The 56,636-nt window shown below is 68.1% G+C and carries 52 protein-coding genes (1 of these 52 cut by a window edge); 31 read left to right on the top strand and 21 right to left on the bottom strand.

Going from position 1 to position 56,636, the window contains the following annotated elements:
* Nucleotides 1-137 carry the 5' portion of a 3-oxoadipate enol-lactonase gene (gene pcaD / locus AruCF_RS27015; RefSeq protein ID WP_049077398.1) on the bottom strand. 664 nt of this gene lie to the left of the window's left edge, so the window shows 137 of its 801 coding nt (coding positions 1-137); its start codon is at nt 135-137; its stop codon lies beyond the left edge, outside the window.
* Nucleotides 138-294: 157 nt separating this feature from the next.
* Here pcaD and AruCF_RS27010 point away from each other — a divergent pair, with 157 nt between their 5' ends.
* Nucleotides 295-1,221 (top strand): LysR family transcriptional regulator, encoded by a 927-nt coding sequence (locus tag AruCF_RS27010; protein WP_049070816.1) that lies wholly within the window; start codon nt 295-297, stop codon nt 1,219-1,221.
* A 55-nt stretch (nt 1,222-1,276) separates the two neighbouring features.
* Here the strand turns inward: AruCF_RS27010 and AruCF_RS27005 are convergent, their stop codons facing one another.
* Nucleotides 1,277-2,038, bottom strand: a complete 762-nt coding sequence (locus AruCF_RS27005; RefSeq protein WP_049070818.1) for a maleate cis-trans isomerase family protein — start codon at nt 2,036-2,038, stop codon at nt 1,277-1,279.
* Between the two features lie 126 nt (nt 2,039-2,164).
* Here AruCF_RS27005 and AruCF_RS27000 point away from each other — a divergent pair, with 126 nt between their 5' ends.
* The 5 genes from AruCF_RS27000 to AruCF_RS26980 all read left to right on the top strand — a co-directional run bounded on the left by AruCF_RS27000 (nt 2,165) and on the right by AruCF_RS26980 (nt 6,642).
* Entirely contained in the window at nt 2,165-3,055 is an 891-nt protein-coding gene (locus AruCF_RS27000; protein ID WP_049070819.1) for a LysR substrate-binding domain-containing protein, read from the top strand.
* A gap of 123 nt (nt 3,056-3,178) precedes the next feature.
* Nucleotides 3,179-4,147, top strand: a complete 969-nt coding sequence (locus AruCF_RS26995) for a Bug family tripartite tricarboxylate transporter substrate binding protein (protein WP_049070821.1) — start codon at nt 3,179-3,181, stop codon at nt 4,145-4,147.
* Nucleotides 4,148-4,813, top strand: a complete 666-nt coding sequence (locus tag AruCF_RS26990; RefSeq protein ID WP_049070823.1) for a 3-oxoacid CoA-transferase subunit A — start codon at nt 4,148-4,150, stop codon at nt 4,811-4,813. It begins immediately after the preceding gene.
* 1 nt (nt 4,814) lies between these two features.
* Nucleotides 4,815-5,519, top strand: coding sequence for a 3-oxoacid CoA-transferase subunit B (locus AruCF_RS26985; RefSeq protein ID WP_049070825.1), 705 nt, complete (start codon nt 4,815-4,817; stop codon nt 5,517-5,519).
* 130 nt (nt 5,520-5,649) lie between these two features.
* Nucleotides 5,650-6,642 carry a tripartite tricarboxylate transporter substrate binding protein gene (locus AruCF_RS26980; protein WP_049070826.1) on the top strand — a complete coding sequence of 331 codons (993 nt, stop codon included), beginning with the start codon at nt 5,650-5,652 and terminating at the stop codon, nt 6,640-6,642.
* Between the two features lie 522 nt (nt 6,643-7,164).
* Here AruCF_RS26980 and AruCF_RS26975 read toward each other — a convergent pair.
* Nucleotides 7,165-8,940 (bottom strand): M61 family metallopeptidase, encoded by a 1,776-nt coding sequence (locus AruCF_RS26975; RefSeq protein WP_049070828.1) that lies wholly within the window; start codon nt 8,938-8,940, stop codon nt 7,165-7,167.
* Between the two features lie 39 nt (nt 8,941-8,979).
* On the opposite strand from AruCF_RS26975, the gene AruCF_RS26970 reads away from it, so the two are divergent.
* The 16 genes from AruCF_RS26970 (at nt 8,980) to AruCF_RS26895 (ending at nt 27,211) form a co-directional block, all read left to right on the top strand.
* Complete coding sequence (locus AruCF_RS26970; RefSeq protein ID WP_049070829.1) at nt 8,980-9,756, top strand: enoyl-CoA hydratase; 777 nt, start codon at nt 8,980-8,982, stop codon at nt 9,754-9,756.
* A 293-nt stretch (nt 9,757-10,049) separates the two neighbouring features.
* On the top strand, nt 10,050-11,606 hold the full coding sequence (locus tag AruCF_RS26965; protein ID WP_083037016.1) for a DUF1254 domain-containing protein: 1,557 nt from the start codon (nt 10,050-10,052) through the stop codon (nt 11,604-11,606).
* A 534-nt stretch (nt 11,607-12,140) separates the two neighbouring features.
* Nucleotides 12,141-12,554, top strand: a complete 414-nt coding sequence (locus tag AruCF_RS26960; RefSeq protein WP_053086034.1) for an ATP synthase subunit I — start codon at nt 12,141-12,143, stop codon at nt 12,552-12,554.
* An 86-nt stretch (nt 12,555-12,640) separates the two neighbouring features.
* The gene (gene atpB, locus AruCF_RS26955; protein WP_006386764.1) at nt 12,641-13,522 is read left to right on the top strand and encodes a F0F1 ATP synthase subunit A; all 882 of its coding nucleotides are present in this window, start codon (nt 12,641-12,643) and stop codon (nt 13,520-13,522) included.
* 118 nt (nt 13,523-13,640) lie between these two features.
* The gene (atpE, locus tag AruCF_RS26950) at nt 13,641-13,883 is read left to right on the top strand and encodes a F0F1 ATP synthase subunit C (protein WP_003815363.1); all 243 of its coding nucleotides are present in this window, start codon (nt 13,641-13,643) and stop codon (nt 13,881-13,883) included.
* A gap of 142 nt (nt 13,884-14,025) precedes the next feature.
* Nucleotides 14,026-14,496, top strand: coding sequence for a F0F1 ATP synthase subunit B (locus AruCF_RS26945; protein WP_006227275.1), 471 nt, complete (start codon nt 14,026-14,028; stop codon nt 14,494-14,496).
* Nucleotides 14,497-14,508: 12 nt separating this feature from the next.
* Complete coding sequence (locus tag AruCF_RS26940; RefSeq protein WP_049070834.1) at nt 14,509-15,048, top strand: F0F1 ATP synthase subunit delta; 540 nt, start codon at nt 14,509-14,511, stop codon at nt 15,046-15,048.
* Between the two features lie 31 nt (nt 15,049-15,079).
* A complete protein-coding gene (gene atpA, locus AruCF_RS26935; RefSeq protein WP_049070835.1) occupies nt 15,080-16,621 on the top strand; it encodes a F0F1 ATP synthase subunit alpha in 1,542 nt (513 codons plus the stop codon).
* A gap of 98 nt (nt 16,622-16,719) precedes the next feature.
* Nucleotides 16,720-17,625, top strand: a complete 906-nt coding sequence (gene atpG, locus AruCF_RS26930) for a F0F1 ATP synthase subunit gamma (RefSeq protein ID WP_049070836.1) — start codon at nt 16,720-16,722, stop codon at nt 17,623-17,625.
* A gap of 43 nt (nt 17,626-17,668) precedes the next feature.
* A complete protein-coding gene (atpD, locus tag AruCF_RS26925; protein ID WP_006386768.1) occupies nt 17,669-19,069 on the top strand; it encodes a F0F1 ATP synthase subunit beta in 1,401 nt (466 codons plus the stop codon).
* 9 nt (nt 19,070-19,078) lie between these two features.
* Nucleotides 19,079-19,504, top strand: a complete 426-nt coding sequence (locus AruCF_RS26920) for a F0F1 ATP synthase subunit epsilon (RefSeq protein WP_049070837.1) — start codon at nt 19,079-19,081, stop codon at nt 19,502-19,504.
* Nucleotides 19,505-19,688: 184 nt separating this feature from the next.
* Nucleotides 19,689-20,465, top strand: a complete 777-nt coding sequence (locus AruCF_RS26915) for a hypothetical protein (RefSeq protein WP_235432729.1) — start codon at nt 19,689-19,691, stop codon at nt 20,463-20,465.
* Between the two features lie 176 nt (nt 20,466-20,641).
* On the top strand, nt 20,642-21,715 hold the full coding sequence (hemE, locus tag AruCF_RS26910; protein ID WP_049070840.1) for a uroporphyrinogen decarboxylase: 1,074 nt from the start codon (nt 20,642-20,644) through the stop codon (nt 21,713-21,715).
* Between the two features lie 371 nt (nt 21,716-22,086).
* Complete coding sequence (locus AruCF_RS26905; protein WP_049070841.1) at nt 22,087-24,192, top strand: primosomal protein N'; 2,106 nt, start codon at nt 22,087-22,089, stop codon at nt 24,190-24,192.
* 55 nt (nt 24,193-24,247) lie between these two features.
* The gene (locus AruCF_RS26900; protein ID WP_049070843.1) at nt 24,248-26,311 is read left to right on the top strand and encodes a UvrD-helicase domain-containing protein; all 2,064 of its coding nucleotides are present in this window, start codon (nt 24,248-24,250) and stop codon (nt 26,309-26,311) included.
* A 72-nt stretch (nt 26,312-26,383) separates the two neighbouring features.
* Entirely contained in the window at nt 26,384-27,211 is an 828-nt protein-coding gene (locus tag AruCF_RS26895; RefSeq protein ID WP_049077401.1) for an AraC family transcriptional regulator, read from the top strand.
* Between the two features lie 64 nt (nt 27,212-27,275).
* Here the strand turns inward: AruCF_RS26895 and AruCF_RS26890 are convergent, their stop codons facing one another.
* Nucleotides 27,276-28,334, bottom strand: a complete 1,059-nt coding sequence (locus tag AruCF_RS26890) for a threonine aldolase family protein (protein WP_049070844.1) — start codon at nt 28,332-28,334, stop codon at nt 27,276-27,278.
* A 138-nt stretch (nt 28,335-28,472) separates the two neighbouring features.
* On the opposite strand from AruCF_RS26890, the gene AruCF_RS26885 reads away from it, so the two are divergent.
* Nucleotides 28,473-29,312 (top strand): class II glutamine amidotransferase, encoded by an 840-nt coding sequence (locus AruCF_RS26885; protein ID WP_049070845.1) that lies wholly within the window; start codon nt 28,473-28,475, stop codon nt 29,310-29,312.
* Here the strand turns inward: AruCF_RS26885 and AruCF_RS26880 are convergent.
* A complete protein-coding gene (locus AruCF_RS26880; RefSeq protein ID WP_049070847.1) occupies nt 29,279-30,115 on the bottom strand; it encodes an SDR family NAD(P)-dependent oxidoreductase in 837 nt (278 codons plus the stop codon). The two genes, AruCF_RS26885 and AruCF_RS26880, sit on opposite strands and share 34 nt — an antisense overlap.
* A 125-nt stretch (nt 30,116-30,240) precedes the next feature.
* Here AruCF_RS26880 and AruCF_RS26875 point away from each other — a divergent pair, with 125 nt between their 5' ends.
* A complete protein-coding gene (locus AruCF_RS26875) occupies nt 30,241-31,173 on the top strand; it encodes a GlxA family transcriptional regulator (protein WP_049070848.1) in 933 nt (310 codons plus the stop codon).
* A 40-nt stretch (nt 31,174-31,213) separates the two neighbouring features.
* Here AruCF_RS26875 and dapD read toward each other — a convergent pair whose 3' ends face one another.
* The gene (gene dapD / locus AruCF_RS26870) at nt 31,214-32,194 is read right to left on the bottom strand and encodes a 2,3,4,5-tetrahydropyridine-2,6-dicarboxylate N-succinyltransferase (RefSeq protein WP_049070850.1); all 981 of its coding nucleotides are present in this window, start codon (nt 32,192-32,194) and stop codon (nt 31,214-31,216) included.
* 154 nt (nt 32,195-32,348) lie between these two features.
* Here dapD and ppk2 point away from each other — a divergent pair, with 154 nt between their 5' ends.
* A complete protein-coding gene (ppk2, locus tag AruCF_RS26865; RefSeq protein WP_372363580.1) occupies nt 32,349-33,269 on the top strand; it encodes a polyphosphate kinase 2 in 921 nt (306 codons plus the stop codon).
* 84 nt (nt 33,270-33,353) lie between these two features.
* On the opposite strand, the gene AruCF_RS26860 is transcribed toward ppk2, so the two are convergent.
* The 9 genes from AruCF_RS26860 to AruCF_RS26820 form a co-directional block, all read right to left on the bottom strand.
* Nucleotides 33,354-34,484, bottom strand: a complete 1,131-nt coding sequence (locus tag AruCF_RS26860; protein ID WP_049070852.1) for a M20 family metallopeptidase — start codon at nt 34,482-34,484, stop codon at nt 33,354-33,356.
* Nucleotides 34,485-34,517: 33 nt separating this feature from the next.
* Nucleotides 34,518-35,423: a prolyl oligopeptidase family serine peptidase gene (locus tag AruCF_RS26855; RefSeq protein ID WP_049070853.1), complete on the bottom strand. Its 906-nt coding sequence runs from the start codon at nt 35,421-35,423 to the stop codon at nt 34,518-34,520.
* A gap of 5 nt (nt 35,424-35,428) precedes the next feature.
* The gene (locus tag AruCF_RS26850) at nt 35,429-36,439 is read right to left on the bottom strand and encodes an ABC transporter ATP-binding protein (protein ID WP_020925445.1); all 1,011 of its coding nucleotides are present in this window, start codon (nt 36,437-36,439) and stop codon (nt 35,429-35,431) included.
* Nucleotides 36,436-37,419, bottom strand: coding sequence for an ABC transporter ATP-binding protein (locus AruCF_RS26845; protein WP_049070854.1), 984 nt, complete (start codon nt 37,417-37,419; stop codon nt 36,436-36,438). The genes AruCF_RS26850 and AruCF_RS26845 overlap by 4 nt, the downstream gene beginning before the upstream one ends.
* A 130-nt stretch (nt 37,420-37,549) precedes the next feature.
* Nucleotides 37,550-38,467 (bottom strand): ABC transporter permease, encoded by a 918-nt coding sequence (locus AruCF_RS26840; RefSeq protein ID WP_006386785.1) that lies wholly within the window; start codon nt 38,465-38,467, stop codon nt 37,550-37,552.
* 5 nt (nt 38,468-38,472) lie between these two features.
* A complete protein-coding gene (locus AruCF_RS26835) occupies nt 38,473-39,450 on the bottom strand; it encodes an ABC transporter permease (RefSeq protein ID WP_006392551.1) in 978 nt (325 codons plus the stop codon).
* Nucleotides 39,451-39,500: 50 nt separating this feature from the next.
* The gene (locus AruCF_RS26830; protein ID WP_083037015.1) at nt 39,501-41,141 is read right to left on the bottom strand and encodes an ABC transporter substrate-binding protein; all 1,641 of its coding nucleotides are present in this window, start codon (nt 41,139-41,141) and stop codon (nt 39,501-39,503) included.
* 65 nt (nt 41,142-41,206) lie between these two features.
* Nucleotides 41,207-42,178, bottom strand: a complete 972-nt coding sequence (locus AruCF_RS26825; protein ID WP_049070857.1) for a M14 family metallopeptidase — start codon at nt 42,176-42,178, stop codon at nt 41,207-41,209.
* A gap of 53 nt (nt 42,179-42,231) precedes the next feature.
* Nucleotides 42,232-43,668: a M20 family metallopeptidase gene (locus AruCF_RS26820; protein WP_049070859.1), complete on the bottom strand. Its 1,437-nt coding sequence runs from the start codon at nt 43,666-43,668 to the stop codon at nt 42,232-42,234.
* Between the two features lie 164 nt (nt 43,669-43,832).
* Here AruCF_RS26820 and AruCF_RS26815 point away from each other — a divergent pair, with 164 nt between their 5' ends.
* Nucleotides 43,833-44,747 carry a LysR family transcriptional regulator gene (locus AruCF_RS26815; RefSeq protein WP_049070861.1) on the top strand — a complete coding sequence of 305 codons (915 nt, stop codon included), beginning with the start codon at nt 43,833-43,835 and terminating at the stop codon, nt 44,745-44,747.
* 90 nt (nt 44,748-44,837) lie between these two features.
* Here AruCF_RS26815 and AruCF_RS26810 read toward each other — a convergent pair whose 3' ends face one another.
* From AruCF_RS26810 to AruCF_RS26800, 3 genes are all read right to left on the bottom strand, one after another.
* Nucleotides 44,838-46,451 carry an ABC transporter substrate-binding protein gene (locus tag AruCF_RS26810; RefSeq protein ID WP_049070863.1) on the bottom strand — a complete coding sequence of 538 codons (1,614 nt, stop codon included), beginning with the start codon at nt 46,449-46,451 and terminating at the stop codon, nt 44,838-44,840.
* 481 nt (nt 46,452-46,932) lie between these two features.
* A complete protein-coding gene (locus AruCF_RS26805) occupies nt 46,933-47,166 on the bottom strand; it encodes a hypothetical protein (protein WP_049070864.1) in 234 nt (77 codons plus the stop codon).
* Between the two features lie 121 nt (nt 47,167-47,287).
* Nucleotides 47,288-48,157: an NAD(P)H-hydrate dehydratase gene (locus AruCF_RS26800; protein ID WP_049070866.1), complete on the bottom strand. Its 870-nt coding sequence runs from the start codon at nt 48,155-48,157 to the stop codon at nt 47,288-47,290.
* A 100-nt stretch (nt 48,158-48,257) separates the two neighbouring features.
* Between AruCF_RS26800 and AruCF_RS26795 the strand changes: the two genes are divergently transcribed.
* A complete protein-coding gene (locus AruCF_RS26795; protein ID WP_006392559.1) occupies nt 48,258-49,091 on the top strand; it encodes an enoyl-CoA hydratase/isomerase family protein in 834 nt (277 codons plus the stop codon).
* Between the two features lie 115 nt (nt 49,092-49,206).
* On the opposite strand, the gene AruCF_RS26790 is transcribed toward AruCF_RS26795, so the two are convergent.
* Both AruCF_RS26790 and AruCF_RS26785 read right to left on the bottom strand, forming a co-directional pair.
* The gene (locus tag AruCF_RS26790; protein WP_049070868.1) at nt 49,207-49,947 is read right to left on the bottom strand and encodes an enoyl-CoA hydratase-related protein; all 741 of its coding nucleotides are present in this window, start codon (nt 49,945-49,947) and stop codon (nt 49,207-49,209) included.
* Nucleotides 49,944-50,915 carry an NAD(P)H-dependent flavin oxidoreductase gene (locus AruCF_RS26785; protein WP_049070869.1) on the bottom strand — a complete coding sequence of 324 codons (972 nt, stop codon included), beginning with the start codon at nt 50,913-50,915 and terminating at the stop codon, nt 49,944-49,946. Before AruCF_RS26785 ends, AruCF_RS26790 begins: the two co-directional genes overlap by 4 nt.
* A gap of 199 nt (nt 50,916-51,114) precedes the next feature.
* Between AruCF_RS26785 and AruCF_RS26780 the strand changes: the two genes are divergently transcribed.
* The 4 genes from AruCF_RS26780 (at nt 51,115) to AruCF_RS26765 (ending at nt 56,316) form a co-directional block, all read left to right on the top strand.
* Nucleotides 51,115-51,738 (top strand): TetR/AcrR family transcriptional regulator, encoded by a 624-nt coding sequence (locus AruCF_RS26780; RefSeq protein ID WP_020925435.1) that lies wholly within the window; start codon nt 51,115-51,117, stop codon nt 51,736-51,738.
* Nucleotides 51,739-51,773: 35 nt separating this feature from the next.
* The gene (locus tag AruCF_RS26775; RefSeq protein WP_006386797.1) at nt 51,774-52,922 is read left to right on the top strand and encodes an acyl-CoA dehydrogenase family protein; all 1,149 of its coding nucleotides are present in this window, start codon (nt 51,774-51,776) and stop codon (nt 52,920-52,922) included.
* A 565-nt stretch (nt 52,923-53,487) separates the two neighbouring features.
* Nucleotides 53,488-54,717, top strand: coding sequence for a CaiB/BaiF CoA transferase family protein (locus AruCF_RS26770; RefSeq protein WP_083037013.1), 1,230 nt, complete (start codon nt 53,488-53,490; stop codon nt 54,715-54,717).
* Between the two features lie 72 nt (nt 54,718-54,789).
* A complete protein-coding gene (locus AruCF_RS26765) occupies nt 54,790-56,316 on the top strand; it encodes a 3-hydroxyacyl-CoA dehydrogenase (RefSeq protein ID WP_049070872.1) in 1,527 nt (508 codons plus the stop codon).
* A gap of 86 nt (nt 56,317-56,402) precedes the next feature.
* Here the strand turns inward: AruCF_RS26765 and AruCF_RS30080 are convergent.
* On the bottom strand, nt 56,403-56,636 hold a 234-nt coding region (locus tag AruCF_RS30080; RefSeq protein WP_006386800.1), incomplete at its 5' end, for a c-type cytochrome.

Here is a 56,636-nt window from a genome sequence, read left to right as displayed (position 1 = left end):
ACCAGGTCGTCCCACATGTGCAGCGTGGTGCCGATGGAGTTGGACAAGGCCAGCAGCGGCAGGCCGGCATCGCCGTCCCAGCGGTAGGCGATGCGGGCGCCGTCGCCCGTGGTGATGAAAGTCGTGTCGGCAGGCATGATGAGCGTCCTGTTCATGAAGGGGATGCGAGGCCGGGAGCGGATGTCGCGCTCATCTGCCGGGCCGGGCAACGGGGTAGCCGTTGAAGACATCGTAGTTGCCGCCCGGCCTGAAAGAAATTACAAAGATCGCACAGTCACTGTAGAAAAACCTGACATGAGCGAATTCACCCTGCACGACCTGCAGTGCTTTGACGCGGTGGTGCGGGCCGGCGGCTTCCAGGCCGCCGCCGAGACGCTGCACCGCTCGCACCCAGCGGTATTCGCCGCCGTGGCCAAACTGGAACGCCAATTGGACCTGGCGCTGCTGGACCGCAGCGGCTACCGGGTGCGGCTCACCGCCGCGGGCCAGTCGTTCCATCTGCGCGCGCAGGCCCTGCTGCGCGAACTGGCCGGCCTGCGCGCCCACGCCGAACAGCTGGCGATGGGCCAGGAAAGCGAGTTGAACGTGGTGATTGGCGACTTCTGTCCGCGTCCGCTGCTGCTGGGGCTGCTGGGCCAGTTCTTCGCGCAGTGGCCGGCCACCCGCCTGAACCTGCACTTCGAGGCCGTGACCGGGCCGTGGGAACGGCTGCTGGACGGCGATGCCGACCTGATCCTGCACCGCGTGGAGCCGGGCGATGCGCGCGTCGAATGGCTGGAACTGGGCAGCGTGCCGTTCGTGCCGGTGGCCGCGCCTGGGTATCTGGCGGCGTCGCCGCGCGCCCCGCGGCCCGAGCACCTGCGCGACTACACCCAATGCGTCATGCGCGACACCGCCCGCCACACGCCGGCGCGCGATTACTTCATGGTGGCGGGGGCGCGTCAGTGCACCGTGGCCGACCAACTGATGAAGAAGGAGATCATCCTGCAGGGCCTGGGCTGGGGCCACATGCCGCGCTTCCTGGTGGAAGACGAGTTGCGCGATGGCCGGCTGCGGTCGCTGGCCAATCGTCACCTGCCGGGCAGCACCGAGACGCTGGCGGCCGCGCGCCGCGCCGACCGGCCGCAGGGGCCGGTCATGACGCGCTTGTGGGACACGTTGCGCGCGCACGCGCCCGCCATTCGACAGGCTGTGTCGCCGGCAAGAAAGCGCAAGCCCTGATCCCGCATCCGAAAGCCGCTTTCCCTGCCTGTCGCGCAGGCGGCGGCCACGCCGCTCAGTACTTGCCGGTCAGCAGTTCGCCGGCGTCGGGCACGCGCGTCTCCAGGTCCAGCACCTTGAGCATGCGATAGACCGTGGCCGCGGCGGCGGTCACCACCGGCAGGCCCAGGCGGTCCTGCACCGGCTGGATCGACGCCAGCGACGGCATCTGCACGCAGGCCGACAGCACCACCGCGTCGACGCCGCGCGTGTCCAGGCGTTCGACATGGCTGGCGGGCGCCAGCGGGTCCTGCGCGCCCACCTTCAGGTTGTCGGCGATTTCCAGCGACAGGCTGTCGTGCACCTCGATGCCTTCGTGCTCGATGTAGTCCACCACCAGCTTGGTCAGCGGCTTCATGTAGGGCGTCAGGATCGCGACCTTGCGCGCGCCGATGGCGTGCAGGCCCTCGACCAGCGCGCCGGCGCTGGAGACGATGGGCGCGGGCGCGCCGTTGTCCACGGTGGCCTGGTGCAGCCGTTCCTGCGAGGCGCGGTGGTAGCCCAGGCCTTGCGCCATGATGGCCACCAGGCAGGCGTAGCCCAGCACGTCGACGCGCGCGTCCGACAGTTCCTGCGCGCAGCGGTCGGACTCGCGATCCATCGAGGCCAGCTCGGCCGCCGTCACCTGCTTCATGCGCATGCGGCTGGAGTGGAAGGTGAAGCGTTCGGGCGCGATGGTCTCGCGCCGGCGCAGCATGGCGGGGATCTCCGTTTCCATGGTGGTGTTGGAACTGGGAACGATCTGGCCGATGCGCAGGACGCGGGGTGACTGGGTCATGGCGGGTCTCCGATAAGCGTTGTCAGCGCCCGGGAGGGCGCGAGAAGCCGATTCTGCTCGCCGCGAACGATAGTTTCCAATATAGTTTTTGTCTGGTTTCATATCTTTCGCAAATCATTGGCCGCCATGGAAATCCGCCAACTCCGTTATTTCGCCGTGCTGGCCGAAGAACTCAACTTCACCCGCGCCGCCGCCCGGCTGCACATTTCGCAGCCGCCGCTGAGCCTGCAGATCGCCCAGCTCGAGCGCGAACTGGAGGTCAGGCTGTTCGACCGCACCAACCGGCGGGTGACGCTGACCGAGGCCGGCGCCGCGTTCCTGAACGACGTGCGCGCCACGCTCGCGGGCCTGAAGGACGCCACGGTGCGGGCGCGCGCCGTCGACCAGGGCAGGGCGGGGCGGCTCGAGATCGGCCTGTCCGGCTCGCACTTCCTGGGGCCGGTGCCGGCGCTGATCGCGCGCCATGCGCAGACCCACCCGCAGGTGTCGGTGCTGCTCAATGAAATGAATCCCGCCGCGCAGTTGGACGCGGTGCGCGGCCACCGGATCGACGTCAGCATCTCGCGCACCGCCGTGGACGACGACGAACTGCAATCGCTGGCGCTGTGGCCCGATCCGGTGGTGGCGGCGCTGCCGCCTGGGCACCGCCTGGCCGGACGCAAGCGCCTGGCGCTGGCCGACCTCAGGCAGGACGCGTTCGTGATGCTGCGCACCGAGACCTCGGCCTTCGCCCGCGAGCTGGCCGATACCTGCGCCCGCGCGGGCCTGGCGCAGTCGGTGGCGCAGCGCGTGGCCGAAGTGCCGGCACAGCTGGCGCTGGTGGCGGCCGGGCTGGGCGTGGCCCTGGTGCCGGCCTCGGCGTGCGGCCATTTCGGCGCGCGCATCGCGGTGTGCGCGCTGCCGGCCGCGGTCGGCAGCGGCACGGTCTACGCAGTCACGCGGCGCGACGACGGCAACCGCGCGCTGCAGGCGTTCCTGCGCACGGCGGGACAGATCGCGGCGCGCCCGCCGCGCTGAGACGCGCGCTCTTTTGCGCAGGCGAAGCCGCTCCTCCAGATTCCGGAATAGGCATTTCGCGGCAGCGCGGCCACACTCTCCCGCACAAGTTGATTCGCACCAGGATCGCGCAGGGAGACAAGCATGCCGCACCCGCAACGCTGGCTGGCCGCCAGCGCGCTGTCGCTCGCCATGGCGGGCCCCGCCCTGGCGGCGTGGCCCGAACGGCCCATCACCCTCATCGTGCCGGCGTCGCCCGGCGGCACCACCGACATCGCGGCGCGCCTGATCGCCGACCTGCTGGCCGCGAAACTCGGCCAGCAGGTCATCGTGGAGAACCGAGCCGGCGCCGCCGGCATCATCGGCGCGCAGACCCTGGCGCGCGCCAAGCCTGACGGCTACACGGTGCTGATGGGCAACATCGGCCCCAACGCCATCAACTACGCGCTCTACAAGACGCTGCCCTACAAGCCGGCCGACTTCGCGCCGGTGACGCTGGTGATTTCCGTGCCCAACGTGCTGGTGGTCAACGAGGCCTCGCCCGCGCGCAGCGTGGCCGACCTGCTGGCGCTGGCTCGCAAGGACCCGGGCAAGGTGTCGTTCGGCAGTTCGGGCAGCGGCCAGTCGCCGCACCTGTCGGCCGAGCTGTTCAAGCAGCGCGCCGGCATCGGCGGCACGCACGTGCCCTACAAGGGCGCGGGCCCCGCGGTGGCGGCGCTGCTGGGCCAGCAGTTCACCTTCATGATCGACAACCTGCCCAGCTCCATGCCCTACATCCAGTCGGGCAAGCTGCGTGCGCTGGCCGTCACCAGCGCGCGGCGCCTGGCGGAATTGCCCGACGTGCCGACGATGGCCGAGGCCGGCGTGCCCGACATGGTGGTCACCGCCTGGTTCGGCCTGGTGGCGCCGGCCGGCACCCCTGCCACCGTCATCGACACGCTCTATGCCGGCACCCGCGACGTGGTGCGCAGCCCCGACATCGCCGAGCGCTTTCGTGCCATGGGCGGGCAGGCCGGCGGCAACACGCCGGCCGAGTTCGCCGCCTTCATCGACCAGGAACGCACGCGCTGGAAGCAGATCGTGGACGCCGCGGGCATCGCGCAGGAGCAATAAGTGATCGACAAGATTCAGGCTTGCATGAGGGACGCCGTGGCCGTCATTCCCGACGGCGCCAGCGTGCTGGTGGGCGGCTTCGGCGAGGCCGGCGTGCCGTACGAACTGCTGCACTGCCTGGCCGAGCTGGGCCGGCGCGACCTGACCCTCATCGCCAACAACGCCGGCACCCATGATCGCGGCATCGCCGCGCTGCTCAACCGGCGGCAGGTGCGCAAGATCATCTGCTCGCATCCGCGCCCGCCCAATTCCGAGGCCTTCGCCCGCGCCTTCCGCGCCGGCGAGGTGGAACTGGAATGCGTGCCGCAAGGCACCCTGGCCGAACGCCTGCGCGCGGCCGGCGCGGGCCTGGGACCGTTCTACACGCCCACCGGCTACGGCACCGAGCTGGCGCAAGGCCGCCGCCAGGAAGTGATCAACGGTGTCGGCTACGTGCTGGAACAGCCGCTGCGCGGCGACTACGCGCTAATTCGCGCGCACCAGGGCGATCGCTGGGGCAACCTGATGTACCGCCACGCCGCGCGCAATTTCAATCCCGTGATGTGCATGGCCGCCGGCCACGCCATCGCCCAGGTCGACGAGGTCGTGCCGCTGGGCGCCTTCACGCCCGAGCACGTCATGACGCCCGGCCTGTTCGTGAAAACCGTGGTGCGGGTGGAGACCTGACATGCCGACGATCACCCCCATGACCCGCCAGCAGGTCGCGCAACTGCTGGCCGGCGATATCCCCGACGGCTCGGTCGTCAACCTCGGCATCGGCATGCCGACCCTGGTGGGCGACTACCTGCCGCCCGACAAGGACATCCTCTTGCACAGCGAGAACGGCATCACCGGCATGGGGCCGGCCGCGGCTGGAGACGCCATCGATCCGGACCTCATCAACGCCAGCCGCCAGCCCATCACGCTGCTGCCGGGCGCCTCCATCACCGAGCACACCGTGTCGTTCGCCATGATGCGTGGTGGCCATCTCGACTACGCCGTGCTCGGCGCCTTCCAGGTCTCGGAACGCGGCGACCTGGCCAACTGGAAGACCGACGCCGCCGACGCCATTCCCGCCGTTGGCGGCGCCATGGACCTGGCCGTGGGCGCGCGCCAGGTGCTGGCCATGATGGAACACCGCGGCCGCGACGGCGCGCCCAAGATCCTGCGCCAGTGCCGCTACCCGCTGACGGGCGCTGGCGTCGTCACACGCATCTACACCGACCTGGCCGTGATCGACGTTACGCCCGACGGCCTGCGCGTGCACGCCATGCTGCAAGGCATCAGCGCCGACGACCTGCAGGCCGCCACTGAAGCGCTTTTGCGATTTCCCGACGCGCCCTGGGTTATCGCCCTGGACGGCGCTGGTGCGCCGCGTTATGTGCGCGGCTGAGACAAGCCGTCCATGTCTCGATCGTGGCGGCCATCGCCGGCGCGTTGCCGCATCGTTCCTCCGCGCAGCGTGTTGTCGCGTGGGTGCCGCCAGCATTCCCCGCCTTAGCCGAGCCATTCCGGAGTCCACCATGCACCGTCCTGTCCTTGCCGTCCTGGCAACTGCCAGCTTGTTGTTCGCCGCGTCGACCACCGTGCACGCACAACCGGCGGATGCCGCACCTCCCGGCGCCTACCCCGACAAGCCCATCACGCTGCTGATCCCGTACCCGCCCGGCGGCAGCGCCGACATGCTGGCCCGCCCGCTCGGCGCGGCCCTGCAGAAGAAGTGGAACCAGCCGGTGGTGCTGGAATACAAGCCCGGCGCCGGCGGCGCCATCGCCTCGTCGCAGCTGGCGCGTGCCAAGCCCGATGGCTATACCCTGCTGATGGTGCTGGCCGCCCACGCCATCAACCCCAGCCTCTACCCCTCGCTGCCCTACGACACCCGCCGCGACTTTGCCCCAGTCTCGCTGGTCGCGACCCTGCCCATGCTGGTCTCGGCCCCGCTGTCCACCCCCGCCAATAGCATCCCGGAACTCATCGCCTACGCCAGACAGCATCCCGGCAAGCTCAGCTTCGCCTCCGCCGGCAACGGCAACACCAGCCACCTGGCCGCCGAAATCTTCAAGCACCGCACCGGCGCCGACATGCTGCACGTCCCCTACAAAGGCAGCGGCCCCGCCGTCGTCGCCCTGCTGGGCGGCGAGGTCTCCCTGATGTTCGACAGCATCTCCACCTCGCTCCCCCAAGTGCAGTCCGGCAAGCTCAAGGCCCTGGCCGTCACCGGCGAACATCGCTCCCCCTTGCTGCCCAACGTCCCCGCCGTCGCCGAAGCCGTCCCCGGCTTCGTCGTCAACGGCTGGTACGGCATCCTGGCCCCCGCCAACACGCCGTCCGCCATCCTCGACACCCTCAGCACCGCCATCGCCGCCGCCATCAACACCCCCGACCTGAAGGCCCAGCTAAACAGCTACGGCTACGAAACCGTAGGCTCCACCCCCGCCGCTTTCGCCGACCACATCAACAAAGAACTCGACACCTGGAAACAAGCCGTCGAAGTCTCCGGCGCGAAGTTGAACTGACCCGGCAGGGCGCTTCGCGCCCACCGTGTGCAACCGGAAAAAGTCACTGTAGGCGCAAGCGAGACAGCCCCCCCAAAGCCCCACATACCCGAGAAAACGCTCGCGCAAGACGCAAATCCCCGCATACGCGACAGCGCCCTCATCGCGACGCAAGACACCGCGTAAGCCGCAAAAGGCCGCCCGCGCGGCCGCTTTGCGGCGGGCCCCGCAAGACCCTCCCCACCCCACACCTAGACGGCAAAAAAGCCAAGCAAACAGCCCGCCCCAGCAACGGCCGTTAAGTCTCAACGCGAGCGTGTGGCGGGGCAGGCGGGGGAGGGCGGGGCGTGTAGATGCGCCCAAGGGAAACCGAAGGGAGCCGAAGGCGTACGAGGTTGACGCAGGGGCAGTCCGGAGCGAAGGCTCCGGACCGCAATCGTAGCCCCGTCCTCCCCCGCCTGCCCCGCCACACGCGCCTAAAGAACCCCACCGCCCCAATGCAACAAGGGCCTTCCAATCAAGAAGAAGGCCCTAAAAAAATACTCACCCAACCGACAACACACAATCCAGCGCCTCAGGCCCATTCAAACGAACCTTAAACACCCGCAACTCATCCCGCCTGAACACATGCACGCTCACGCGATCCCCCACCCGATACTGCCCCAGCAACACTTCGACGCCCGCGGCCCCTTCGACCTTCAAGCCATCGATCGCCACCAGCACATCCCCGGCAGACAACCCGCCCTTATGTCCCGCGCCACCCTCCAGCACCGTCGCCAGCACCAGTGAATCCCCCTGCTTGCGCGTGCGCACATCCAGCGAAGGAATATTGACCGAGGCTTTCCATTGCAGCTTGATGCCTTGAGCGGCCAGCAGCTCGGCCAGCGGCACATCCGCCGTCCCATAGGCATGCCGCGCGATGAAGCGCCGCGCATCCACCCCGGTCGCCTCCTTGATCAGCGCCGGCAGCCCGTCTTCCGGCAGCCCCTGCGCCTTGCCGCGATAGAAGTCGCGCCCGTACCGCTGCCACAGCAGCCGCATCACATCGTCCAGCGAATGCGCGCCCGCAGACTCTTGCCGGATCAGCAGATCCAGCCCCAGCGCCACCAGCGCGCCCTTGGTGTAATAACTCACCAGCGCATTGGGCGAATTCTCGTCCTGCTTGTAATAGCGCGTCCACGCGTCGAACGAACTTTCCGCCACCGACTGCTTGTGCCGTCCCGGCGTGCGCGCCACGCTGGTGATGGTCTTGGCCAGCAGGCGCAGGTAATCGTTCTGCGTGATGACGTTGGAGCGCAGCAGCAGCAGATCGTCGTAGTAGGACGTGAACCCCTCGAACACCCACAGCAGCCGCGTCAGGTCCGGCTGCGCCAGGTCATACGGCACGAACGCCTGCGGCTTGATGCGCTTGACGTTCCAGGTGTGGAAATACTCGTGGCTCACCAGACCCAGGAAGCCGCGGTAGCCTTCGCCCTGGCCCTGCTGGCCCAGCACCGGCAGGTCCTTGCGCGCCGTCATCAGCGCCGTGCTGGCGCGGTGCTCCAGGCCGCCGTAGCCATCGCCCGTCACCATCGTCATGAAGACGTAGCGGTCGGCGCTGTCCAGGAACGGCGCGCGCTTGCCGCGCGGTTCGAAGAAGGCGATCTGGGTTTCGCAGATCTTGCGCACGTCAGCCGTGATGCGGGCCAGGTCCAGGTTGGGCGCCACGCCGGTGAACACCAGTTCGTGCTCGGCGCCATGCGCCGTGAAGCTGGCCACCTGCGGCGTGCCCATTTCGACCGGATGGTCGATCAGCGCGTCGTAGTCCGGCGCCAGGTACAGGCCGAAGCCGTGGCGCCGCGCCGCGCCCTTGTGGCCGCGGGCCTCGGGCAGGCTGGTGTAGACCTTCCAGCCCTCGATGCCGCGCGGCGGCGCCAGGTCCACCAGGCAGGGCAGGTGGTCCTGCCCATGCACGCGCAGGAACACGCTGGTGCCGTTGAAGAAACCGTGCGTTTCGTCCAGGTGCGCGCCGCGCACCGACAGGTCCCAGGCGTAAACCGTGTACTCGACCCGCAGCGGGCCGTCGCAGGGCGCGGCCTGCCAGGTGTGATTGTCTATTTTGTCGACAGCCACGCGGCGGTTGCCGCAATGGGCCGTCAGCGACTCGATCTGGCGCGAAAAATCGCGGATCAGGTAGCTGCCCGGAATCCAGGCCGGCAGCGACAGGCGCTGGCCGTCCGGCGAGGGCGCCTGAATGGTTAGGGTTATCCGGTAGCGGTGCCCCGCGGGGTCGTGGGGCGCGAGGCGGTAAAGTATGGGGAAAGCATCGGTTTTTTCCATGCGTATATCTTATTTCATCCCATCCTCTGGAGACAGGTAATGAGCGAGTCGTTTGTGCTGGTCGAAACCCGCGGCCGCGTCGGTCTGCTGACGCTGAACCGCCCCAAGGCGCTCAACGCGCTCAACGATCAACTGATGAACGAACTCGGGGCGGCGCTGCTGGCTTTCGAGGCGGATGCGGACATCGGCGCGGTCGTCATCACCGGCAGCGAAAAGGCCTTCGCCGCGGGCGCCGATATCGGCGCCATGAAAGACTGGTCGTACATGGATGTGTACGGCAGCGAATACATCACCCGCAACTGGGAAACCCTCAAGCGCATCCGCAAGCCCGTGATCGCCGCGGTCGCCGGCTACGCGCTGGGCGGCGGCTGCGAACTGGCGATGATGTGCGACATCATCATCGCCGCCGACACGGCCAAGTTCGGCCAGCCCGAGATCAAGCTGGGCGTCATTCCCGGCGCCGGCGGCACCCAGCGCCTGCCGCGCGCGGTGGGCAAGGCCAAGGCCATGGACATGGCCCTGACCGCCCGCATGATGGGCGCCGAGGAAGCCGAGCGCGCCGGCCTGGTGTCGCGCGTGGTGCCGGCCGATAAGCTGATGGACGAAGCCCTCGAGGCCGCCACCGTGATCGCGTCGATGTCGCTGCCGTCGGTCATGATGGCCAAGGAATGCGTCAATCGCGCCTTCGAGGGCTCGCTCAACGAAGGCCTGCTGTTCGAGCGCCGCGTCTTCCATTCGCTGTTCGCCACCGAGGACCAGAAGGAAGGCATGGCCGCCTTCACCGAAAAGCGCAAACCGGACTTCAAACACCGTTAAGCCTTGTTACGCCGTCCCGATCCCGCTCGGGCCGGCTATCGCGGGCGCGAGGACCCTGGCGTCCGGCCCTGTTTTCCCGTGCGCGCCCTTACCGGGCGCGTTTTTCATGCCTGCGCGATCGGGTTGGCGCGTTGCGCCTTGAAACTTTTGGACAGCACCTTGTTGCAGTGATCGGCCCTATCCTGAAAAGGCGTCACTCTGAAAACGGGATGTCGCGCCAGAGAGGCTTGCCCGAACTGGTAAGCCCCAAGCGCGGCGGCTCGTCTGCAAACAATAGCAACAAGGAGCCTTGCATGCGTACTTCCCCCTTCAATCGCCGGTGGTCCGCCGCCGTGCTCGCGGGCGCCCTCAGCGCCTGCTTCATGACCGCTACGCAAGCCCAATCGCCGCAGCCGACGCTGCGGCTGGTATCGGAAACGCCGTATCCCGCCGCCAACGCGCCCGCGCCGCAGATGAGCGCGCAGGAGCTGCGCGAGATCGCCATCGATGCCTACGTCTACGCCTATCCGATGGTGCTGATGGAGCTGGCGCGCCGCAAGGCCACCGCGGTGCAGTCGCCGCTGGACGGCAAGGCGCCGGTCAACCAGTTCGGCCACAAGGCCGCGTTCCCCGATCCGCGCGCGGCTGACACGCCGTGGCCCAGCGCCGACGCGCTGTATTCGAGCCTGTGGTTCGACGTGTCGCGCGCGCCGCTGATCGTGCGGCTGCCGGATACCGGCAAGCGCTACACCGTGCTGTCGGCGCTGGACATGTGGAGCGATGTGTTCGCCTCGCGCGGCACGCGCACCAACGGCCCCGGCGCCCAGTCGTTCGCCATCGTCGGCCCCAACTGGCAGGGCGCGCTGCCGCCGGGCATGGACGTGATCCACAGCCCGACCTCGACCGGCTGGCTGATCGGCTGGACCCAGACCGGCGGTCCGCAGGATTACGCCGCGGTCAACCAGCTCCAGGCCAACATGACGGCCAGCCCGATGGTGGCGCCGGTGGCGCCGGCGCCCGGCCGTCATCGCGGCGCCAGCGGCGCCACGCCCTATCCGCAGACCGGCCCGGGCGTGGGGTCGGCGCCGATCGGCAGCGACGTGCCGATGCCGATGCCCGTGACGGTGCCCGATGGCACCCCGGCGGAGCAGGCCGCGAGCATGGACGCCGCGTCATTCTTCACGCTGTTCTTCGACGTGCTGCGCAACAATCCGCCGCACGCCAACGACACGCCGATGCTGGACCGCATGCGCCGCATCGGCCTGGATGGCCGCCAGCCGTTCTCGTATGGCCGCCTCAGCCCCACCGTGCAGCAGGCCCTGGCCGACGCGCAGCCGCTGGCCGGCCGCCGCATCGCCGACGGCGTGTCGCGCCTGGCCACGCCGATCAACGGCTGGAACACCGTGCTCACCGGCATCGGCACCTACGGCACCGACTACACCCGCCGCGCCGCCATCGCCTACGCCGGCCTGGGCGCGCCGACGCCGGAAGACGTGCTTTATCCGGTCACGGTCGCCGACAGCAAGGGCCGCGCGCTCAACTCGAACGAAGACTATGTGCTGCACTTCGAGAAGGGCCAATTGCCGCCGGCCAATGGCTTCTGGTCGCTGCATGTCTATAACGACAAGCATGCCTTCCCCGACAATCCCGCCAACCGCTACGCGCTACGCAGCACCGACGGCCTGAAGTACAACGCCGACGGCTCGCTGGACATCTACATCCAGCGCCGCGATCCGGGCGAGCGCAAGCGCTCCAACTGGCTGGCCACGCCGGCCGCCGACGGCCCGTTCCTGCTCAGCATGCGCCTGTACTGGCCGCAGGACGTCGCGCTCGACGGGCTGTGGGCGCCGCCGCCGGTCAAGGAAGACTGACGCGCCGCGCGCGGCCGGGGCGGGTGGGCGCCATCGGCCGGGCAGCACCCCGGCGGCTCCTTCGGGAGCCGCTTTTTTTGTTCCGGCCGTTCGCGCTTTGGCGCGGCGGCAGGCCGCATTCACGTCCCCAATTTCCGTCCCGACACGCCGTCCGGCAAGGCCTGTTGCCGCCTTACAAACCGCCGAAAGTTCATTTGCTCGGGTAAAAAAAACACGCTATACTCTGCGGGTTTGACGCTTGCGGGATAAGAACACAGGGCGATGATTTCGCCGGTTCTGACGGGGGCAAGGCGGGCCGTTCAGGCCAATTCCGTTTAGGCCAATTCGTACGGCCGGTTCGTACGGCCACGGCCAGTGGCGGCTTTGGCATGACGGCATTGGTACGGCTTTAAGCGGGGAAGTTTGATGCAGCAGAACACAGTGCGGCACGAACCTGCGCGCGGTTGGAATGAAGCCCGGGAGCAATCCTGTGGAATGAATCCGCAACCTGCGCAACAGGGCAAGGCACGCCAGGTTCTGGCGGATCGGGATCCGGTGGACCGGGTGCTGGTTCTGAGCGACGCGGACCGCGCGGCGCTGAATGCACAGGCTGGCCGCGGTCTCCTGTTGGCACTGGCGGCGCAAGGCGCCATGGGGCTCGCAGCAGCAGTAATAGCGGGGGTTGTCGGAGGGGCGGCGGCAGGTTGGTCGGCGCTGGCGGGGGCAGGAGCGTATTTCATACCCAATGCGTTGTTCGCATTGCGCCTGGCTGTCAGTGTCCGGACCGGCAAGGCCAGTCCCTTTACCTTTCTCTCTGGTGAGTTGATCAAGTTGTTCGCAACGGCACTGCTGTTGTGGCTGCTTTCGCGTGTGGCGCAGGACAGTCTCGTCTGGCCTGCCGCGCTGCTGGGCTTGATACTCACGCTGAAGGGATATCTCCTGCTTTTGATGTTCCGCAAGTTGTCATAGCGCGCCGGGTAGGTAACGGCAAACGGAATCGTGGAATCGTCCGGCTCGCAAGGGCTCGGGCATACAGCAAATAGGGTAGGATTCAAATGGCTGCTGCCAGCGACGTGTCGCCTCAGTCCGCTTATATTCAGCACCACCTGGTGCACCTGAACAATACGGGCGAAAAACAGACTGCAATTGCTCAGTTTGACATCATCAACTACGACTCGTTGTTCTGGTCCGGCCTGACGGGCCTGATCGTCATCTTCTTCCTGTGGCGCGCCGCCCGCCGTGCGACCGCCGGCGTCCCGGGCCGCTTCCAGGCCTTCGTGGAAATGATCGTCGACATGGTCGACGACCAGGCCAAGGGCATCGTCCACAATGCCAAGAGCCGCCTCTTCATCGCTCCGCTCGCCCTCACCGTGTTCCTCTGGATCATCCTGATGAACGCGCTGGACCTGCTGCCCGTCGACCTGATGCCGTCGATCTGGCGCCTGACCGGTCTGGGCGCGCACCACGGCGACCCCCTCTACTACCACCGCGTGCTGCCGACCGCCGACCTGAACGTGCCGATGGGCATGTCGCTGGGCGTGCTGCTGCTGATGTTCTACTACGGCATCAAGATCAAGCACCCGGGCGGCTTCGTCAAGGAACTGTTCACCGCGCCGTTCCATGCGCATGGCCTGGGCGCGCTCGTCCTGGCGCCGTTCAACCTGCTGCTGAACCTGATCGAATACGCCGCCAAGTCCGTGTCGCTGGGCATGCGGTTGTTCGGCAACATGTTCGCCGGCGAATTGATTTTCATGCTGATCGCCCTCTTGGGCGGTGCCTGGACCGGTTTCAACGGCGCCAGCATCGGCTTGGGAATCGGCCACGTGCTGGCCGGCTCGATCTGGGCCATCTTCCACATCCTGATCGTGTTGCTCCAGGCCTTCATCTTCATGATGCTGACCCTGGTGTACCTCGGCCAGGCGCACGAAGGCCACTGATCCCCCGAATTTCCGGTGTCGGCCTCCGGGCCGGCGCTGGATAGCAAGATCCTCTTGCATTGAGCAGTACCCCAATCTTTTATTTTTTTGACTTCAGATTTCTAACCAAGGAGTTGTCATGACCAACGTCGCTTTCGTTGCTCTCGCTTGCGGTCTTATCATCGGTCTGGGCGCTATCGGCGCTTGCATCGGCATCGCACTGATGGGCGGCAAATACCTGGAAGCTTCGGCTCGTCAGCCTGAACTGATGAACGCTCTGCAAACCAAGATGTTCCTGCTGGCTGGCCTGATCGACGCGGCATTCCTGATCGGCGTGGGTATCGCCATGCTGTTCGCCTTCGCCAACCCGTTCGTCGGCTAAGGCACGCCCGCCGGCGAAAAGGCGGGTCATGACGCTGGCGGCGATGCGGGCCTGAGCCCCGTCGCCGACCGGCAAAGTATCGAGTGCTCCGCGTTGCCCGCCCCGGGTGCCGTCGGAGCCGCAAGGTGTTAAAGGAACGACCGTGAATCTGAACGCGACGATCATTTTCCAGATGCTCGTGTTCTTCGTTCTGGGCTGGTTCACGATGAAATTCGTGTGGCCTCCTCTGACGAAGGCGATGGACGAGCGCCGCCAAAAAATCGCCGACGGCCTTGCCGCCGCGGAGAAGGGCAAGGCCGATCTGGCCCAGGCCCAGGCGCGTGTCAGTCTGATCGAGGCTTCTGCCAAGTCCGAAAACCACGCCCGCATCATCGAGGCCGAGAAGCAAGCCGCCTCCCTGATCGAGCAGGCCCGCCGTGAAGCGGAAGCCGAGCGTGCCCGCATCGTGGCGCAAGCTGCACAGGATGCCGCGCAGGAAGTCCAGCGCGCCCGTGATTCGCTGCGCGACGACGTCGCCGCGCTGGCCGTCAAGGGTGCTGAACAGATCCTCAAGCGCGAGGTTGACGCCCGCGCCCACGCCGAGCTGCTGAACCAGCTCCGCGCGCAGCTTTAATCCGGGACCGTCATGGCTGAACTTTCCACTGTTGCCAGGCCCTACGCCGAAGCCTTGTTCGCCGCCGCGCGCGACGACAAGGCCGGCCTGCAGGCTTGGGCCGACCTGGTCAGCGAGCTGTCGCAGGTCGCCTCCAACCCCGACGTGCGCGAGGCCATGGCCGATCCGCGTCTGGGCGACAAGCAGCGCGTCGAGCTGTTTACCGGCCTGGTGAAGGCCGAACTGCCCCAGGCCGCCCGCAATTTCATCGAGCTGCTGGTCGAAAACGACCGGTTGCTGCTGCTGCCCGAGATCGCCACGCAATTCGTGGTGCTGCGGAACCGTCACGACGGCACGGCGCAGGCGGAAATCACCAGCGCGTTCGAGCTGAGCGACGCCCAGGTCCAAGAACTGGTCGTTGCCCTCGAGAAGAAATTCGGCCTGAAGCTCAAGCCCGTCGTCACCGTCGACCAGTCGTTGATCGGCGGCGTGCGCGTGGCCGTCGGGGACCAGGTGCTCGATACTTCCGTACAAGCCCAATTGGCCCGCATGCGCGATACGCTCGCCGCTTAAAGGCAGCACTAACAGGATTCCAGGAGTCAATATGCAACTCAATCCCTCCGAGATCAGCGAACTGCTCAAGAGCCGCATCGAGGGCCTGGGCGCTTCGGCTGATGTCCGTACTCAGGGCACCGTCGTGTCCGTGACCGACGGTATTACCCGCATCCACGGCCTGTCCGACGTGATGCAGGGCGAAATGCTCGAATTCCCCAACAACGTCTTCGGTCTGGCGCTCAACCTCGAGCGTGATTCCGTCGGCGCCGTTATTCTCGGTGACTACACCGGCGTGTCCGAAGGCGACGCGGTCAAGACGACCGGCCGCATTCTGGAAGTGCCGGTCGGCCCCGAGCTGAAAGGCCGCGTGGTCAACACGCTGGGCGAGCCGATCGACGGCAAGGGCCCCGTGAACGCCAAGGCCACCGACATCATCGAAAAAGTGGCCCCCGGCGTTATCGCCCGCCGCTCGGTGTCGCAGCCGCTGCAAACCGGCATCAAGGCTATCGACTCGATGGTTCCCATCGGCCGTGGCCAGCGCGAACTGATCATTGGCGACCGCCAGACCGGCAAGACCGCCGTGGCCGTCGACACCATCATCAGCCAGAAGGGCAAGGGCGTCACCTGCGTGTACGTCGCCATCGGCCAGAAGGCTTCGACGATCAACAACGTGGTGCGCAAGCTGGAAGAGCACGGCGCGATGGAATACACCATCGTCGTGGCCGCCTCGGCTTCGGACTCCGCCGCCATGCAGTACCTGGCCGCCTACGCCGGCTGCACGATGGGTGAATACTTCCGCGATCGCGGCGAAGACGCCCTGATCGTCTATGACGACCTGACCAAGCAAGCCTGGGCCTACCGCCAGGTCTCGCTGCTGCTGCGCCGTCCGCCGGGCCGCGAAGCCTACCCGGGCGACGTGTTCTACCTGCACTCGCGCCTGCTGGAACGCGCCGCTCGCGTGAACGAAGACTACGTCGAGAAGTTCACCGGTGGCGCCGTCAAGGGCAAGACCGGCTCGCTGACCGCGCTGCCGATCATCGAAACCCAGGCGGGCGACGTGTCGGCCTTCGTTCCGACCAACGTGATCTCGATCACGGACGGCCAGATCTTCCTGGAAACCGACCTGTTCAACGCTGGTGTGCGTCCCGCCATCAACGCCGGTATCTCGGTGTCGCGCGTGGGCGGCGCCGCCCAGACCAAGGTCGTCAAGAAGCTGTCCGGCGGTATCCGTACCGACCTGGCGCAGTACCGAGAACTGGCCGCCTTCGCGCAGTTCGCCTCGGACCTGGACGACGCCACCCGTCGCCAGCTCGAGCGCGGCAAGCGCGTGGTCGAACTGCTCAAGCAGCCGCAATACCAGCCGCTGCAAGTGTGGGAACTGGCCGTCACGCTGTACACGGTCAACAACGGCTACCTGGATGACGTGGACGTGGCCCAGGTGCTGTCGTTCGAAAAGGCGCTGAAGGACCAGCTCAAGGCCAAGCACGCGGCCCTGATCCAGCGCGTCGAAGACACCAAGGAACTGTCCAAGGATGACGAAAGCGAACTCGCCGCCGCCATCCAGGAATTCAAGAAGCACGGTGCTTTTTAAGAAAGTGATGGGTTAGGCGCGCAAGCGCCTCACCCATCCTTATCGGATGGTTGAGGCGCAAGCGACAACCCATCGGCCAGTCTTCACAGGAAAGCGCAATGCCCGGAATTAAGGAAATCCGAACCAAGATCAAGAGCGTGCAAAACACGCGCAAGATCACCAAGGCGATGGAAATGGTCGCCGCATCCAAGATGCGCAAGGCGCAGGAGCGGATGCGCGCGGGCCGTCCGTACGCCACCAAGGTGCGCGAGATCGCCGCGCACCTGATGCAGGCCAACCCCGAGTACAGCCACCCGTACCTGGTCGAGCGCGAAATCAAGGCGGTCGGCGTGGTCATGGTGACGACGGACAAGGGTCTGTGCGGCGGCTTGAACACCAACATCACCCGCGTGGTGTTGACGAAGCTGAAAGAGTTCGAGAAGAACGGCATCGCCGTTCAGGCGACCGCTTTCGGCAACAAGGGCGTGGGCGTGCTGTCCCGTATCGGCGCCAAGCTGGTTTCCCAGGAAGTGCAACTGGGCGACAAGCCGCAACTGGACCGCCTGCTGGGCGCGATCAAGGTGCAGCTGGACGCCTACCTGGAAGGCCGCATCGACGCGCTGTACGTGGCTTCGACCCGCTTCGTCAACACGATGAAGCAGGAGCCGCTGTTCCTGCGCCTGCTGCCCCTGGCCAGCGGTTTGGAAGATCCGTACCAGACGGGCGCCGAAAGCCTGGCCAAGACTTCGGAAGTGAAATCGGATTACAGCTGGGATTACATCTACGAACCCGACGCTCGTAGCGTGATCGACGACCTGCTGCAGCGTTACGTGGAAGGCCTGCTGTACCAAGCCGTGGCCGAGAACATGGCTTCGGAGCAGTCGGCCCGGATGGTCGCCATGAAGGCGGCGTCGGACAACGCCAAGAAGGTCATCGGCGATCTGCAGCTGGTCTACAACAAGACCCGCCAGGCCGCGATCACCAAGGAAATTTCGGAAATCGTAGGGGGCGCTGCCGCCGTCTGAGGCAGGCAGCATCCCGTCAAAAGCTATCAAGCAAGGAATCGACATGAGCAACGGAACCATCGTTCAGTGCATCGGCGCCGTGGTGGATATTCAGTTCCCCCGCGATCACATGCCCAAGATCTACGAAGCGCTTACTCTGGTCGACGAGGGTTCCTCGTTCGCCGAAAAGGGTCTGACGCTGGAAGTGCAGCAACAGCTGGGTGACGGCGTGGTGCGTACCATCGCCCTGGGCTCCAGCGACGGCCTGCGCCGCGGCATGAAGGTCGCCGGCACCGGCGCCCCGATCTCGGTGCCGGTCGGCACCGGCACGCTCGGCCGCATCATGGACGTGCTGGGCCGCCCGATCGACGAAGCTGGCGAAATCCAGCACGACGAAAAGCGTGGCATCCACCAACCGGCTCCCCGTTTCGACGAGCTGTCGCCGTCGGTGGAACTGCTGGAAACCGGCATCAAGGTTATTGACCTGGTGTGCCCGTTCGCCAAGGGCGGCAAGGTCGGCCTGTTCGGCGGCGCCGGCGTGGGCAAGACCGTCAACATGATGGAACTGATCAACAACATCGCCAAGCAGCACAGCGGCTTGTCGGTGTTCGCCGGCGTGGGTGAGCGTACCCGTGAAGGCAACGACTTCTACCACGAAATGGAAGAGTCGAACGTTCTGGACAAGGTCGCCATGGTGTTCGGTCAGATGAACGAACCCCCCGGCAACCGTCTGCGCGTGGCGCTGACCGGCCTGACGATGGCCGAGAAGTTCCGCGACGAAGGCCGCGACATCCTGTTCTTCGTGGACAACATCTACCGCTACACCCTGGCCGGTACCGAAGTGTCGGCACTGCTGGGCCGTATGCCGTCGGCGGTGGGCTACCAGCCCACGCTGGCCGAGGAAATGGGCAAGCTGCAAGAGCGCATCACGTCCACCAAGACCGGCTCGATCACCTCGATCCAGGCCGTGTACGTGCCCGCTGACGACTTGACCGACCCGTCGCCCGCCACCACCTTCCAGCACTTGGACTCGACCGTCGTGCTGTCGCGTGACATCGCCGCCCTGGGTATCTACCCGGCCGTGGACCCGCTGGATTCGTCCAGCCGCCAGCTCGACCCGCAAGTCGTCGGCGAAGAGCACTACGCCGTGGCCCGTGGCGTGCAGCAGACGCTGCAGCGCTACAAGGAACTGCGCGACATCATCGCGATTCTGGGCATGGACGAACTGTCGCCGGAAGACAAGCAGGCCGTGGCCCGCGCCCGTAAGATCCAGCGTTTCCTGTCGCAGCCGTTCCACGTGGCCGAAGTGTTCACCGGTTCGCCCGGCAAGTACGTGCCGCTGGCCGAAACCATCCGTGGTTTCAAGATGATCGTGAACGGCGAGTGCGATGCGCTGCCGGAACAGGCCTTCTACATGGTCGGCTCGATCGACGAGGCCTTCGAGAAGGCCAAGAAACTGCAATAAGGAACCGATATGGCTACCCTGCATGTGGATGTCGTCAGCGCAGAGGAAGCGATCTTCTCCGGTGAGGCGAAGTTCGTGGTGCTGCCTGGCGAGGCGGGTGAGCTGGGCATCCTGCCCGGTCACACCCCGCTGATTTCGCGCATACGCCCCGGGACGGTCAAGATCGTTCGTGCCGACCAAGGCGAGGAAAACATCTTCGTCGCCGGGGGCATTCTGGAAGTGCAGCCGGGCAGCGTGACGGTCCTGGCCGACACGGCCATCCGTGCCGCCGACCTGGACGAGGCCCGTGCCCTGGAAGCGCGCAAGCGCGCCGAAGAGGCCCTGGCCAACGCCAAGGACAAGGCCGACATCGCGGTTGTCGAAGCCGAGCTGGCGATGCTGGCGGCGCAAGCCGTCGCCGCGCGCAAGCTGCGTCAAGGCGGTCGCTCGCACTGAGCGCACGACTTGCCGGGGTTCGCCCCGGATCCGGAAAAAGCGGCCCTGGGCCGCTTTTTTTTTCGCGCGCGCCGGTCGGTGGCCCCTCGGTCAACCGCAGGCCGGCTTGCGTTCGCTACGAATGGCGAGCGGAATGGCGCGCCGGTAGCCTTCAGGGATTGCAATTTGAACCTGGAGGAACGGCGTGCGAGAAACCATGGATTGCGGCGTGCTGCTGGCCCCGGGCCACGAAGCCGCCATGGGCGACTGGGTGGCCCGTGCCCAGCCGAGGCTGGCGCGGGTGCGCTTGCACCTGGTGCCGCTGCGGCAATCGGAGGGCGGCCCGGGCGGCCCGGATGCCCACGCGCTGGCCGGGCTGGCCGTCGGCCTGCGCCGATACGATCATTGTGTCCTGCCGGTCGCGCCGGCCTCGCTGGCCTGGACCCGCCTCTCGCTGCAGCAGGCGCGCGATGCGCTGGCAACCCCGATCCTGCTGCTGGTGCACGACATGACGGCGCCCGCCATCGAAGATCTGCTGCGGTTGGGCGCCGCCGATTTCATCGCCGCGCCGTATTGCCTGGAGAGCCTGCGCGTGCGCCTGGGGCGGCTGGCGCGGCGCGCGCCCTTGGCGGGCGAACGCCTGGAAGAGCCCGGCCTGGTGTACGCCGCCCGTGCGCCGCGGCCCCCCGGAGGCGCCGGCGCCCGTCCGCGGGTGCCGCGGCAGGTGCTGCAGCAGGGCCTGGCCGGGCTGCGCTACCAGCCGCCGCGCGATGCGCAGGAACCTTTCCGGCAGGCCAAGGCGCGCGTCGTCGACGGTTTCGAATCCGACTACATCCGCCTGGCGCTGTCACGCCACCAGGGCAACGTGGCGCGCGCCGCGCGGGCTTCCTCCAAGCACCGCCGGGCATTCTGGGCGCTGATGCGCAAACATGGCATCGACGCCTCGCCATACCGCCGGCAGGCCCAGGAGGCGCGCATCTGACTGGTGCCACGGCGGCTGGCGGCGAGGCGCGACCGACGTCACCCGGCCGGCGCCACAGGCCGGGGCCCGTCACAAAGGCGGCGCGACTTGCGTCCCGGCAAGCCCGGGTCGGATGGGCGTCGTGCCCTGTCAGCTTGGGGCAGTAAAATCATGGCTTCCGATCATCGAGGATAGTCGTGTCCGCTTCCGTCTTGAAGAACGATGTGTTCTTGCGCGCCTTGTTGCGCGAGCCCGTGCCCTACACCCCGATCTGGCTGATGCGCCAGGCGGGCCGTTACCTGCCCGAATACCGCCAGACGCGGGCCCGGGCCGGTTCCTTCATGGGCCTGGCTCAGAATCCGGACTACGCCTGCGAAGTCACCCTGCAGCCGCTGGCGCGCTACGACCTGGACGCGGCCATCCTGTTTTCCGACATCCTGACCGTGCCGCATGCCATGGGGCTGGGCCTGGACTTCGCCGAAGGCGAGGGCCCGCGCTTCGCCCGTCCGGTGCGCACCGAGGAAGACGTGGCGCGCCTGGCGGTGCCCGACATGGACAAGCTGCGCTATGTGTTCGACGCCGTCGGCACCATCCGCCGCGAGCTGGACGGCAAGGTGCCGCTGATCGGCTTCGCCGGCAGTCCCTGGACCATCGCCTGCTATATGGTCGAGGGGCAGGGCAGCGACGACTACCGCCTGATCAAGACCATGCTGTATTCGCGTCCGGACCTGCTGCACCGCATCCTGGAAATCAATGCCGAGGCCACGTTGCAATATCTGAATGCGCAGATCGCCGCCGGCGCCCAGGCCGTGATGCTGTTCGACAGCTGGGGCGGCGTGCTGGCCGACGGCCTGTTCCAGCAGTTCTCGCTGGCCTACACCCGCAAGGTAGTGGCTGGCCTGACGCGCGAACACGACGGCCGTCGCGTGCCGGCCATCGTCTTCACCAAGGGCGGCGGCCAGTGGCTGGAAGACATCGCCGCCTGCGGCTGCGATGCCGTGGGCCTGGACTGGACCGTCGACCTGGCCGCGGCGCGGCGCCGCACCGGCGACTCGGTCGCGTTCCAGGGCAACCTGGATCCGATGGCCTTGTTCGGTGGCGGTGACGCCGTTCGCGCCGAGGCGCGTCGTGTGCTGGATGCGTTCGGGCCGGTGGGCAAGGGCGGCCATGTGTTCAACCTGGGCCATGGTATTTCGCGCTTCACCCCCCCTGAAGCGGTAGCCGAATTGGTCGATGAAGTCCACCGTCACAGTCGCTCGCTGAGAGGGTAAGTGAGTGAACGCTTCGGCCCGCAGGGCCGGGCGTCGAGGGCCCTCGGACGCAGTTGTGCACAGCAAGATTGCGCTCGGGGAAAACCCTTTATAAGCTGGTTTACAATCTTGGAAGTTTGTTCAAGCTATTGTTTTTATTGGAATAAAATGGGTTTTCAACAGGATTGCAAGAGTTGATGCAATCTTGCCTTATTCCAATTTCTGACGTTGCTCTCGCCTTTTCCCCAAAGTTATCCACAGGTCGGGTCTGGAGTTCCGGACCTGGTTGCGGTGACAATCCTTCATGGCCCGGACAGCCCAGGCCTGTCATCCTGATTCCGTCTGTCCCGGCCCTGGCCGGGCCGCCCAGCCCATGTTGTGTTTCCTGATCCATGTCTGAAGTTTTCGCGCTGGTCGAATCCACGCCGGCCGCGCACGCGGCGGCTTGCTGGGTGCGCGTCGCGCTGGACGTGCCGCTGCCCGGCCCATTCGATTACCGTCACCACGAGCCGATCGAGCCGGGCCTGCGGGTGATCGTGCCGTTCGGCCGCCGCAAGCTGATCGGCGTGGTGGTGGACAATCCGGCAGCGCCGTCCTATGAGCCGAAGCAGATCAAACCGATCGAGGAAGTGCTGCGCGACCTGCCGCCCTTCGACGAGGCCTGGCTGCGCCTGGCGCGTTTCGCCGCCGAGTATTACCAGCGGCCGTTGGGCGAGGTGATGCTGCCGACGTTGCCGCCGCCGCTGCGCAAGCCGACCGCCTATCAGGGCAAGCGCTCGGCCGGCGGCCCGGTGGCGCGGCTGGACGGACGCAAGCGCAAGGCGGTCCGCAACCCGGCCGAGGCCGACCAGCCCCCCGAACTGAACGATGCGCAGCGCGAGGCCGTGGACACCATCGCCGGACTCACCAAGTTCAAGCCGGTGCTGCTGTACGGCGTGACCGGCAGCGGCAAGACCGAGGTCTACCTGCGCGCCGCCGAGAAAGTGCTGGCCGCCGGCCGCCAGGTGCTGCTGCTGGTGCCGGAAATCAACCTGACGCCGCAGCTGGAAGGCGCCTTGCGCGCCCGCCTGGAAGGCCTGGTCGGGCCGGACGGCCTGGCGGTGCTGCACAGCGGCCTGTCCGATGGCGAGCGCCTGCAGGCCTGGGCGCGCGCGCAGCGTGGGCAGGCGCGCATGCTGCTCGGCACGCGCATGGCGATCTTCGCGCCCATGAGCGAGCTGGGCCTGATCGTGGTGGACGAAGAACACGACGCCTCGTACAAGCAGCAGGACGGCCTGCGCTATTCCGCGCGCGATCTGGCGGTGTGGCGCGCGCATGACCTGGACATCCCGGTGGTGCTGGGCTCGGCCACGCCGTCGCTGGAGACCTGGCAGCATGCCGAGCGCGGCCGCTACCTGCGGCTGGCGCTGCCGGCGCGCGCCCGCGCCAGTTCGCTGCCGGCCATGAAGCTGGTGGACACGCGCCGCCTGCAGATGAAGCACGGCATGTCGCCGCAGCTGCTGGAGGCCCTGGGCGAACGGCTGGCGCGTAAGGAACAGTCGCTGATCTTCCTGAACCGGCGCGGTTTCGCGCCCGTGCTGCACTGCCAGTCCTGCGGCTGGGTCAGCAACTGCCCGCGCTGCACCGCGTTCACGGTGTTGCACCGCACGGCCGGACGCGGCCATCGCCTGCAGTGCCACCACTGCGGCTACCAGGCGCCGGTGCCGCACGCCTGCCCCGAATGCGGCGACCAGGACCTGGCGCCGATGGGGCGCGGCACGCAGCGGGTCGAGGAACACCTGGCCGAACTGTTTCCCGAGGCGCGCATCCTGCGCATCGACGCCGACAGCACCCGCAAGAAGGGCAGCGCCGAGGCCCTGTTCGCGTCGGTGCACGCGGGCGAGGTCGACATCCTGGTCGGCACGCAGATGGTGTCCAAGGGGCATGACTTCGCGCGGCTTAGCCTGGTGGGCGTGCTCAATCCCGATTCCGCCTTGTTCGCGCATGACTTCCGCGCGCCCGAACGGCTGTTCGCCCAATTGATGCAGGTGGCCGGCCGCGCCGGCCGCCACCAGGGCAACGGCCAGGTCATCATCCAGACCGGCTACCCCGAGCAGCCGGTGTACCAGGCGCTGCTGCGCCATGACTACGCGGGCTTCGCGCGCCACGCGCTGCAGGAACGCGAAAGCACCGGCCTGCCGCCGTTCGCCTACCAGGCGCTGTTGACGGCCGAGGCGCGCGAACTGGCGGTGGCGCAGGCCTTCCTGCAACAGGCCCGCGCCCTGCCCGAAGGCGAATGGGCCGCCGACTTCCCGGGGCTCGACGCGATCATGCTGTACGACCCGGTGCCGCTGCGCGTGGTGCGGGTGGCCAATATCGAGCGCGCCCAGTTGCTGGTGGAAAGCACCAGCCGTCCGGCGCTGCAGGCTTTCCTGGCGTCGTGGTCGCACCACCTGCCGTACCTGGCCAACGAGGCCCGGGTGCGCTGGCAGCTGGAGGTCGACCCGCTGGAAATCTGACAGGCGCCGCGCATTCGTCCGTTTACTCTATGTCGTTCCCCTTTCCCCGACTCCCATGTCCGCACACGAACCCATCGGCCACGGCCTGAACCCCGCGCAGAAAGAGGCGGTGCTGTACCTGGACGGCCCCTGCCTGGTGCTGGCCGGCGCCGGCAGCGGCAAGACGCGCGTCATCACGCAGAAGATCGCCTACCTGCTGCGCGAATGCGGCTACATGGGCCGCAACGTGGTGGCGCTGACCTTCACCAACAAGGCCGCGCGCGAGATGGATGAGCGCGTCAAGACGCTGGTGGACCGCAAGCTGGGCAAGGGCCTGACCATCAGCACCTTCCACTCGCTGGGCGTGAAGCTCTTGCGCGAAGAGGCGCGCAACGCGGGTCTCAAGCCGACCTTCTCGATCCTGGACGCCGATGATGCCATGGCGATCATCCAGGAGCTGCTGGCCACCACCGACAAGGGCCGCCTGCGCCACGTGCAGGGCATCATCTCGCTGTGGAAGAACGCGCTGATGGAACCCGACGACGCCGCGCGCGAAGCCATCACGCCGGGCGACGTCGAGGCCGCCAACGTCTATCGCAGTTACGCCGCCACGCTGGCCGCCTACCAGGCCGTGGATTTCGACGACCTGATCCGCATCCCGGCCATCCTGCTGGCCAACAACGAAGAGGTGCGCACGCGCTGGCAGAACCGCGTGCGCTACCTGCTGGTCGATGAATACCAGGACACCAACGTCTGCCAGTACCGCCTGGTGCAACTGCTGACCGGCCCGCGCGCCATGTTCACGGCGGTGGGCGACGACGATCAGGCCATCTACGCCTGGCGCGGCGCCACCATCGAGAACCTGGCCAAACTGACCACCGACTATCCCAATCTCAAGCTCATCAAGCTGGAGCAGAACTACCGCTCGGTGCAGCGCATCCTGGCGGCGGCCAACCAGGTGATCGAGAAGAACCCCAAGCTGTTCGAAAAGAAGCTGTGGTCGGACTTGGGCGTGGGCGAGCCGATCGTCGTTTCGGCGATGGACGGCGAGGAGCACGAGGCCGAGTCCATCGCCATGAAGATCTCGGCGTCACGTTTCGAGCGCCAGGCGCAGTGGAAGGATTTCGCCATCCTGTATCGCGGCAATCACCAGTCGCGCATCCTGGAGCAGGCGCTGCGCAACCTGAAGATCCCGTACACGATCGCGGGCGGGCAGAGTTTCTTCGACAAGGCCGAGGTGCGCGACATTCTGGCCTACCTGCGGCTGCTGGCCAACGACGAGGACGATCCGGCCTTTATCCGCGCCGCCACCACGCCCAAGCGCGGCATCGGCCAGGCCACTTTGCAGACGCTGGGCCAGTATGCCGCCACCCGCGAACTGTCGCTGCTGGCGGCGGTCGACGAAACCGGGCTGGAGAGCCTGCTGGCGCCGCGCCAGCTCGAACCGCTGCGCACCTTCACCGAATTCATCCGCCGCATGCAGTGGCGCGCCGGCCGTGGCGCCACCGCCGGCGCCGATGGCGCGCCCGCCGAACCCGCCGGCGTGATCCTGGATGATCTGGTGCAGGCGATCCAGTACGAACGGCATCTGTTCGAGCTGTTCGACGAACGCCCGGCGCAGACCCGCTGGCAGAACGTGCTGGAGCTGACCGGCTGGCTCAAGCGCAAGGCCGAAGAGGACAACATGTCGCTGTTCGAGCTGGTGCAGCACGTTGCGCTGGTGACGATGCTCGAACGGGGCGAGGAAGAGGAGCCGGACGCGGTCAAGATGTCGACCCTGCATGCCTCCAAGGGCCTGGAGTATCCGCACGTGTATCTGGCGGGGGTCGAAGAAGGCCTGCTGCCGCACCTGGGCAAGGACGACGAGGTGGGCGACCCGGCGCGCGCCGCGGAGAACCTGGCCACCCGTATCCAGGAAGAGCGGCGGCTGATGTACGTGGGCATCACACGCGCCCAGCGCAGCCTCAACCTGAGCTGGTGCAAGCGCCGGCGCCGGGCGCGCGAGGACCTGGTGCGCGAGCCGTCGCGCTTCATCGAGGAAATGGGCCTGGACGCTCCGGGCATCCAGGAAGACGAGACCACCGCCGCCATGAATCCCAAGGAACGCATGGCCATGCTCAAGGCCTTGCTGAAGAAATAGCGCCGCAATAAATTACATGACGGGGGGAGCGTCCAGGATCTATACCTGCCGCTTTGCATCATGGCGCTGACGATGAAGGATGACGTGCGTTACCAACCGGTGCCCGGCACGCCGGGCCTGGTGCTGGGCGTGGCGCGGCTGGTCGATTTCCAGTTCGACCGGCACTACCATGTCGATTACCACATCGGCCTGGTGACCCAGGGCGTGCAGCGCCAGACCTTCCGTGGCCGCAGCACGCTGCTGGGGCCCGGTGGCATCGCTCTGATGCCGCCCGGCGAGGTCCACGACGGCGCCGGCGTGGCCGACTATGGCCAGTCCTACACCCTGAAGACCTTCCGTCTGTCGCCCGATCTGATGCGCGATTTCATCGCCGAAGTCTCGGGCGGCGCATCTGACGAGCGGTTCCTGGGCACCTTGATCGAGGAACCCGCGCTGGCGGCTCGCTTCAAGGCGTTGCACGCTTCCTGGATGGCGGATGCGGCCGCCGGGCCGTTGGCGCACGAGTCCGCCTCGCTGGCCCTGATGGGGGCGCTGTTCGCGCGCACGGGGGCCGTGACGCCCCAGGCGGTGCGCGGCGGCCTGTCGCTCGCGCACCAGCGGGTCGTGCGGGAGTATTGCCAGGCCCACCTGGGCGACAAGATCGGTCTGGAAGACCTGGCGCGGCTCTGCGGCCTGAGCCGCTACCAGTTCCTGCGTCGCTTCGCGCTGTCGGTGGGGCTGACGCCGCACGCCTGGCTGACGCGGCTGCGCCTGGAGCGGGCCTGCGCCGCGCTGGCGCGAGCGCGCGCTCCGATCGCGCAGGTGGCGGCCGATGTGGGCTTCTACGACCAGAGCCATTTCAACCGCGCCTTCCGCACGGCCTATGGGGTGCCGCCCTCGGCCTACCGGCGCGCCGCCTGAGCGCGCCGATTCCCGCGTCGTCCTGGCGCTGGCGCGCGGCGCGCCGGAGGAACGGCGCGGGTCGTTATCGCACCAGCGCGCGCAACGCCGCCAGGAAGTGATCGACGTCCTGCTCGTGCGTGGTGAACGACGTCACCAGCCGCGCCACGCCCGGGCCCCAGCGGTCGTGGTAGAAGCGAAAGCCCTGCGCCAGCAGGCCGTCAATGGTGGCGATCGGCAGCCGGCAGAACAGGATGTTGGCCTCGACCGGACCCTGGAGTTCAACGCCTGGCAGGTTCGCCATGCCCGCCGCCAGCCGCGCCGCCATGGCGTTGGCCTGGCGCGCGTTGCGCAGCCACAGGTCGTCCGCCAGATAGGCTTCCATCTGCGCCGACAGCAGCCGCATCTTCGAAAACAGGTGGCCGCCGCGCTTGCGCCGGTAGGCCAGCTCGGTGGCGCGGCCGGGTTCGAACAGCACGATGGCCTCGGCGCCCAGCACGCCGTTCTTGGTGGCGCCGAACGACAGTGCCGCGACGCCGGCCTTCCAGGTCATTTCCGCGGGCGTGCAGCCCAGGCTGACCAGGGCGTTGGCGAAGCGCGCGCCGTCCATGTGCAGGGGCAACCCGGCCTCGCGGCAGACGTCGCCGATGGCCGTGATCTCGTCGCGCGTGTAGACGCTGCCGGTTTCAGTGGCCTGGGTAATGCTGACGCAGGCGGGCGGCATCGAGTGCACGTCGCCGGCCTTGCGGCGCGCTTCCACGGCGAGCTGGGCGGGGTCGAGCTTGGAGGCGGCGCCCTCCAGCAGCGCCAGGCGCGCGCCGCCGCTGTAGAACTGCGGCGCGCCGCATTCGTCGTTGGCGATGTGGCTGTGCGCATGGCACAGCACGCTGCCCCAGGGCGGCGTCAGCGCCGCCAGCGCCAGCGAATTGGCGGCGGTGCCGGTGGGCACCAGCAGCACGTCGACCTCGCGTTCGAAGATCTCGGCCAGGCGCCGTTCGACGCGCACGGTGATGTCGTCGGCGCCATAGGCGGGGGCCTGTCCCTCATTGGCGCGCAGCAGCGCGGCCAGGATCTGGGGGCTGGCGCCGGCGGTGTTGTCGCTGGCGAAACCCTGTTGGGGCGAGGCGGCGGCGGGGGTGTCCAATACGGGGCTCCGGTGAAGACAGACAGGTCCTCACTATGCCCGCCGGCGCCGGGCCGGGCTTGTAGAAAATTGCGCCTCGCTCCTACACTGGGGCGGACCCGGCAAGCCCGCGCCGGGCCGGTTTTCAAGGAGCGCATCATGTGCCGCTGGCTGGCTTACACCGGGAGTCCCCTGCAAATGGAGAGCGTGCTGTTCAAGGCCACGCACTCGCTGATCGACCAGAGCCTGCATGCGCGCATGGGCGCCACCACCACCAATGGCGACGGTTTCGGCCTGGGCTGGTACGGCCGGCCGCCCGAGCCGCCGTTCCGCTACCGCAGCGTGCATCCGGCGTGGAACGACCGGAACCTGCGCGAGGCCGCGCGCGCCATCCATTCGCCGCTCTTCGTGGCGCACATCCGCGCCGCCACCGACACGCCAGCCCAGGAAACCAACTGCCATCCGTTCCGCCATGGCAACTGGCTGTTCGTGCACAACGGCGTGATCCGCGACTATCCGCTGCTGCGGCGCGACCTGATGCTGATGATCGCGCCGGCCTACTTCGGTTCACTGGAAGGGTCGACCGATTCCGAGGTGATGTTCCTGCTGGCGCTGACCTTCGGCCTGGAGGAAGACGCGCTGCCGGCGCTGGCGCGCATGGTCGGCGCGGTCGAGGAGACCGGCCGGCGTCATGGGGTGGCCCGGCCCATCAACATGACCGTGTGCGCGCTGGATGGCGAGCGCCTGATCGCGGTGCGCTATTCCAGCGAGCGCGATTCGCGCACGCTGTTCCACAACACCTGCGTGCGGCACCTGCGCGAGCTTTATCCCGACGACCCGAAGGTCGCGGCGCTGGACGATGACGCATTCCTGTTGCTGTCCGAGCCGCTGAGCGAGATGCCGGGCGCCTGGGAAGAGGTGCCCGAATCCACCGCCATCATCGCGGGCCGGGGCCGCGTCGAGCACTATCCGTTCGTGCCGGTGCCGCCGGGCGCCTGAATGCCATAGCGCGCCGCCGGCGTATTGCGCGACAGTTCCGGCCCCAGGGCCTGGCGCGCCGCTTCCAGGCGTTCCAGCAGCGCCGGGTCGGTCAGCGACGGGATGGTGACGAACTCGCCCTGGTCCAGGCCCGCCAGGGCGCTGCGCACCATGTCGTCCGCGCTCATCACGATCGCGGACGGCAACTCGCTGGCCGGCTTGCCGGCCAGGTCCCAGAACTCGGTGCCGGTGGCGCCGGGCAGCACCGCCTGGACGCGCAGGCCCTTGTCCGCCAGTTCGTGGCGCAGCGACTGCGAGTAGGCCAGCACATAGGCCTTGCTGGCGCCGTAGACGCCGTTGAGCAGCTCGGGATGCAGCCCGACGATCGACGCGATATTGATGATGGTGCCGCCGCCGCGCGCCACGAAGGCGGGCGCGGCCGCCATGGTCAGGTGGGTGAGGGCGCTGATGTTCAGATCGATCATGGCCTGCATCTGGGCGGGATCGGATTGCAGCAGCGGCGCCACCGCGCCGATGCCGGCGTTGTTCACCAGCAGGGTCAGCGAGTCGTCCTCGCGCAGCGCTTGCGCCACGCGTTGCACGCCGTCGGCCCGCGACAGGTCGGCTGGCAGCACGCGCACGTCACGGCCGGTCTCGGCGCGCAGTCGCGCGGCCAGGGTTTCCAGGCGTTCGACGTTGCGCGCCACCAGCGTCAGGTCGTGGCCGCGATGGGCCAGGTGATGGGCGTAGCGCGCGCCGATGCCGGACGAGGCGCCGGTGACCAGGGCGCGGCCGGGGGATTTGCCAGACGGGGTGTTGCTCATGAAGGACTCCGAAATGGGGGCGGCGAGTAGTGCCGGTACGCTTGCAGAGTAGAACCGGGATGAAATATCCTCAATGACATAGAAACGTCTTTTCAGGACATGCGATGAAAGTAGACGGTCCAGCCATGAAAACCATTGCGATCCTGTTGCACCCCGGCTTCCAGCTCATGAGCCTGGCGGCCAGCGCCGTCTTCGAGATGGCCAACCGCCAGAGCGGCGAACCGGCCTATCGCGTCGTCCTGGTGTCCGAACACGGCGGCCCGGTGGCCAGTTCGCTGGGGTTTGCGCAGGACACGCAGAAGCTGGGGCGGCGCACGTTCGACACGTTGATCGTCGCCGGCGACAACACCGGCGAGGGCGCGTCCGAGAGCCTGTTGCGCGCGCTGCGCGGCGCCAGCGAACGGGTCCGCCGTTGCGCCTCGATGTGCACCGGCGCGTTCGTGCTGGCGCAGGCGGGCCTGCTCGACGGCCGCCGCGCCACCACCCACTGGTTCTATGCGCGGCGCCTGCAGCGCGAGTATCCGCGGGTCAAGGTGGACGAGGACCGCATCTTCGTGGCCGACGGCCCTATCTGGACCTCGGCGGGCATGAGCGCCGGCATTGACCTGGCGCTGGCCATGGTGGAGGCGGACCTGGGGGCGGACATGGCGCGCGCGGTGGCGCGCAAGCTGGTGCTGACGCAACGCCGCGCGGGCGGACAGTCGCAGTATTCGGCGTTGCTGGAGCTGGATGCGAAGTCCGATCGGGTGCAGACGGCGCTGGCCTATGCCAAGGCCAACCTGAAGGCCGAATTGTCGGTGGACGAGCTGGCGCGCGCCGCGCACCTGAGCCCGCGCCAGTTCAGCCGTGTGTTCCGCCAGGAAACGGGCCAGTCTCCGGCCAAGGCGGTGGAACATCTGCGCCTGGAGGCGGCGCAGGACATGATGCAGTCCGGCCGCCACGCGGCCGAGGTGGTGGCGCGCGAAACCGGCTTTGGCGACCGCGACCGCATGCGCAAGGCTTTTCTGCGCGCGTTCGGCCAGTCGCCGCAGGCGATGCGGCGGTTGCTGCACGCCTGACGACGGCGCCGCGCCGCGGGCCCGCGATGGGCCCGCCCGCTCAGTGCCCGGTGTGCAGCGCCGGGTTCAAGGTGCCCCAGGCGGCCGTGCGCACCAGCGTTTCGACCGCGCCGGTCTGCGAATTGCGGCGGAACAGCAGCCCGTGCTGTCCGGCCAGTTCCACGGCCTTGACCACCGCGCCCTCCGGCGTCAGCACGCGCGTGCCGGCGGTGATGTAGCAGCCGGCCTCAACCACGCAGTCGTCGCCCAGCGAAATGCCGATGCCGGAGTTGGCGCCCAGCAGGCAGCGCTTGCCAATGGCCACGACCTGCTTGCCGCCGCCTGACATGGTGCCCATGATGGAGGCGCCGCCGCCGATGTCGGTGCCGTCGTCGACGATAACGCCGGCGCTGATGCGCCCCTCGACCATCGACGCGCCGAGCGTGCCGGCGTTGAAGTTGCAGAAGCCCTCGTGCAGCACGGTGGTGCCGGCCGCCAGGTGCGCGCCGAGCCGCACGCGCGCGGTGTCGGCGATGCGCACGCCAACGGGCACGACGTAGTCGGTCATGCGCGGGATCTTGTCGACGCCGCGGATTTCGAGGATCTGCCCGGTGGCGCGCAGTTGCCAGCGCAGCGCCTCGACCTGGTCGACGGCGCAGGGGCCGGCGGAGGTCCAGGCGACGTTGGCAAGCACGTTGAACAGCCCGTCGAGGTTGGCGCCGTGCGGCCGGATCAGCCGGTGGCTGAGCAGATGCAGGCGCAGGTAGGCGTCGTGCGCGTCGGCGGGCGGCTGGTCGAGCGAGGCGATGGCGGTGCGCACGGCGACGATGTCGACTTTGCGCCGGGTGTCGCGCCCCAGCGAGGTGGGCACGTGCTCGCCGAGCGCGGCGCGGGCTTCTTCGGGCGTCAGGTGCCGGGTTCCGCCCGCCGGCGTATGGTCGGCCAGGGACGGACGGGGATACCAGGTGTCCAGGATGGTGCCATCGGCGGCGAGGGTGGCCAGGCCGTAGGCGATGGCGCTGTTTGCGGTAGGTGCTTGCATGGCGTGTTTTTCTTTGGGCCTGTCTCGGCGAATATTTTAGGGCCAGTTGCTCCCGGACAGGCGCCTTGATTGCCTGTCATATTTGGCCGCCATCCTGACGGAGTCCGGTTGCACGGCAGGTGCGCGGACGCGTGAACAACACCGGGAGGCCACCATGGAGAATATGCCGGAACGCGGTGGGGATGCGTTGCAGCGACATATGCGTCTGCAGGAAGACCTGATCGACAGCCTGGACGAAGAGCTGGAAATGGAGCTCGACGACTGGCGGGTGGGCAATGGCCACGCCGGGGACGAAAGCTGGCACGCCCAGCGGCGGCAGTATTTCCGCGAACTGCTGCGCCTGCAGGGCGAGCTGGTCAAGCTGCAGGATTGGGTGATGCACGGCGGGCACCGCCTGGTGGTGCTGTTCGAAGGGCGGGATGCGGCCGGCAAGGGCGGCGTCATCAAGCGCATCACGCAGCGCCTGAATCCGCGCGTGTGCCGGGTGGCCGCGCTACCCGCGCCGACCTCGCGCGAACGCACGCAATGGTACTTCCAGCGCTATGCGGCGCATCTGCCCGCCGCGGGCGAAATCGTGCTGTTCGACCGCAGCTGGTACAACCGGGCAGGGGTGGAGCGCGTGATGGGCTTCTGCAGCGACGCGGAGTACGAGGAGTTCTTCCGTTCGGTGCCCGAGTTCGAGAAGATGCTGGTGCGCAGCGGGATCCAGATCATCAAGTACTGGTTCTCGGTGTCGGACAATGAACAGGAATCGCGCTTCCAGAGCCGTATCGACGATCCGCTCAAGCAATGGAAGCTGAGCCCGATGGACCTGGAAAGCCGGCGGCGCTGGGAGGCCTACACGCAGGCCAAGGAAGTCATGCTGGAGCGCTCGCACATTCCGGAATCCCCGTGGTGGGTGGTGCGCGCCGACGACAAGAAGAAGGCGCGGCTGAACTGCATCAGCCACCTGCTGGAACAGGTTCCCTACCAGGCGGTGTCGCATGCCGACGTGGTGCTGCCCGAACGGGTCCATCACGAGGACTACCTGCGTCATCCGGTGCCCGAAGAGATGTTCGTGCCGGAGAAGTACTAGGCGGGCGCTGCCCGCGCTGTGCAACGCGCGGGCGCGTGGTGCGGGCGGGCCGTGGCCACGGCCCGCCGCTTCATCGGACCGGCGTTACGCCAGTTCCTTCAACAGCAGCTCCCAGAACTTCAGGCGCTGTTCCAGCGTCGACACCAGGATGTACTCGTTCAGCGTGTGCGCGCCGTCGCCGTCCGCGCCCAGGCCGTCCAGCGTCGGGATCCCCATGGCCGAGGTGAAGTTGGCGTCGCTGCCGCCGCCGGTCATCGGCGCGTCTTCCAGCAGGAAGCCGGCGCGTTCCGCGTAGCCTTGCACCAGCGCCAGCAGCGCGGCGGCTTCCTCGGTCTTCACCATCGGCGGGCGGTTCAGTTCCACGTCGATGTCCAGTTCCACGTCCGGGCCCACCGCGCACAGCTCGCGCATGCGGCGCAGCACGTCTTCGGCCGCGCCCATGTCGGGCACGCGGAAGTCCACCACGCAGCGGCACAGCGCCGGCACGGTGTTGGTGACGGTGCCGCCGGCGATGGTGCCCACGCTCACGGTAATGCCGCGCTCGTAGTCCGTCATCGCTTCCAGCGCCAGCACCTGGTGCGCCATTTCGCGGATCGCGCTGCGGCCCTTCTCGTGCTGCATGCCGGCGTGGGCCGGGCGGCCCTTGACGTTCAGGTTCAGCATGCCGGTGCCCTTGCGCGCCGTCACGCACTTGCCGCCGTTGGGACGGGCCGGCTCGCACACCAGCGCGTACTTCGCGTTGGCGGCGAAGCGTTCGATGTGCGCGCGCGAGGCATGGCTGCCGGTTTCCTCGTCGGGCACTACCAGGAAGTCCACCGGCAGTTGCGTCGCGCCGGGTCGGGCCACGCTGGCCAGCGCCGTCAGCGCCAGGTAGATGCCGGCCTTCATGTCGTAGCTGCCGGGGCCGTAGAGGCGGTCGCCGTCGGTGCGCACCGGATTCTCCAGCAGCGTGCCGACCGGATGCACCGTATCCATGTGCGCCAGGATCAGGATGCCGGGGCGGGTGTCGCCGGGGGCGCGGTTGGTGGCGTACAGCAGCGGGCCGGTGGCGGGGCCGAGGGAGGACAGTTCCACCGTCAGGCCGGCCGCGGCGGCGTAGTCGGCGATGATGCGGGCCATCGCGGCGATGCCGTCGGGGAAGTTCGAAGGCGATTCGCATTGCAGCCAGCTCTGGATGCCGGCGACGAGTTGTTCAGTGCGGGAAGTGGAGGACATGGCGATTCTGCTAGCGGAAATGAAAGGGAACGTTCAGGCGACCTGCTGGCCGGCCAGGCGGGCCAGTTCGGCGTCGCTCGGCATGCCGCCCTCGAACCACAGGCTGGCGCAGACCGCGGACATGGCGCGGCCGTCGTGGCCGATGCCGGGCACCACCTGTAGCGTCCAGTTGAACGGCACGCCGCGGCGCTCGGCTTCCTTGCGGCCGGCCTCGAAATAGTTGTGGGCGCGGGCGAAGCGGTGCGGGCCCTGGCGCATGGCGGCCGGTTCCGACGGCAGGTTGGGATCGTCGGTGGCGATGTCCTGGTCGCCGGCCAGGATCGTCATCGGGTACGCCAGCAGCTTGACCAGGTGGTCTTCGGTCAGGCCGACGCCGTCCATGCCTTCGGGGAAGGGGTAGTCGAAGGTCGGCAGGGTGTACCAGCCGGGGTTGCCGGCCGTCACGGCCTTGAACGGCGCGTGCGACTGGCTGCTCATCAGGCGGTGCACGAACTGGCCGCCGGCCGAGTGGCCGAACAGGTAGACGTTCTCGCCATCGGTGATCTCGGCGTCGATCATGTCGCGGATCACGTTGCCCACCAGCGCGTAGGTCCAGCCGTCGATGTGGCGCGGATTGCCGCCGGCCGAGAACACGCGGCCATTGTTGTAGCTTTCCACGCCGGGCCAGATCTCGTTGGAGAAGGTCAGCGCCACGATCAGCAGCTTGTGCTTGTCGGCGGCCTCGACCCAGAAGTCGCGGTATTCGTCGCCGTTGCGCAGCACGCCATGCTGCACGATCACCACCGGCCGATCCGGGGTGTAGCCGTAGGGGCGGTAGGTCTGCAGCTTGAACGGGCGATCGGAATTGCGATCCTCGTCGATATAGGTGATGGCGTTGCGGCCGGCATGGCCCATTTCGATGGCGATGCGGTCCACGTTGGACATGTCAGAGGGTTTCATGGCGTTCAGGCGGTGGCTTCGTTCAGGTGGCAGGCCGACCAGTGGCCCGGAGAGATTTCCTTCAGCGTCGGCGCCTGCTCGCGGCAGCGCGGCATGGCGTGCGGGCAGCGCGGGTTGAAGGTACAGCCCGACGGCGGATTCAGCGGCGACGGGATCTCGCCCTTGATCGGCGTGAACTTGCGGCCGCGGCGCGCCACGTCCGGCACCTCGGCCATCAGGGCCTGGGTGTACGGATGGTTGGCGCGCGCGAAGATCTCGGCCGAGGTCGAGATCTCGACGATCTTGCCCAGGTACATGATAGCCACGCGATCCGAGATGTGGCGCACCACGCCCAGGTCGTGGCTGATGAAGAGGTAGGTGAAACCGTGCTGCTCGCGCAGGTCCATGAACAGGTTGATCACCTGCGCCTGGATCGACACGTCCAGCGCCGCCACCGGTTCGTCGCACACCAGGAACTTGGGCGCCACCATCAGCGCGCGGGCGATGCCGATGCGCTGGCGCTGGCCGCCCGAAATCTGGTGCGGGAAGCGATCGCGGTACTCGGTGTCCAGGCCGACTTCCTTCAGGGCCTGGTCGATGCGCGCGGGAATCTCGGCCGGCGGCGCCAGCTTGTGCACCTTGAGCGATTCGCCCAGGATCTGGCGCAGGCGCTGGCGCGGGTTGAGCGAGGCCTGCGGATCCTGGAAGATCATCTGCACGCCCAGCGTGTAGGCCAGCTTGTCGGCGCCGCGCAGTCGACGCGCGTCCTGGCCCTGGTAGAGCAGGTCGCCTTCGGTCTGGCGGTGCAGGCCGGCAACGACGCGGCCCAGGGTGGACTTGCCGCAGCCGGACTCGCCCACCAGGCCGACGACTTCGCCGCGGCCGATGCGCAGGTCAACGCCGTTGACGGCGTACACGGTGCGGCGGTCGATCGGGCGGCCGCCCAGGGCCAGGATGCGCTGGGCCAGGTCGGGACGCTGTTCGAAGCGCTTGTGGACGTTCCGGAGCTCGATGACGGGGGTATCGGCTTGACTCATGCTTGCTCGGCCTCGCGGGCGATCGGGACGTAACAGCGATAGCTGCGCGAACCTTCGGTGGTAACGGTGGGGGCTTGTTCGGTGCAGCGCGTGACCGCGTGGGTGCAGCGCGGCCGGAAGGCACAGCCCGACGGGCGGCCGGCCAGGCTGGGCGCCATGCCGTTGATCTGGTGCAGGCGCGCGCCCGGCGTGGTGGCGCCGGGCATCGAGTCCAGCAGGCCGCGGGTATAAGGATGGCGCGGCGCGTCCAGCACCTGTTCGACCGGGCCGCTCTCGACGATGCGGCCGGCGTACATGACCGCGACGCGGTCGGCCAGCTCGGCCACCACGCCCAGGTCGTGGGTGATCCAGATCAGCGCCGTATTGTGCTCGCGGCAGATCTCCTGCATGCGGTACAGGATCTGGCCCTGGATGGTCACGTCCAGCGCCGTGGTCGGCTCGTCGCAGATGATGAGGTCCGGCTTGTTGAGCATGGCGATGGCGATCGCCACGCGCTGGCGCATGCCGCCCGAGAACTCGTGCGGGTAGCTCTTCAGGCGCTTCTCCGGCGACGGAATGCCGACCATGGCCAGTGCCTCGCGGCAGCGCTCCAGCGCTTCGGCGCGCGGCACGTCCTCGTGCGTCAGGATGGCTTCCATCATCTGCTCGCCGATGCGCAGCACCGGGTTGAGCGTCATCAGCGGGTCCTGGAAGATCATGGCGATGCGGTTGCCGCGCAACTGGCGCATCTGCTCTTCGGAGAGCTTGCGCAGGTCGTTGCCCTTGAACTTCACTTCGCCGTCGACGACTTCTCCGGGCGGATCGATCAGCCCCAGCAGCGAGAAGCCGGTGACCGACTTGCCCGAGCCGGACTCGCCGACCAGGCCCACGATCTCGCCGCGGCGCACGGTCAGGTCGACGCCGTCGACCGCCAGCCAGGCGCCGGCCTCGGTATGGAATGCGGTGCGCAGGCCGCGCACTTCTAGAAGCGTGTCACTCATATCATTTGTCCATTGCGCCAGTCGCCAAGCATGCGGGAGGCCTTGCCCAATCGGGATGCCGCGGAGCCGGCTCCGCCGGTCCGCTGGCATGCCCCCTTGAGGGGGGAGCGCGAAGCGCTTCGGGGGTGGGTCATTTCCTCGGGTCCAGGCTTTCGCGCAGGCGGTCGCCGACGATATTGATTGAAAGAATGAGCAACAGCAGCGCAATGCCCGGGAACAGGCTGATCCAGTAGTCGCCCGACAGCAGGTACTGGAAGCCGTTGGAGATAAGCAGGCCCAGCGACGGTTCGGTGATCGGCACGCCGACGCCCAGGAACGACAGCGTCGCTTCCAGCGCGATGGCGGTGGCGATCTGGATGGTCGCGAACACCATGACCGGACCCAGGCAGTTGGGCAGCAGGTGGAACACCATGATGCGCCAGGCCGGGAAGCCCAGGTTGGCGGCGGCCTCGACGTACTCCTTGCGCCGCTCCTGCAGCGCGCGGCTGCGCATGATGCGGGCATAGTGGCCCCACTGCACCAGCACCAGCGCCAGAATCACCTTGTCGACCCCGCGCCCCAGCACCACCAGCAGCACCAGCGCCACCAGGATGGTCGGGAAACCCAGGATGAAGTCGACGATGCGCATCAGCACGGTGTCGACCAGGCCGCCAACGTAGGCGGCCACCAGGCCGACCGCGCCGCCCACGGCGGTGGCCAGCATCACGGCCGACAGGCCCACCATCAGGCTGATGCGCAGGCCGTAGAGAATGGCGCTGAGCATGTCGCGGCCCTGGTCGTCGGTGCCGAGCCAGGCGATGCTGCCGTCCATCAGCGCCTGGCGCGGCGCCAGGCGGCCGTCCATCAGCGACAGGTTGGCCAGATCATAGGGATTCTGCGGCGCGAAGTAGGGCGCGAACACCACCAGCAGCACCAGGATGGCCAGCGCGATGACCGAGCCGCGCACGGTCGGCCGGGCCCGCAGTTTCTTCAGGATCGAGGCGCGCTTGGGCGTATCGGCCAGGGGCTGGACGGTACGGGTGCGGCCGGTATTGGGAGATTGAGCCATGACGATTATTGAGCAGGGGTCACGAGCTGCACGCGCGGATCGAGCGCGGCGTACAGGATGTCCACAACCAGGTTGATGACCACGAAGATCAGGGTGACCAGCATCACGTACGCGACCACCACGGGCCGGTCGAGCTGGTAGACGCTGTCGATGAGCAGCTTGCCCATGCCGGGCCACGCGAACACGGTCTCGGTGATGGTGGAATAGGCGATCAGGCTGCCGAATTCCATGCCGATGACGGTGACCACCGGGATCAGGATGTTGCGCAGGATGTGGCGGCGCACGATGCGGCCGGGCTTGATGCCCTTGGCGCGCGCGAACTTCACGTAGTCCTGGCTGCGGGCCTCGACCACGCCGGAGGCGGTCAGGCGCAGCACCAGCGCGATGTTGGCCAGCGCCAGGTTGATGGCCGGCATGATCAGGTGCGACCAGCCGTCGGCCGTCAGGATCGACAGGCGCACGCCCAGCACCGTCACGGTGTCGCCGCGGCCGGTGGCGGGCAGCCAGCCGAGCCACACCGCGAACAGCAGGATCAGCATCATGCCCTGCCAGAAGTTGGGCAGCGAGAAGCCCAGCACCGACGACGCCATGATGCCGCGGCCCAGGGGCTCATCGCGGTACAGGCCAGCCACCAGGCCTAGCGGAATGCCGATCACACAGGTCAGGCCGATGGCCACGATCACCAGCTCGAAGGTGGCGGGGATGCGCTGCACGATCAGCTCGATGGCCGGGATGCCGTGCACGAACGACGTGCCCAGGTCGCCGTGCAGCGCGCGCCACAGAAATCCTGTGTATTGCTGCCACACGGGCAGGTCCAGGCCGAGGCGGGCGATCATCGCCTCGCGCGCCGCCTGGCTGGCTTCGGGGCTGACCAGCAGTTCGATCGGGTCGCCCACGGCATACACCGCGAAGAAGACCACGACCGAGACGGCCAGCAGCACGAACAGACTCTGGATCAGTCTGCGTAGGATGAAAAGGGCCACGTGATATTTCCTTGGTGGGCTCGGGGTTGCAGGCGCCGGAAACGGCGATCTTAATTAGCGGGCTTGGCCGACATGGCCAGGGTGTATTGGTCGGCGCGGCCTTCGTACGTCAGGCCCTTGCGGAACGCCCAGATGCTGCTTTCGAAATGCAGCGGAATGCTGGGCAGGTCGGCCAGCGCCAGGGTCAGGGACTCCTGCAGCAGCTTTTCGCGCACCGCCGGATCGACGGTGGTCAGGGCGCGCTTGAAGACCTTGTCGAAGGCCGGATTGTCATAGCCGCCGTAGTTGCTGGTGCCCAGGCCGTGTTCCTTGTCGAAGGCGCTGACCCAGTACTGCAGGAACGACGAGGCCTCGCCGGTTTCCGACGACCAGCCGCCCATGGCGAAGCTGAACTCGCGCTTGGCGCGCTTGGGAAAGTAGACCGAGCGCGTCATCGCGTCCACGGTCGTCTTGATGCCCACGCGCGACAGATATTGGGCCACGGCCTGCGAGATCTGCGCGTCGTTGATGTAGCGGTCGTTGGTCGACGAGATGGTCAGCTCGAAGCCGTCCGGGTAGCCGGCCTCGGCCAGCAGCTTTTTGGCGGCGGCCGGATCGTACTTCAGTTCTGGCGGCGGCTGCAGTGTGCCGAACATGCCGTCGGGCAGGAACTGGTTGGCCGGGGTGGCGGCGCCGTCCATGATGCGGGCGGTAATGGCCTTGCGGTCGATCGCCATCGAGATGGCGCGGCGCACGCGCACGTCCTGCAGCGGGTTCTTGCCGTCGGCGGCGCGCACCATCGGGCTGGGGCTGCGCGCCACGTCGAACTGGAAGTACACCACCCGCACCGACGGCGTGATGACGTAGCCGAAGCCCGGCGTTTCCGAGATGCGCTTGACGTCGCGCGCGGCCGGGTTCTCGATCAGGTCGAAGTCGCCGGCCAGGAGGCCGGTCAGGCGCGGGCCGGCGGCCGGCACCGGAATCAGCCGCACGTTCGGCCAGGCCGGCTTGTCGCCCCAGTAGGCGTCGTTGCGCGCCAGCTCGATGGCGCTGCCCTTGACGTAGGACTTGAGCGTGTACGGGCCGGTGCCGGTGGCGGACTTGCCGCTGTTGAAGTCGCTGATGGTGGGCCAGGGGCCGGTCACGCCGCAACCATTCTTGGGATCGAAGCGGATCGGGCCGTGCTCGACGATTCCGCTCCACAGCATGGCGTTGCGGGTCAGGTCGTTGGGCAGCAGCGGGTAGGGCAGGTGGGTCTTGATGACCAGCACGTTGCCGTCGCGCACGTCGATGCTGGCCAGCTTCTGCACCACGCTCAGGTACGAGCCGCCGATCGACTGCTCGTTGTGGAACGCGCGGCACAGCGTGAAGATCACGTCCTGCGGCGTGAACGGCTGGCCATTGGAGAACTTCACGCCGTCGCGCAGCGTGAATTCCCAGGTGGTGTCGTCCACCGCCTTCCAGGCGGTCGCCAGCCGCGGCACCAGATTCATCTTGGCGTCCTGGCCGATCAGGGTCTCGAAGATGTGCGAGGTCATCGCGTCGTTGGGCGTGACCTGGTGGTAGTGCGGGTCCATCGCCGTGGGTTCGGACGACAGGCCGATGCGCAGCGTCTGCGGGGCCGACTGGGCCTGGGCCATGGCGCCAGCGGCCAGGGCGGCCGCCAGCGTACAGGTCGATAACGCGCTGCGGATGAAAACGTTTGCGGACATGCTGCTTCCCTTGGTGGTTTTTTTATATGACGCGGCGCGCCATCAAGGGCGCGCCGCGCGATGCATCAGACGATCGGTTGCGCCAGCCGCACCACCGTCACCCCGGCCCGCAGGTTGGCGGTCGACGGCATGATCAGGACGCAGTTGTCGTACGGCGTGGTCACGGCCTCGCCCTCGGACCAGCCGATGACGGTGCCGGCGCGCGCCAGCGTCTCCAGGCCCTTCCAGGGCTCGGCGAAACGGAAGTCGGCGCTCTTGGCGGCGATCGCGTGGGTCACGCGCAGCGCGCGCTGGGCGCTGGCCTGGGGGGCGAACCAGGCGGCGGGCAGGTCGGCCTCGTCCACGGTGCCGGCCGCCACCAGGAAACGCGCCATCTGGTCGACCGCCACGCCGCGCGCCTCGGGCGCGCCATGGAAGCCGCATTCGATCAGCAGCGAGCGGGTGCCGTTGTCGCCGGCCTCGCCGAAACGGCCGTAGTCGCGCATGCGCACGCCGGCGGCATGGCCGGCGTCGGCGATGATCGTGGCGGGGTTGCCCAGCGACAGGGCCAGGTCGATATTGCGCTGTTCCATGCCGGTCAGCTGCAGTGGCACATCGGAATTGCTCATCGAGTGGAAGTCCAGCAGCCAGTCGGCCTGCGCCACCCACGGGCGCAGGGCGGCAGCGCGGCGGCGTTCCTGGCTGATGGGCTGGGCCAGCTTGTCGTCGCTCCAGACGCGGTTCATGTCTTCATCGACGAAGCGCGCCGGCGCGTAGTTGGCGGGGTCGAAGCGGTCGAACGCGGCCAGGTTGCAGAACGCCAGAGTCAGCGAACCACGGCGCGGCCGCAGGCCGGCCGCCAGCGCATCCTTCAGGGCCCAGGCGCCGCACAGCTCGTTGCCGTGGACCAGGGCGCTGAGCATCACGCGCTTGCCCGGCACGCCGGAGTCGAAATGCCAGACGCCGGGGGTATCCGTGTTGCCCACGCGCTCGGCCGCCAGATCCGGACAGGCGAGCAAAAAGGGGCGCGGACGGGACGCGGTAGGGGACGAGGACATGGGAACTCCGATCAAGCGAGGGGGATTGTATAAGGGATGTCGCCCGAAGGCGGTCAGGTGGCGGTCAGGCGCTCGCGTTGCGCGGCCACGGCCGCGCCCTGTTCGCCCAGGTCCCAGAACAGGCCGGCCATCACCGCCGCGCCTTCGCGCGCCACGGAGGCGAGCAGGTGTTCGTCGGGGCCATGCTGGCAACAGGCGGGATAGGAATGCGGCACCCAGATGGTGGGCAGCCCCAACACTTCCGAGAAAGCGTCGTTGGGCACGGTGCCGCCCAGGTTCGGCAGCAGCGCGGGCGTCTTGCCGGTGGTGGCGGCCAGCGAGGCCACGGCCCAGCGCGCCCACGGATCGTGCGGGTCCAGCCGGGTGGCCGGCGTGCCGCGCCGCACGCGGACCTGGACCTGCCGCAAGCCCCGCGCGTCCAGGTGCCGGCGCAGGATGCCCTCGGCCTGGCGCCAGTCGGTGCCGACCACGAAACGCAGGTTGCAGGTGGCGCTGGCGCGCGGCGGAATCGCGCCCACCGGGTTGTCGGGGTTGCCGGTCTTGTAGGCCAGCACTTCCAGCGTGTTCCAGCCAAACAGGCGCTCGGCCAGCGACAGGCCGGGCTCGCCCCAGTCCGGGTCGATCTCGGGGGCGTCGTCGTCCTGGCCGACCTGGATGTCCGCCAGCGCCTGGCGCACGGCGGGCGGAATCGCCGGCGGACGCAGGCCGTCGACCAGCAATCGGCCGCGCGCGTCCACCAGGCTGGCCAGCGCGTGCGCCAGGATGAGGCCGGGATTGGGCAGCACGCCGCCCCAGTTGCCGGAGTGGTGGGCGTGGCCGCGCAGGTCCACCGTCAGGTCGAACAGCAGCGTGCCGCGCGACCCCAGGAACAGTGTCGGCAGGTCGGCCGCCAGCCGAGGGCCGTCGGAGGCGATGAAGACATCCGCCGCCAGGGCGTCGCGCCAGGCGGCGCAGGCCTGGTGCAGGCCGGGCGAGCCGACTTCCTCGCCGCATTCCACCAGCATGCGCAGATTGAAGCCCAGGCGCCCGCCGCGTTCGGCCCGCACCTGTTCCAGCGCGGTCATGTTGATGCAGTACTGTCCCTTGTTGTCGGCGGCGCCGCGGCCATACCAGCGGTCGCCCTCGGCGGTCAGGCGCCACGGCGCCAGGCCGGCGCGCCATTGCTCGTCATAGCCGCGCACCACGTCGCCGTGGGCGTACATCAGCACGGTGGGCAGGGCGGGGTCTTCGATGCGCTCGGCCAGCAGGAACGGCGGGCCGCCGGCGACGGGGTTGTCCTCGACGCGCCAGGAACAGCCCAGCGCTTCCAGGCGCGGCGCGACCGCCGCGCGCAGGTAGTCGTAGAGCGCGGCGCGCTGGTCCGGGTTCTGGCTTTCGGTGCGGTGCGCGACCAGCTCCGCCAGATCGCGCTGCAAGGCGCCGCTATCGGCATATGCGACCGCGCGGCCGATGGCGGCGGCGCGGTTGGCGCTCGTGACTGCTGCTGGCACGGACTTCCCCTTGTCTGGCGGGGCGCGTCATTGCGCACCCTGCTGAATCGTTGCGCAAATTCTAGGATCAGGGAAGCTTTCTCTACAATTAGAATATTTATCGGAAGCTTTGCAAAAAAGGCAAAGCTATTTTCATCGGCGTCAGGCCCCAGCGAGGGGGAAACATGCACGGCATCGCCCTGCGTTACTTTGTCGAGGTCGCCCAGGCGGGCAGCCTGAGCGGGGCGTCCGAACGCCTGCACGTGGCGGTGTCCGCCATCAGCCGCCAGATCGCCAAGCTGGAGGAAGAAGCGGGCGCGCCGCTGTTCGAGCGCGCCGCGCGCGGCATGGTGCTGAGCGAGGCCGGCCGGCTGCTGCTGGCCCACGCCCGCCGCACGCTGCTGGAATCGGATTCGGTGCTGCAGGAGATCGCCGCGCTCAAGGGCATGGCGCGCAACGAGATCCGCATGGCGGCGGTCGAGGGCGTGGCGCGCATCTTCCTGCCGTCGGCCATGGCGCGCTTTCGCCGCGACTGGCCCGAGGCGCGCTTCGACCTGCATGTGGGCACGCCGGCCGATGTCGCCCGCCGCGTCGCCGAAGGCAGCGTCGAACTGGGCATGACCTTCAACGTCGAACGGCTCAGCGGCGTCAGCGTGCGCTATTCGCGGCGCGCGCCGGTGCACGCCGTCATGGCCGCGGGCCACCCGCTGGCCGGCCGCAAGAGCGTCAGCCTGCAGGACCTGGGCCGCTACCCGCTGGCGCTGACCGGCCCTGGCACCACCACCCGCCATCTGTTCGAGATGGGCTGCCTGCTGGAATCGGTGCAGCTCGAGCCGACCTTTACCTGCAATGATTCCTCGCCGCTGCATGGCTTCGTGTTCGGTTCCGACGCCATCATGCTCAGCGGCTACATCTCGGTGGCCTGGAGCCTCAAGCGCGACGAGCTGGTGGCGGTGCCGATCTCCAACGCGCAGTTGCAGTCGCGCACCTTGCAGCTGCACGTCATGCAGGGGCGCCAGCTGCCGCCCAAGACGGAAGCCTTCATCGACCTGTTGTCGCGCGAGCTGGACGTGCTGCTGGCGCAAGGGCCGGGCGCCTGAGACCGCCACGGCCGTCCGGTGGGGACGCGACGCGCATCCAAAGAAAAACGGCTGCCCGAAGGCAGCCGTTTTCATGTCGCGCGCGCCGGATTACTTGGCGTCGGGCTTGACCGAGGTGGCCAGCGTGAACTGGTCGCGGCGGCCTTCATAGGAGATGCCCTTGCGGAAGGCCCAGATGCTGCTTTCGAAGTGCAGCGGAATCAGCGGCACGTTGTCCAGCGCGATCTGGGTGGCTTCCTGCAGCAGCTTCTCGCGCTTGGGCGCGTCGACGGTGATGATGGCCTGCTTGTAGACCTTGTCGAAGTCGGCGTTGGTGAAGCCGCCGTAGTTGCTGGTGCCCAGGCTGTTGGGCGAGTCGAGCGAGGCGACCCACAGCTGGAACAGCGCCGAGGCTTCGCCCGTTTCCGCCGGCCAGCCGCCCATCGAGAAGCTGAACTCGCGCTTGGCGCGCTTGGGGAAGTAGATCGAGGCGGTCATGGCGTCGACGTTGGTCTTGATGCCGACGCGGGCCAGGTACTGGGCCACGGCCTGCGCCACCTGGCCGTCATTGACGTAGCGGTCGTTGGTCGACGACAGCGTCAGCTCGAAGCCGTTGGGGTAGCCGGCTTCGGCCAGCAGCTTCTTGGCGCCCTCCGGGTCGTACTTGATTTCCGGGGCCTTGGGCAGCGCGCCGAACATGCCGTCGGGCATGTACTGGTAGGCCGGGGTGGCCATGCCGTCCATGATGCGGGCGGTGATGGTCTTGCGGTCGATGGCCATCGAGATCGCGCGGCGCACGCGCAGGTCCTGCAGCGGGTTCTTGCCGTCGGCGCTCTTGACGAACGGGCTCGGGTTGCGCGCCACGTCGGGCTGGAAGAACACCAGGCGGGTCGAGGGCGTGGCCACGAAACCGAACTTGGGGTTGTCCTTCAGGCGCTGCAGGTCGCGCGCGGCGGGGTTCTCGATCATGTCGAAGTCGCCCGACAGCAGGCCGGTCAGGCGCGGGCCGGCGGCCGGCACCGGCACGAACTTCACTTCCTTCCAGTAGGGCTTCGGACCCCAGTAGTTCTCGTTGCGCACCAGTTCGATGCCGGTGCCCTTGACGTACGACTTCAGGGTGTACGGGCCGGTGCCGATGGCGTCCTTGCCGTTGTTGAAGTCGGCCACCGTGGGCCACGGGCCGGTCACGCCGCAACCCTTCTTCGGGTCGAAGGTCAGCTTGCCGTGCTCGACGATGCCGTTCCAGATGATCGGCAGCGAGCGCGCCATTTCGGCGGGCATCAGCGGGAAGGGGGCGCCGGTCTTGATGATGACGGTGTGCGCATCCGGCGTCTGCACGTCGGTGATCAGCTTGGTCGTGTCCATGTAGGACTGCGACACGTTGGTCTCGTTGTTCAGCGTGCGGCAGATCGTGAACAGCACGTCTTCGGACGTGAACGGCTTGCCGTTGGAGAACTTGACGTCGTCGCGCAGCTTGAATTCCCAGGTCAGGTCGTCCAGGTTCTTCCAGGACGTGGCCAGCGCGGGCACCAGCTTCATGTCGGCACTGCGGCCCACCAGCGAACTGTAGACGTGCGCGGAGAACGCGTCGTTCTGCGTCATCTTGTGGTAGTGGGGGTCGGCCGAGGTGGGTTCGGCGGACAGGCCGATCTTCAGCGTCTGGGCCTGGGCAGCGGCCAAGGGAATGGCGGCGGCCACGAGGGCCAGGGTGGTGCGCAACTTCATGGTGACAACTCCGGATGGGGAACGAACCGGATCGTGCTGGCGGGGGGAAACAGCGGCGGAGCCAACCGGGGGAACGCAACGTCGGCCGGGGGGCTTGCGGTGTTTTTGGCGCCAGGCACGACGGCAAGGGGCCGATTATCGATAGGGGCTTCGCGCGCTGTCAATGCGCGCCGGGCCGGCGTCAGGGTAAACGCCGAGAGGGGGAATAGCGGGCGAAGCCGTGCGAAAAATGCCGATCGCCCCAGTTCGAGGCGGTCCCGCTTCGGGACGGCTTCGCACTGGGGCGATCGAGTATTGCGTCGTGGAGGGCGTCGCGGGGGCGCCGCAAGTGGGGCCGGCGCGGCGCGATGGCGCCCGGCAATGAAGACCCGGGAGCCGGGTCCGATGCAACGGGCGCCGCATCGGCGGCGGGCGTCGCACCGGCAGCGCGCCAGGCTGAATCGCGGGAGATCGGTCGCGACTCAGGCCGGCACGGCTGGTCTTACCACTGCGAACCGGAGAAGCGCGAGCTGGCGGCGCGGGCCTTGTTCATCGACTCGTTGACTTCGTCGATGAAGGCGAACACGCCAGCAACGGCGGCGGCGATCGCCTTGCCAGCCTTCTTCAGGTTGGTCAGCGGGTGGGAATTCGGTTGGTTCTCGAGGGCGCCGCGGAGCAGGTCGCGCTCCAGCGCGTCGGTCAGGCGGGCAGTGTGGTTCAGGGTCAGTTCGCTCATGGTTTTCTCCAGTCCGTTTCGTCTTGGGGTAAACCATTATAGGGATAACCCTAAATCAAAAGCAACGCGTTTTTAGGGGAAAACCCTAGTATGTTGTAAAAATGTTTTTGCCCCCAGGGACTTAGGCGGTCGGCCCGCCGTTGCGCAGTCCCCGGGCGGCGTCCGCCAGTTCGCCTGCGGTCAGCCCGATCGGCCCGATGCCCCGGGCCACCAGGGCGTCGGCCGCCGCGCCGTGCAGCCAGACCGCGCCGGCCACGGCTTGCGCCAGCGGCAGGCGCTGGGCCAGCAGCGAGCCCAGGATGCCGGCCAATACGTCCCCGGTTCCGGCCGTGGCCAGGCCAGGGTTGCCGCTGGTATTGCGCCACCAGGTGCCGTCCGGCGCGCAGACCACGGTGCCCGCGCCCTTCAGGACCACCCAGGCGCCGAAGCGCCGCGCCAGCGCCTGGGCGGCGGCGGGGCGGTCGGCCTGGATGCCGGGGGTGTCCAGGCCGAGCAGCCGGCCGGCCTCGGCCGGGTGCGGGGTCAGCACCACCGGGCCGTCGCCCCAGTTGGGCTGGATGCCGCCGTTGGCCAGCAGGTTCAGGCCGTCGGCGTCCAGCACCAGCGGCGCGCCGCCGCGCAGCACGAACAGTTCCGACAGGGCGTTGGCGGCGGCCGCGCCGGCGCCGATGCCGCACCCGGCAACCCAGGCGGTGACGCCCCAGTCCGTGTCGAGCAGCGAGCGCGCGTCGCGCAGCATCAGTTCGGGTTGTAGCGGGTCGCAGGGCAGCGGCGCCGCGTCCTGGGCGAAGCCCACCAGCACCTTGCCGGCGCCGGTCTTGAGCGCGGCGCGCGCGGCCAGCAGCGCCGCGCCTTCCATGCCGCGCCCGCCGCCCACGACGCCAACGGTGCCGAAACTGCCCTTGTGGGTGTCCGGATCGCGGACGGCGAACAACGCCGGCAGGTCGTCGCGGCGGATCTCGCCGGCAAAGGAGGGGGCGGGGGTGTTCATGGGCTGAGGTTCCGGGATCGGCGGCGGGCGCCTGGGATGGGGCTATCCACTATAGTGCCCCAAAACGCGCGGCCTTCCGCCCGCGCCACCGGAGACGACGATGACCGATATCACGCTGGAACACTATTCCGCCTACGAGTCCCTCAAGCTGCGCCGCCATCCCAATGGCGTGCTGGAGCTGATCATGGGGTCCAAGGACGGCAAGCCGGGCAAGCTGTCCACCGCCGACGACCGCATGCACCGCGAGCTGGCCGACATCTGGCGCGATATCGACACCGACCCCGACACCCGCGTGGTGGTGATCCGCGGCGAGGGCAAGGGTTTCTCGGGCGGCGGCGACCTGGACCTGGTGCAGCAGATGGCGGACGACTTCGACGTGCGCACCCGCGTCTGGCGCGAGGCGCGCGACCTGGTCTACAACATCATCAACTGCAGCAAGCCGATCGTGTCGGCGATGCACGGCGCCGCCGTGGGCGCGGGGCTGGTGGCCGGCTTGCTGGCCGACATCTCGATCGCCGCGCGCGACGCCCGCATCATCGACGGCCACACCCGCCTGGGCGTCACCGCCGGCGACCATGCCGCCATCGTCTGGCCGCTGCTGTGCGGCATGGCGCGCGCCAAGTACTACCTGATGCTGTGCGAAACCGTGAGCGGCGAAGAGGCCGAGCGCATCGGCCTGGTGTCGCTGTGCGTGGACGAGGCCGAGTTGATCGGCCGCGCTTTCGAGGTGGCCAACCGCCTGGCGGCGGGCTCGCAGACCGCGATCCGCTGGACCAAGTATTCGCTGAACAACTGGCTACGCATGGCCGGCCCGACCTTCGATACGTCGCTGGCGCTGGAATTCATGGGGTTTGGCGGCCCGGACGTGCGCGAAGGCGTGCAGTCGCTGCGCGAGCGGCGGGCGCCGAACTTCCGGCCCGACTCGCCCTTCTGACAAGGACGGCTGCCGGCCGCGTCCGGCCCCGCGCCGGGCGGGTTCTGGCCAAGCGAGCCGGCCCAGGCGTCGCATACGGCGGCGCGGGCGCGCAAGGCGCCCGGCCGTGCCGGATTCACTTCTTGAAGAACGCCGCGAAGGCGGCCTGCGCCTCTTCCGTCTGCAGGCGGGCGCGGAACTGCTGCGCCTCGTAATCGAGCGTGTCCTGGATCGCCTGCCGGTCCGGGCGCTTGAGCATGGCCTTGGTCAGCCGCAGGGCGGCCGGCGGTTGTTTCGCCAGGCTGGCGGCGGTGGCCTGCGCGGCCGCCAGGGCGCCGCCCTTGGCGGTGACCGCGGTGGCCAGGCCGGCCTCGCACGCTTCCCGTGCCGAGAACGCCTTGCCCTGCAACAGCCATTCGGCGGCCCGGCGGGCGCCGGCCAGGCGCGGCATCAGCAGGCTGGACGCGCCCTCCGGGCACAGGCCCAGCGCCACGAACGGCATGCGCAGGGTGGCGCCTTCGCCGATGTAGACGAAGTCGCAATGCTGCAGCAGCGTCACGCCGATGCCGATGGCGTAGCCCTCGACGGCGGCGATGACCGGCACGTCGGCCTGCGTCAGCGCGCGCAGGAAGGTCAGGCCGGCGCTGTCGCCGGCGCCGCGTTCGGCCTGGAAATCGCGCAGGTCGTTGCCGGCAGTGAAGTGTTCGCCGGCCCCGGCCAGGATCACCGCCGACACGCCTGTGTCGGCGCTGGCCAGCGCGATCTGTTCGGTCAGCGCCGTGTAGGTGGCCGTGTCGAGGGCGTTGCGGCGGTCCTGGCGATCGATCACCAGCGTCAGCACCGCGCCGTCGCGCGTGACCCGCAGCCCGGCGCTCATGCGAAGGTCCTGGCGGCCAGTTGCGTCTTGGCCTCGACGTATTCGCGGCGCAGCGTGTCGACGACCTGGCGCGTCGGCTGCACGCTGCCGATGTTGCCCACGCCCTGGCCCGCGCCCCAGATGTCCTTCCACGGCTTGACGCGGCTGGAGCCGAAATTGGAGGCGCCGCTGTCCGGCTGCGGCAGGTTGGCCGGATCGAGGCCGGCGGCGGCGATGCTGGCCTTCAGGTAGTTGCCGGGGATGCCGGTGAAGAACGGGGTGTAGAGGATGTCGGCGGCGCTGGCCTCGACGATGGCGGCCTTGTAGCCCTCGCTGGCGTTGGCTTCCTCGCTGGCGATGAAGCGCGTGCCCATGTAGGCGAAGTCCACGCCCATGGCGAGCGCGGCCAGCACCTGGGCGCCGGAGGTGATGGCGCCCGACAGGATCAGCGGGCCATCGTAGAAGCGGCGCACCTCGGACACCAGCGCGAACGGGCTGAGCGTGCCGGCATGGCCGCCCGCGCCCGCGCACACCAGGATCAGGCCATCCACGCCCGCCTCCAGCGCCTTTTCGGCGTGGCGGATGGTGGTGACGTCGTGGAACACCTTGCCGCCCCAGTCGTGGATGCCTTTGACCAGGTCGCCGGGCGCGCGCAGGCTGGTGATGATCAGCGGCACGCGATGGCTGGCGCATACCGCCAGGTCCTGTTCGAGCCGGTCGTTGGACTGGTGGATGATCTGGTTGACGGCGTAGGGCGCGACGGCGGCGCCGGGGTTGGCCTCGCGGTACGAGGCCAGGCCGGCCTGGATTTCGTCCAGCCAGTCGGTCAGCAGGCTCTGCGGACGCGCGTTCAGCGCCGGAAACGAACCGACGATGCCGCTCGTGCATTGGGCGACGACCAGCTTCGGGTTGGACACGATGAACATGGGGGCGCTGATGACCGGCAGGGACATCTGGCCATACAGATCTGTCACGAGGGAGTGGGGCATAACGGCGTCACGTGTGGTTTCGGGTTGAGCGCCCAAGCCGCGCTTGCGTGGCGGAAAGGGATGTGCCTACAATTACCTACCGACCGTCCGGTAATTAATTAATCTTTATTTAACGGCAAGCGCCGAACCGCTGTCAATGGAACGGAACCGCCCGCGGTCCGGCATTGCCTGCCTCGACGCCGCCTCACCAGGTTCCCTCATGGCGACTTCCGCAGCCCCCGCCACCAAACGCGCCCGCGCCGGCCGACCGCCAACGCTGGCGGCCCCGCGCGAACGCATCCTGGCCGAAGCCGCCAAGCTGTTCGCGCGCAGCGGCTACGACGGCAGTTCGGTGTCGGACCTGGCCGCCGCCATTGGCGTGTCCAAGGCCGCCATCTATCACTACTTCACCACCAAGCAGGACATCTACGACGCCATCATCCTGGCGGTGCTCAATGGCCTGAACCAGAGCGTCGGCCAGGACGTGGCGCGTGCCGAGGGCGGCGCCGCCCGCCTGCGCGCCTTCATGGTCGGCCACGCCCGCTATTTCGAGCAGCACCACGCCGAGTTCGTCACCATGCTGATCGGCTATTCCGGCATGGCGCTGCCCGAGCGCGAGGACGCCGCCCGATTGCGCGACGGCTATGAGAAGCGCCTGCGCGACCTGATCGCGCAGGGCGTGGCCGAGGGCGCGTTCCGGCCGCTGGACGTGCCCGCCACCGGCCGCGCCGTGCTGTCGATGCTGAACTGGATGGTGCGCTGGTACAAGCCCGGCCAGGGCGACAGCGCCGAGACCATCGCCGCCGGCTATTTCGATTTACTGGTTGGTGGCATGCGCCCCTGAGCGCCGCCGCCCCGCACTCCCAAGAGACTGACATCATGGCCCTGGATACCGAAACCCTGACCCTGTTGCTGGACGCCGTGCGCCGCTTCGTGCACGAACGCCTGATTCCCGCCGAGGACGAACTGGCCGCCAGCGGCCAGGTGCCGCCGGACATCGTCGCCGAAATGCGCGAGCTGGGCCTGTTCGGCCTGTCGATCTCGCCCGACCACGGCGGCCTGGGCCTGACGATGGAAGAAGAAGTGAAGGTGGTGTTCGAACTGGGCCAGACCTCGCCCGCGTTCCGTTCGCTGGCCGGCACCAACATCGGCATCGGCTCGCAGGCCATCGTGCTGGCCGGCACGGACGAACAGCGCGCCCGTTACCTGCCGCGCCTGGCCAGCGGCGAACTGATCGGCTCGTTCGCGCTGACCGAACCCGATGCCGGCTCCGACGCCATGGCGCTGCGCCTGTCGGCCGAACGCGACGGCGACCACTACGTGCTCAACGGCACCAAGCGCTACATCACCAACGCGCCCATCGCCGGCCTGTTCTCGGTGATGGCGCGCACCGCGCCCGAACGCCGCGCCAATTCCATTTCGTGCTTCCTGGTCGAAGCCGGCACGCCGGGCCTCATCATCGGCAAGCCGGACAAGAAAATGGGCCAGGCCGGCGCGCTCACCAGCGACGTGGTCTTCGACAACTGCCGCGTCCCCGCCTCGGCCCTGCTGGGCGGCGAGGAAGGCAATGGTTTCCGCACCTCGATGCGCGTGCTCGACAAGGGCCGCCTGCACATCTCGGCCCTGTGCGTCGGCATCGCCGACCGCCTGCTGCGCGACGCCGTCAAGTACGCCACCGAACGCAAGCAGTTCGGACAGCCCATCGCCGAGTTCCAGCTGATCCAGGCCATGATCGCCGACAGCCAGGCCGAACTCTACGCCGCCCGCTGCATGGTCCTGGACGCCGCCCGCCTGCGCGACCGCGGCGAGAACACCACCATGCAGGCCGCCTGCTGCAAACTCTACGCCACCGAAATGGTCGGCCGCGTCGCCGACCGCGCCGTCCAGATCCACGGCGGCGCCGGCTACATGTCCGAATACGCCGTGGAACGCTTCTACCGCGACGTGCGCCTCTTCCGCATCTTCGAAGGCACCTCGCAAATCCAGCAGCTGGTCATCGCCCGCGAGGTCATCAAGGCCAACAGTTAAGCAGGGAGAAGGTGTGGCGGGCATCCACCCGCCACCCCCGATGCCGACACCTCAACACTGGAGCAATAGGGCAGGTCGCCATGCATCGTGTGCCGCCAGGCGCCCCTGCAACGTGAAGGTCCTCCCCCCCCCCGCGCAGCGTCATCACCCAACCGCAAAACAGCATGTAAGCCAAAGAAGGCTGCCCGCGCAGCCGCCTTTGGCGGGCCCCGCCCCACCCCTCACCTCCCGATGGTCGTCACCAGAATGCCAAGCACACCGTCCGTCCCAGCACCCGCGATGAGCCTTCAGCGCAGCCCTTTGCGGTGTGGCGTGGGGAATGGGGGGCGTGTAGATGCGCCCGACGGAATCCGAAGGAGTCGCCGCAGGCGAGGACGAGGATGAGTAAGGGGCAGTCCGGAGCGAACGCTCCGGACCGCAATCGTAGCCCCCCATTCCCCACGCCACACCGCAAAGGGCGTCTAAAGAACCCAGACGCGTCCGCCCACCGACCACCCCAACACACCCAAGCCCCCACCGGCTAATATCCCCACTGACCTAATACTCTTTGGCGAAAAGATAAAAGATGTCGCAACGTCCCGCTCCCCTGACAGGCATCCGCGTCCTGGACCTGACCCGCGTTCTCGCCGGCCCCTGGTGCACCCAGAACCTGGCCGACCTCGGCGCCGAAGTCATCAAGATCGAGCGCCCCGGCGCCGGTGACGACACCCGCGCCTGGGGCCCCCCGTACCTGAAGGACGCGGCCGGCAACGACACCACCGAAGCCGCCTACTACCTCTCGGCCAACCGCAACAAGTTCTCCGTCGCCCTCGACATCGCCTCGCCGCGCGGCGCCGAACTGGTGCGCGAACTGGCCTTGCAGAGCGACATCCTGGTCGAGAACTTCAAGGTCGGCGGCCTGGCCAAGTACGGCCTGGACTACGCCAGCCTCAAGGAAGTGAACCCGCGCCTGATCTACTGCTCGATCACCGGCTTCGGCCAGACCGGTCCGTACGCCAGCCGCCCGGGTTATGACTTCATGATCCAGGGCATGGGCGGCCTGATGAGCATCACCGGCGAGCGCGACGACCTGCCCGGCGGCGGCCCGCAGAAGGCGGGCGTGGCCGTGGCCGACCTGATGACCGGCATGTACTCCACCGTCGGCATCCTGGCCGCGCTGCACGAGCGCTCGGTCAGCGGCCTGGGCCAGCACATCGACATGGCGCTGCTGGATTGCCAGGTCGCCATGCTGGCGAACCAGAACCTGAACTTCATGACCTCCGGCAACGCCCCGCGCCGGGCCGGCAACGCGCACCAGAACCTGGTGCCCTACCAGGTCTTCGCCGCCAGCGACGGCCACCTGATCGTCGCGGTAGGCAACGACAGCCAGTTCCGCAACTACTGCGGCGCCATCGGCCTGCCCGAGCTGTCGGCCGATCCGCGTTTTGCCACCAACCCGCAGCGCGTCAAGAACCGCGATGCGCTGGTGCCGCTGCTGGCCGAACGCATGGCCACCGGCGCGCGCGACCACTGGCTCGCCTCGCTCGAGGCCGTCGGCGTGCCGGCCGGCCCGATCAATACGCTCGACCAGGTCTACGAAGACCCGCAGGTGCTGGCGCGCGGCATGAAGCGCGAGCTGCCGCACCCGACCGCGGGCACCGTGCCGATGGCCGCCAGCCCCCTGAAGTTCTCGGGCAGCCCGGTCGAATACCGCCGCGCGCCGCCCATGCTGGGCGAGCACACCGCGCAGGTGCTGGCCGAAAAGCTCGGGCTGTCGGCCGCGGAAATCCAGGCGCTGGCGCAAAGCCCGTCCTGATCCGCCGGCGCCATCCGGTCGCCGCGCCTGGCGCGGCGCACACACCATTCCAATGACAGGCAGGAGAAGTTGATGACGGAGATTCAAACCATCGGCGTCGTGGGCGCCGGGGCCATGGGGCGGGGCATCGCCCAGATCGCGGCGCAGGCCGGCCTGCGCGTGCGCCTGTACGACACCAGCGCCGACGCCGTGGCCGCCGCGCGCGAGTCGCTGCGCCAGACCTGGGACAAGCTGGCCGAGAAGGGCAAGCTGACCGCCGCCGACGCGCAGGCCGCGCTGGCGCGCGTCGAGTCCGCCACCGCGCTGACCGACATGTCGCAATGCCAGCTGGTGGTCGAAGCCATCGTCGAGCGCCTGGACGTCAAACGCGACCTGTTCGCCGCCCTGGAGGGCGTGGTGGCCGACGACTGCATCCTGGCCTCGAACACCTCGTCGCTGTCGATCACCGCCATCGCCGCGGCCTGCAAGCTGCCGCAGCGCGTCGCGGGCTATCACTTCTTCAACCCGGTGGCGCTGATGAAGGTGGTCGAGGTCATCGACGGCCTGCGCAGCGCGCCCGAGACCGGCGACGCGCTGGCCGAACTGGCGCGCCGCATGGGCCACACGCCGGTGCGCGCCAAGGACATGCCCGGCTTCATCGTCAACCACGCCGGTCGCGGCATGAACACCGAAGGCCTGCGCGTGGCGCAGGAATCGGTGGCGAGCTTTGCGCAGGTGGATGCCATCATGCGCGAGCAGGCCGGCTTCCGCATGGGCCCGTTCGAGCTGCTGGACCTGACCGCGCTGGACGTCTCGCATCCGGTGATGGAATCCATCTACCGCCAGTTCTTCGACGAGCCGCGCTTCCGTCCGTCGCCCATCACCACCGTGCGTCTGGCCGGCGGCCTGATCGGCCGCAAGGCCGGCGAGGGCTTCTACAAGTATGTGGACGGCCAGAAGCAGGTGCCCGCCGAGGCGCCCGTGCCGGCGCTGCCGCAGGGTCTGAAGGTCTGGGTCAGCCCGCGCCACGCGGAAGGTTACGCGCGCGCCACCGCGCTGCTGGAAAAGCTGGGCGCGCCGCTGGTGTCCGGCGCCACGCCGGCGGCCGATGCGCTCATCATCGTCACGCCGTTCGGTGAAGACGTATCCACCACGGTGTCGGCGCAAGGGCTGGATCCGGCGCGCTGCGTCGGCCTCGATACGCTGCACGCGTTCGACAAAGCCAAGCGCCGCACCCTGATGGTGTCGCCGGGAACCGACGCCAAATGGCGCGATGCCGCGCACGCGGTGCTGGCCGGCGACGGCGTGCCGGTGTCGGTGGTCGAGGATTCTCCGGGCTTCGTCGCGCAGCGCATCGTGGCCATGATCGTCAACATCGCCGCCGATATCGCGCAACAGCAGATCGCCACCCCCGAGGACATCGACCGCGCCGTGACGCTGGGCCTGGGGTATCCGGTGGGCCCGCTGGCCCTGGGCGACGCGCTGGGCGCGGAGCGCATCCTGGAGATCCTGAAGAACATCCAGCGCGTCACCGGCGATCCGCGCTATCGTCCCAGCCTGTGGCTGCAACGCCGCGTGCAGCTGGGCATGTCGCTGCTCAAGACCTCGGCCGCCGACTGACGGCGCGGCCCCAAACAAAAAGCCCCTCGATGCATCGAGGGGCTTTTTTTCGACCGGCGCGGCGCCGCGCCCGGGGTGTGCGCGGCTTACTTGGCCGCGTCCACCATGTATTGCACGGCCGCGCGGATGTCGTCTTCCGAGGCGTTGGCCGCGCCGCCCTTGGGCGGCATCGGCGGCTTGCCCTGCATCGCGACCTTGACCATGGCGTCCATGCCGGTCTTGATGTACGGCTCCCAGGCGGCCTTGTCGCCGAACTTGGGAGCGTTGGCCACGCCGGTGGCGTGGCAGGCGAAACAGACGCTCTTGTAGAGCTTCTCGCC

It is taken from the genome of Achromobacter ruhlandii (genome assembly GCF_002082135.1).
Lineage (GTDB): Bacteria > Pseudomonadota > Gammaproteobacteria > Burkholderiales > Burkholderiaceae_B > Achromobacter > Achromobacter ruhlandii.
Note: the sequence above shows the minus strand (reverse complement) of the source record. Positions and strands in the feature narration are given on the sequence as shown.

Coding starts and splice junctions, on each gene's coding strand:
- atpA (WP_049070835.1), top strand. CDS start 15,080: ATGCAACTCAATCCCTCCGAGATCAGCGAACTGCTCAAGAGCCGCATC.
- AruCF_RS26995 (WP_049070821.1), top strand. CDS start 3,179: ATGCCGCACCCGCAACGCTGGCTGGCCGCCAGCGCGCTGTCGCTCGCC.
- AruCF_RS27010 (WP_049070816.1), top strand. CDS start 295: ATGAGCGAATTCACCCTGCACGACCTGCAGTGCTTTGACGCGGTGGTG.
- AruCF_RS26920 (WP_049070837.1), top strand. CDS start 19,079: ATGGCTACCCTGCATGTGGATGTCGTCAGCGCAGAGGAAGCGATCTTC.
- AruCF_RS26980 (WP_049070826.1), top strand. CDS start 5,650: ATGCACCGTCCTGTCCTTGCCGTCCTGGCAACTGCCAGCTTGTTGTTC.
- AruCF_RS26805 (WP_049070864.1), bottom strand. CDS start 47,166: ATGAGCGAACTGACCCTGAACCACACTGCCCGCCTGACCGACGCGCTG.
- AruCF_RS26860 (WP_049070852.1), bottom strand. CDS start 34,484: ATGTCCTCCACTTCCCGCACTGAACAACTCGTCGCCGGCATCCAGAGC.
- AruCF_RS26840 (WP_006386785.1), bottom strand. CDS start 38,467: ATGGCTCAATCTCCCAATACCGGCCGCACCCGTACCGTCCAGCCCCTG.
- atpE (WP_003815363.1), top strand. CDS start 13,641: ATGACCAACGTCGCTTTCGTTGCTCTCGCTTGCGGTCTTATCATCGGT.
- AruCF_RS26975 (WP_049070828.1), bottom strand. CDS start 8,940: ATGGAAAAAACCGATGCTTTCCCCATACTTTACCGCCTCGCGCCCCAC.
- atpG (WP_049070836.1), top strand. CDS start 16,720: ATGCCCGGAATTAAGGAAATCCGAACCAAGATCAAGAGCGTGCAAAAC.
- AruCF_RS26765 (WP_049070872.1), top strand. CDS start 54,790: ATGACGGAGATTCAAACCATCGGCGTCGTGGGCGCCGGGGCCATGGGG.
- AruCF_RS26775 (WP_006386797.1), top strand. CDS start 51,774: ATGGCCCTGGATACCGAAACCCTGACCCTGTTGCTGGACGCCGTGCGC.
- AruCF_RS26985 (WP_049070825.1), top strand. CDS start 4,815: ATGCCGACGATCACCCCCATGACCCGCCAGCAGGTCGCGCAACTGCTG.
- AruCF_RS26845 (WP_049070854.1), bottom strand. CDS start 37,419: ATGAGTGACACGCTTCTAGAAGTGCGCGGCCTGCGCACCGCATTCCAT.
- dapD (WP_049070850.1), bottom strand. CDS start 32,194: ATGCAAGCACCTACCGCAAACAGCGCCATCGCCTACGGCCTGGCCACC.
- AruCF_RS26905 (WP_049070841.1), top strand. CDS start 22,087: ATGTCTGAAGTTTTCGCGCTGGTCGAATCCACGCCGGCCGCGCACGCG.
- AruCF_RS26850 (WP_020925445.1), bottom strand. CDS start 36,439: ATGAGTCAAGCCGATACCCCCGTCATCGAGCTCCGGAACGTCCACAAG.
- AruCF_RS26795 (WP_006392559.1), top strand. CDS start 48,258: ATGACCGATATCACGCTGGAACACTATTCCGCCTACGAGTCCCTCAAG.
- AruCF_RS26810 (WP_049070863.1), bottom strand. CDS start 46,451: ATGAAGTTGCGCACCACCCTGGCCCTCGTGGCCGCCGCCATTCCCTTG.
- AruCF_RS26875 (WP_049070848.1), top strand. CDS start 30,241: ATGAAAACCATTGCGATCCTGTTGCACCCCGGCTTCCAGCTCATGAGC.
- AruCF_RS26815 (WP_049070861.1), top strand. CDS start 43,833: ATGCACGGCATCGCCCTGCGTTACTTTGTCGAGGTCGCCCAGGCGGGC.
- AruCF_RS26830 (WP_083037015.1), bottom strand. CDS start 41,141: ATGTCCGCAAACGTTTTCATCCGCAGCGCGTTATCGACCTGTACGCTG.
- AruCF_RS26880 (WP_049070847.1), bottom strand. CDS start 30,115: ATGAGCAACACCCCGTCTGGCAAATCCCCCGGCCGCGCCCTGGTCACC.
- atpD (WP_006386768.1), top strand. CDS start 17,669: ATGAGCAACGGAACCATCGTTCAGTGCATCGGCGCCGTGGTGGATATT.
- AruCF_RS27000 (WP_049070819.1), top strand. CDS start 2,165: ATGGAAATCCGCCAACTCCGTTATTTCGCCGTGCTGGCCGAAGAACTC.
- AruCF_RS27005 (WP_049070818.1), bottom strand. CDS start 2,038: ATGACCCAGTCACCCCGCGTCCTGCGCATCGGCCAGATCGTTCCCAGT.
- AruCF_RS26900 (WP_049070843.1), top strand. CDS start 24,248: ATGTCCGCACACGAACCCATCGGCCACGGCCTGAACCCCGCGCAGAAA.
- AruCF_RS26790 (WP_049070868.1), bottom strand. CDS start 49,947: ATGAGCGCCGGGCTGCGGGTCACGCGCGACGGCGCGGTGCTGACGCTG.
- AruCF_RS26855 (WP_049070853.1), bottom strand. CDS start 35,423: ATGAAACCCTCTGACATGTCCAACGTGGACCGCATCGCCATCGAAATG.
- AruCF_RS26940 (WP_049070834.1), top strand. CDS start 14,509: ATGGCTGAACTTTCCACTGTTGCCAGGCCCTACGCCGAAGCCTTGTTC.
- AruCF_RS26770 (WP_083037013.1), top strand. CDS start 53,488: ATGTCGCAACGTCCCGCTCCCCTGACAGGCATCCGCGTCCTGGACCTG.
- AruCF_RS26895 (WP_049077401.1), top strand. CDS start 26,384: ATGAAGGATGACGTGCGTTACCAACCGGTGCCCGGCACGCCGGGCCTG.
- AruCF_RS26800 (WP_049070866.1), bottom strand. CDS start 48,157: ATGAACACCCCCGCCCCCTCCTTTGCCGGCGAGATCCGCCGCGACGAC.
- AruCF_RS26780 (WP_020925435.1), top strand. CDS start 51,115: ATGGCGACTTCCGCAGCCCCCGCCACCAAACGCGCCCGCGCCGGCCGA.
- atpB (WP_006386764.1), top strand. CDS start 12,641: ATGGCTGCTGCCAGCGACGTGTCGCCTCAGTCCGCTTATATTCAGCAC.
- AruCF_RS26825 (WP_049070857.1), bottom strand. CDS start 42,178: ATGTCCTCGTCCCCTACCGCGTCCCGTCCGCGCCCCTTTTTGCTCGCC.
- AruCF_RS26885 (WP_049070845.1), top strand. CDS start 28,473: ATGTGCCGCTGGCTGGCTTACACCGGGAGTCCCCTGCAAATGGAGAGC.
- AruCF_RS26970 (WP_049070829.1), top strand. CDS start 8,980: ATGAGCGAGTCGTTTGTGCTGGTCGAAACCCGCGGCCGCGTCGGTCTG.
- ppk2 (WP_372363580.1), top strand. CDS start 32,349: ATGGAGAATATGCCGGAACGCGGTGGGGATGCGTTGCAGCGACATATG.
- AruCF_RS26785 (WP_049070869.1), bottom strand. CDS start 50,915: ATGCCCCACTCCCTCGTGACAGATCTGTATGGCCAGATGTCCCTGCCG.
- AruCF_RS26965 (WP_083037016.1), top strand. CDS start 10,050: ATGCGTACTTCCCCCTTCAATCGCCGGTGGTCCGCCGCCGTGCTCGCG.